Source organism: Marinococcus halophilus (assembly GCF_002265875.1).
GTDB classification, from domain to species: Bacteria; Bacillota; Bacilli; order Bacillales; family Marinococcaceae; genus Marinococcus; species Marinococcus halophilus.
This window is the reverse complement of sequence record NZ_NPFA01000014.1, coordinates 1-56,529: the sequence shown is the minus strand read 5'-3', so window position 1 is coordinate 56,529 and position 56,529 is coordinate 1. Positions and strand designations below refer to the sequence as shown.

Below are 56,529 nucleotides of genomic sequence, written 5' to 3'. Positions count from 1 at the left end.
TCCGGCGGCGAATCCAGCTACCAGGGAGTCACCTGCCCCGACAGAGTTCACGGCTTTTTGCTTTGGCACGGAGGCGTGAAGGGTCTGTGATTTATTAATATATACAGCTCCTTCTCCTGCCATCGATATAACCACATGCTCAATATCAAAATCCTCCAGAAGCTTTCGGCCATACACTGCAGCATCTTCCACACTGTTCACTTCCACTTCGTACAACTCTGCGAGTTCCAGATGGTTCGGCTTCACGAAATAAGGGCGGCCTTTCAATGCCTCACCGAGCGCTTCGCCGCTTGTGTCCAAACACACCCTGACTCCTTTGTTTCTCACCCGTTCCATTATGTCCAGATAGATGCTGTGAGGGAGAGAAGAAGGAACACTTCCTGCAAGTATTAATTCATCTTCCTGCGTCAGAACATCCAGCTTCTGGTACAGTGCTTCCACGTCTTCGCGCGAGACGCCCGGGGAGGTTCCATTAATTTCAGATTCCTCGCCGCCACGGATTTTGACGTTAATTCTTGTATCCTCTTCTACCTGCACAAAATCCGTTTGAATGTTTTCTTTTTCCAGGCTTTCTTTAATATACTGGCCGGTAAACCCGCCTACAAAACCGAGCGCAGTTGACTGCTCTCCGAGTCTTTGCAGCACTCTCGAAACGTTAATGCCTTTACCGCCTGGATATTTCAAATCATTTTTCGACCGATGGATATTTCCCGGAATAAACTCTTCTAGTTCGACTACATAATCGATTGCCGGGTTCAGCGTTACTGTATATATCATGTACTCACGACCTTCACATCTGTATATTTCTTCAAGTTTGTCCGCTCATCGTCCCGCAGCCTGTCCGACGTAATAATTTCCGCTAAAGCAAGTTCACCAATGTTGGCAAATGTAATGGAATTAATCTTCGAATGATCCGCCAGCACATAGCTCCTTTCCGCAAGATCAAGCGCTGTCCGCTTAACCACTGCTTCATCCGGATCCGGGGTGGTATACCCGTGAACAGGATGAACACCGTTAATACCGAGAAAGCAGGCGTCAAAACAAAATTCCTTCAGTGCTTCTATAGCTTTAATTCCTACGAGGGCCCCAGTCCCCTGCTTGCCTTTACCTCCGATGACGTACGTTTCAATGCCCTTCTCGAGCAAAAGCGGTACATGCGGAATGCCGTTGGTTACCACGACAAGATTCCGGTCAGCCAAATAAGGGATCATCTCCAGGGTCGTCGTCCCGGCGTCCAGAAAAAGACATTCACCGGGTTCAAGCAGGGAAGCTGCTGCTTCTGCAATCTTTTTCTTTTCCCATTGGTTTACACTGCTCTTCTCTGCGATAGTTGGTTCGTTTCGGCGGCGCCTGGAGAGAGAAGCTCCGCCGTGAATTCGTTTAATCTGTTCATCCGATTCCAGTTTGGATAAGTCCCTTCGAACTGTTGCTTCTGAAGCACCAGTCAGTTCCACCAGCTCATGAATAGAAGCAGTGTCTTTCGTTTTTAGAATTTCGATGATGGTGTCTCTGCGCTCAGTGTGAAGCATTACCTTCCCTCTCCTTTCCGGGTTTGGCATAAAAAGCAACAGGCATCTGCAGAAGTTTTGATCGTTTTCTATTTTTGCTTGTTTAATTAACTTCATTGTACACGCTTACTTAATCATAATCAATCAATTTTACTCAAAAACAATCATTTACTTTTGTTCATTGATTGAAATTGACATTTTCATGTTTGGCATTGTTATGTATTTCAGAAATAAAAAAACACGCCTCAGCTTTTAGAGGCGTGTGTAAAAATATGAACGTTCTGGTCAGATTTCGCTCTGCTTTTCCCTGGCTACAGCTTCGATTACTTCTCCCGCAGGATTAAACTTTAAAGCACGGTACAGCTCATCGTGGTAGAAAGTAAACCATGCTTGGCGCTGGCAGCCCCAGTTCATATAATGCTCTTTCATGTACACTGAGTCCATTGGATAATCATCATAGGCGGTCACCCAGAGCACATTCTGGTGGGCGTGTGTAGGCATATTGTCAGCCATGTGGATTAGTGTATTGCTTTCATCCTCAATCAAAATAATGCTCATACCGGCGCTGTGTCCGCCTGTATGCACCATTCGTATGTTTTCAGTAATATGAAGCTCTGACTCGAACGCTTCAACCTGGTGGGCGATTGGCTTCCAGTTCTTTTCCCAGTACGTGTTTTCGGAACGGATATTCGGATTTTTCATTTCCTCCCATTCCGTTTCCGATACGTAAATAACAGCATTGCGAAAGATTGGCACACTCTGGCCCTGCTCTTCACGGGCCAGCCCCGAAGCATGGTCAAAATGCATATGCGTCATTAACACAGCATCAATATCTGAAGCGTAAAGATTCATTTCCCGCAGACTCTGCTCCACATTTGACTCTTTCGTTACGCCATAATTTCTCTGTTGCTTTTTGCTGAGCCGGCCGTTTCCAATCCCTGCATCAACCAGTAAATTTTTACCCTCTCCCTGAATAAGCAGAGGGTCTGTCGGCATTGGAACTTGATTGCTGTCATTGACCGGGTATTTTTTTGACCAGAGCGGTTTCGGTACCACGCCGAACACCGCACCCCCGTCCATGTTTGTCATGCCACCTTCGAGCCATGTAATGGTATAATTGCCGATGGTTAATTGGTTCATGAAAACAGCCCCTCCATTTCATACAAATGATCCCTTTTATCAAACACTATGGCCTTACCGCTTTAGTAAAATAAATAGGCACTCCCTTTGCGTAAAACTTCTCTTCATATTCTGTCATCACATTTTCTTCTGCCTCTTCACTTTCATGCAGATGGAGACGCACCTTTTTTAATGAAAAACCAAACGTGGAAAGGGATGAAAGAGAATATTCAAACAATCCCTGATTATCAGTCTTCATCTGCACGGTTCCTCCCGGTACCAAAACCTGCTTATACAATTCCAGAAAATCCGGGTGCGTCAGCCGGCGTTTTTCATGACGTTTTTTTGGCCACGGATCAGTAAAATTAATATAAAGTGTTTCTACTGAGGCAGGCTCAAAATAGTCCATTAAATAGCGTACATCACCATGAATAAAGGCGAGATTCTCCGGCTGCTTGAACAAGGCGCGCTGCACCCCGGTCGCAAGAACACTTTCATACATTTCCATACCAATAAAATTGACACCCGGGTATTTGATGCTGTTGTCGCTTAAGTATTTCCCTTTGCCTGTGCCTACTTCCAAATGAAGAGGCTGGTCGTTCCCAAACCTTTTTCCCCAATTTTTATTTACCTGTTCCGCTGTTGTGACCACCAGCTCCGGGTGTTCTTGCAAAAATTCGTGGGCCCACGGCTTATGTCGGAGTCTCATCCTTCTTTTCCCTCTTTCTTCATATAATAACTACCTATTTGACAGACAAAATCCGCTGAAAACGCAGTGACGTTCCAGCGGATTTTTATATTTGCAATGAGTCCCGGTCGAGCACTGCTTCAAGCTGTTTCTTATAAAACTCTGCTTCTTTTATCCGGTTCGTGAGTAATGCCTGCTGGGCATGATCAAGCAGGTGGCTGATAATCTGCCAGCGCATCCGCCTTTGTAAATGGGAGGTTAAGGGCAGCCCGTATTCCTGCAGCCACACTTCCCACTCTTCTTTTGGAATGTACTCATACAGAATCAGGGCTAAATCAAGTGCAGGATCGCTGACTGTTGCATTGTCCCAGTCCACTAAATATAAATCTCCATTGGCATCAAACATCCAATTGTTGTGGTTCATATCACCGTGACAGACAACGAGGCGGGGAGGCTGTACTTCGCCAGACGTCCCTGCAAGTTCATCGAGAGCTCCGGCCATCGAAGTCGTAATATAAGGAAGCCGTTCCTGCTGCTCTCTTAATACAGTGGTTGTTGCTTCCGGAGTGCGGGCGTGGTTCCCTATTCTCATAAACATGTCCAGCAGTTCACTCGAGGAGTGTATTTTAGATAATAACTGGGCCACCCGTTTGTTATCCATATCGCCGCCCGTTAGTTCACGGCCGTCAACCCAGCGCTGTGCGGTAATTACATCACCGTTAGCCTGGCGCTTTGTCCAAAGCAGTTTAGGCACTATTCCTTCTGCTGAAAGCACAGCGAGAAATGGAGAAGAATTTCTTTTCAGAAATAACACTTGTTCCCCGGCACGCGCGAGGTAAGCTTCTCCTGAAGAGCCACCGGCTGGTTCAATCGTCCATCCGTCTCCCATCAGCAGTTCCAATACTTTCACCTTCGATCTATCATAGTGGTCTGAATATTTCATAGCCGATCCTTTTTTAACAATATTTTATTTCAATGCCTGTCTTGTTTTATTTAATTGTATGTATAAAATACCCTCTATGAAATGATCTCCTCTACTTCTCGTGCGGGTAAAAGTGTTCCTATTTGCGTTTTTATTTTTACAGCGAATCGTTCTTAATAATAGCAAACATTGAATTTAGAAGTCAATCGACCATAATACTTGTGACCGACCTCTCATCTGCTATTTTTCCGCGTATCTTCCATTTAAGCCTACTTGGTAACTTACCCTTTTTTTCCCTCATTCAGAGTGGTATAGTAATTTCGTTCATTATTACAGGGCAACTGCTTATATGAAGGAGGACGTTATTATGCCAGACCGCTCGCTTGGCAATGGCCGGCTATTAATTACATGCCCGGACCAGCCGGGAATTGTAGCCGCTATATCTGATTTTCTGCACCAGCATGGTGCTAATATTATTCATTCCGCCCAGCATACAAACGATCCGGAAGGCGGACGTTTTTTTATGAGAATTGTTTTTTCCATTTCGCCATATCCGGAGAAATTTAACCAAGTAAAAGAAGAATTTCTTCCTATTGCTGATCATTTCGATATGGAATGGTCATTAGAGCGTGAAGACCGCAAAAAAAGTGTGGCGATTTTCATTTCAAAAGAAGACCACTGCTTAACTGAATTATTGTGGAGATGGCGTTCCGGGGAACTGCCTATTCATATCAGCTGCGTCATCAGTAACCACACGACGCTTAAAAATGTAGTAGAAAGCTATGAAATTCCTTTTTACCACATACCGATAGATAAAAATGCCAAGCCGGAAGCAGAAAATAAAATACTTCGTACGCTTGAGCAGTATCCGATCGATTTTCTTGTGTTGGCCCGCTATATGCAAATACTGTCGCCGGATTTTGTTGCTCACTACCCGGCAAAAATCATTAATATTCATCATTCGTTTCTCCCGGCCTTTATCGGAGCGAACCCTTACAGACAGGCTTTTGAACGCGGCGTGAAACTTATTGGTGCTACCGCCCATTACGTGACCAACGACCTCGACGAAGGCCCAATCATTGAACAAGACGTCCTTCGGGTCAATCACCAATACAATGCCAATGATTTAAAAATCACCGGACGCAACGCTGAAAAAATTGCGCTGGCAAGAGCCGTTACCTGGCATGCAGAAGACCGTGTCATTGTCGACGACAATAAAACGATTGTTTTTCTGTAAAGCTGCTTATTCGCCGTATTCATTCGAAGAGTAGATTTCACTACGGAGGACAGAAACGGTTGCCGCTTGCCCCATAAGCGCTTCTGCGGAAAACAACTGCCGGTTTTTCACCGGGGATGGATTGTTGATACGTCTTTCCATCCACCGTTTGTATTCGCGTTTATCTGCTGTATGTGCGTATAAAACTTCACGGTTATCAATAATGGAAGCGGGGGAAACCACTGTCGCCTGGACAGGAAAGGTGGTCCCCGCTTGTTTTAATACAGCTTCCACTACGTTTGTTGTTCTTTTCAGCGCAAGGACTGGGCTGACAAATGTATGCTGCTTCTGATTCACGTACTCCTTCCAGAACCTGCTGTCTGCCGGTTCAAATACACTGTACATTGTTCCTTCTAAAATATGTACCACGTCGATCCCTACTGGGCCAATGATAGTAATGGCCCCCTCCATCGTCGTCTGTTTTGTATGAAAAACCGGATAGTACATAACAAAATACGTATCGGGAAGCTCCCTGAGAAGGGTGCGCAGCCGGTAGTCGTATTTTAATTTCGGATCCATCATTGAAATTTCAGAGATTGTGGAAGAGGCCCACTCCAGCTGGATTAAAAACCAGTTATCATAAAAGATATCCTTGAGCTCCTCGAGCGTTTTTCCCTTAAAAAATAAGTAGGCATCGTTTTCGTTAATTTCCACTTCCTCCTCTTCTTGCTTCCACCACTTTAACCGGTTCACTGCTTTTCCCATCCGGGTGTTGTTCTCGAGCGGCTCTTCTCCGGACACTTTTGGGCTCGATTTATTTGCAATCATCCAGTCTGTTTTCATACGCTGCCAGTACGATTTTTTGGCAGCTAAAAATTCCGCGTTTTGGTGAAGAAAATGGTATTCATAACGCGAAGCATAGTCTTTCATCTTTATTAGTTGAGCCATTCAACTCTCCCTTCTCCTTCATTGCAGCCTTTCTCTTAGAAGGTGCGTCTCTACATAGAAGCTGCAGGCCTCCACTTTTATTATTATATCGTCATTGTCCGGCTGATGTTCACATTACAGGAATAAATTACCTGCCAATGGGGCTAAAAAAGCAACAATAACGGCACTGACTGTCATAGCTACCGAACTGACCGCCCCTTCCGTTTCACTGTTTTCGAGCGATTTAGCTGTTCCTATCGCGTGAGCCGCACTACCCATGCCTATTCCCTTCGCTACCGGATCAGTTACCCCCACCGCTTTCATCACCTGGGCGTGAACCACTACTCCGCCGATACCCGCCACCATCACAAACATTGCCGCCAAGGGAGCGTCTCCGCCGAGCGTTGTCGTAATGTCCATGGCTACCGGTGTTGTTACTGACTTAGGCAGCACCGCTGCCGCCCATTCTTTAGATGCACCCGCTGCTCTCGTAAAAACAAGTCCCGAAATGATACCTATCACCGCTCCCGTCCCAATACCGCTGAGAATCGGAACAGAATATCGTTTTAACAGATGCCTTTGTTCATACAGCGGGCAGGCCAGTGCCACCACCGCAGGCCCCAGCAGCGATTCTATCCATTGGCCTCCGGTCATATAGGCATTGTAGGGGATTCCGGAAATTAACAGAAATAATATAATAACAATGGTACCAGTGACGATCGGAAGCATTAATGGCGCCGGAAAACGCCGGTACATTCTTTTGGAGGCGGCGTACACCATCATCGTCCCGGCAATAGCAGCAACTCCTGTCCACCATTCATTCACGATGCTCCCTCCTTTTTTTCAATAAATACTGGGACACCCATGAGCCAGTTCCCATTACAAGAAGTGTACTGATAAACACAGCAGTCACAAGCACGGCTCCAAGCACTGAAAACAGCTCTCCGTGGATCACCAGTCCTGCGGTCACCGGAAGAAACAACAGCGGCATGTTTCCGAGCAGCAGCCCGGATCCCTCCTGAATCCATTTTGGCGTGGCTGAAGTAAAAATAAAAACTGCAAGCAAAAGCAGCATGCCGAGGATACTTCCCGGAATTGGAAGCTGAAGCACTCCCTGAATCCAGACACCAGTCCAGTAAAATGCATACAAAATCAGTATGTGAATGACAATTCTAAATACGTTCATACATTCCCCTCATTTATTCGGTCAATTCCGTCCAATGTACTGTTTCGTATTTTACACTTCGTCCTGGGTGAATGCGATAAAGATGCAATTGAGAGGCGTGAAAAAATAAGGCTTCCGGAAGAGGCACGGCCGGCCACGTAAACATCTGCTCCTTGATTCTCTTTTTGGCAAGAGTCATATGAGGGCAGTACGGACGTTGCTCTGTCTTTATTCCCATGCCTTTCAATTGTTCTTTCCATTCAGTGTACAAAGTGAACAGCCCTTCTTCTGCGCCTACTTTTGTATAAAGCACATTTTCACGGCCTTCCGGACCGAAAAAGTCTACCCCATCCAGCCTGATCTGAGGCTGGGATAATAATGTTATTCTATTCATCTTTTCCTGGACAGCATCAACCTTGTCTGGTAAAAGCCGGCCGAAAAAATGAAGTGTAATATGAAAATCCTGCGGATGTACCCATTGTTTAAATGGAAGATCATTTTTAACCTTTGATGCCCAGTCCCCCCAGGAAAGCCTGGCCTCTTCCGGTACTGAAATTCCAAGAAAATAATGATTATCCAAGGTTTACTTCCTCCCTTTCTTGCTTTAAAGCCGTTGAAAACGAACAAGCAATGCAAATGTGTTAAAATATACAAATGAATGATAGAAAAAGGATGTGTAACAGCCATGCGTGTAGCAAACAATATGTCAGAACTAGTCGGCGATACGCCTTTAGTCAAATTAAACCGCCTCCCTGATACTCGAGGAGCGGACGTATATTTGAAGCTTGAATTTCAAAACCCCAGCGGCAGTGTTAAAGACAGAGCAGCAAAAAATATGCTGAAGCAGGCCGAAGAAGAGGGGAAAATCAATGAAAATACTACTATTATCGAGCCTACTTCCGGCAATACCGGCATCGGTCTTGCCATGAATGCCGCTGCCCGCGGCTACCGTGCCATATTAGTTATGCCGGACACCATGTCTCAAGAAAGAATCAACCTGTTGAAGGCATACGGCGCGGAAGTAGAACTCACCCCAGGCGACAAAAAAATGCCCGGAGCCATTTCCCGGGCTCATGAACTTGTAGAAACGATTGCTGACAGCTTCATGCCCATGCAGTTTGAAAACGAAGCCAACTCGGATGCCCACCGGGAAAGCACGGCACTTGAAATTGAAGAAGCAATGAAGGAAATTGGTAAGCCCCTGGGCGGGTTCGTCGCTGCTTCCGGTACCGGCGGCACTGTGACAGGAACTGGGGAAAAGTTAAAAGAACTGTACCCAGACGTTCAGATACATGTCGTAGAACCATTTGGCTCCCCGGTGCTTTCGGGCGGAAAACCAGGCCCCCATAAACTCGTCGGCACCAGCCCCGGGTTTATACCGCCTATTTTGAATCAGAAGATATACGACCATATTTATAAAATTACCGACGAAGATGCTTATAAAACCACAAGAGACCTTGCCGGCCAGGAAGGCATCCTGGTTGGCCCCTCTTCAGGGGCTGCCTGCTACGCTGCCATGGAAACAGCAAAACAGTTGCCTCCGGATCAGGTCGTGGTTGCAATTGCCTGTGATACTGGCGAACGGTATTTATCTACTGACCTTTTCCGTTTCGATCAATAAAATCTTTTTCAAAGACTCCTTTACAAAAAAGGGGTCTTTTTTTACATAATTTTTACATTAAGTATTTTGTGAAATAAAATGGATAGTTCCATCGCCGATTTTGTTTTTTTTAACTGATCACGCACAATAAAACATTATTTTAGCAAATCATTCGATTTTTGTGTTACTTCGTAAATAAATTGAATGGATTTTTGTCAAAAATTTTGCGATAAATAAATAAATGGTATAAACTATTAAGTACAGGGACGCTTACAAAATATTTTGAATACTTTTATCCTACATGCTGCTGAACTTCCTACGGAAAGTTCCACAGAGCAGTTGACACAACAACAGTCGAAACCATCAATTATACTTCCTATTTACGTGCGCAGTCCCGGGCATGTCTTCAAGTGCCATAAATTCATTGGCTAAGGAGTGGTTTTTTGAGAACGTCCACCGACCGAATGATAACCCGTATTAAGTCTATCTATCTCTATATTAAAAAGAGAGGAACGGTGACCACCGGGGAATTGGTTGACGAATTCGGAATTACACAGCGCACCATTCAGCGTGATTTGAATGTGCTTGAATACAATGAATTGGTCTGCAGCCCTTCTAGAGGGGCCTGGACGACGACTGCCCGAAAAGTAAAAGCTTCCTGAATGACTATACCTATCCCCTGGCGCCAGGATTAACATCCTGGCGTTTTTTCATACGTCAAAAATTCCCCGCATCCTTCTAGCCGCTTCGGCAAAAAGCCGTTCCTTCTTCACCAATATTTCTTTTTTTGACACGTCAGGCTCCACAATAATATCTCTATGGTCTATGCCCCGCAACGCCTTTCCTGCTTCTTCCCAGCTACATTCATGAACAGCTTTCCATCCGCAGGCAGCGGCTCCGAACATAGCTAGGCGTTCCTGTTCAGCGCTCACCTGCACCCTGCATTGAAATACGTCCGCCACTATTTGCCGCAAAGCTCTGCTTTTCGTACCCCCACCCACGAGAAAGAGGCTGGAAGAAGCCAGGCCAGCCTGAGCAAAGACCTGCTTTAAAGAAAAAGCCAGGCCTTCAAGCACCGCGCGGGCCATATGGCTCTCGTCCACCTGGCTGTCAATGCCAATGAACGCCCCTCGGGCTTTTTCATCAACGATTGGATTTCTTTCTCCGTTTAGATAAGGAATAAATACAAGCGACTCGGGCATAGCCTTTGGCTCAGCTGCCAGTTTTTCAAACTCTTCGAAGTTGCCATGGCCACACCACGTATGAACCGCCCATTGATGCACATTTCCCATGTTGAGAAGCGGCATAATTTTAATAAACTGGCCTTTCTGCGGGGCAGCCAGATGAAAAACACTGCCTTCCTTTGACATTGCCAGTGTATCTGCCGGCACCGCTGCCCATCCCGTGGTTCCTGCGTAAGCATAGCCGCTGTCCCCACCCGCTTGAAAACCAGCTGCAAGCGTCACTGCGCCTCCGTCTCCAAGGCCACAGCAAACGGGTGTTCCAGCTGGTATTCCCGTTTGCACGGCGGCCTCTTTCAATACATAACCGGCTATGTCTTCGGGCTCCAGAAGAAGAGGAAGCTGACGATAGGAAATGCCGGTGCCGTTCCATAACTGTTCGTCCCACGTTCTTGTATGTACATTCATCATTCCAGTAACAGTACCATTTACTGGATCACAGACTGATACGCCCGTTAAGCAGTAAATTAAATAATCTTTAGAACCAAATAACACCCGCTCCCACTTTTCCGGGGCTTCATCCGCCAGCCATTTCATCAGAGGGGTCGTGGATTTCCAATCATTTCCTGTGACGGCCGTAACAGCATCCGAAGCTAAATGCCTGTTTTGCAGCCTTCTGCTCCCTCCCTGGTCGGAATAAAGTATTGCCGTATCCGCACGCCCGTCTTTAACAGGGATGAAATCCTCCATCTGACCAGTGCATACAACCGCGTCGACATCCAGCCCCGTTCCCTGATTATGCAGAGTTCTGCATGCTTTTTTAAAGCTCTTCCACCATTCTGCCGGCTTTTGTTCGTGCCTTTTCCCCTCGGTATAAGTAAGGACAGGCTCTGATGTACTGCTCTCCACCTGTCCACCACCGCCCATTATCATTACTTTTAAAGACGAGGTGCCCAGGTCTGCAATTAGCAGTCTACATCTCATCGCCGCTTGCTCCCTGTGATTTTTCCCCGACGCTGTCCCGAAGCAGCTGAATTTCCTCTTCATTTAATTCCCGGTATTCCCCCGGCAGTAAATCTTCATCGAGTGACAGCCTGCCGAACGACTCTCTTTTTAAATAAACGACTTCATTCCCCACTGCTTCAAACATCCGTTTTACCTGATGAAATTTCCCTTCTGTTATTTCCACGTACACTTCCCGGTGTGTATCAGGCACTTGTCGCAGAACAGCAGGTTTACAAATATAGCCGTCATCAAGCTTTACACCTTTTTTAAACTGCTCAATATCCCTTTCTTCTATCGGATGCTCGAGTACCGCCCGGTAGACTTTTACGACGCCATGCTTCGGCGACGTGAGAAAATGATTAAGCTTGCCGTCGTTCGTCAACAGCAGCAGCCCCTCCGTATCAATGTCAAGCCGGCCGACCGGGAAAGGTTCTCTTACCGCATCCTCCTGTTCTAAAATATCCAGCACCGTATCATGCACGCTGTCTTCGGTAGCACTGATAACCCCCGCTGGTTTATGCATGAGAAAATAAACAAATTCCGTATAGTGAATGTCCTCTCCAAACACGCTGACCTGCTGCTCTTCGGGATCCACCTGAACCGCCCCGTTGTTTACCGGCTCCCTGTCGACAAATACGCCTCCCTTTTTCAGCATCTTTTTTACTTCCTTGCGAGTTCCATATCCTAATTCCGCCAACAGTTTATCCATTCTCATGCTGATCACCTCTCTCCATCTGTTCCAGAATTCCCGAAGCAAACTCCCCATGTGAGCCGTTTATATGTGCTTCAATTACTCCTGCCGGAATCTGGCGGAGCACGGCTTCCTGTACGGTTTTTGATATATTCTGCTCCTGCATCTTTTTTTCGATACTCACTATCATTTTCAATGTTTCTTCCACTGCTGTTTTATTTGCAGTTTCTACCTCCTGCTCAGTGCCTTCAATAACTGTAAATGCCCCTCCGAGCCAGTTCTGGAGATATTCGCGGTCGCTTTTTTTTGCGCTGTTAACTACAAAAACGTTTTCTCCCCTACTAGCTGCAGCCCTTTCAGCATGACCGGCAAATTTAGCCGCAGCCTTCCGCACATGGGCAGGCACTTCCAGCTCCTCCGAGCAGAGCGACGTAGCCGGTATGTATATAACGCTTCCTTCCGCTAAATAAGGTCCGTGCCAATAAATAAACTCTTTGATTCCTTCCGGCGGAAGCGCTAAAAAAATATAGGGAAAACGAGGAAGCTCCAGCTCATCCACCCGGGAAATCTCCTTTTTTGTTTCCCTCATCCAGAGTTTTTCCTTTCCCCGGTACATCACAGAGACAAAGGGAGGTTCACTTTTTGTTACTGCAAGCTTCGCTAGCCTCCCGGATCCTACTACTAACATTTCATTTTCCTCCAATACATTTCGGTATGTGCAGCTGCCGGTCTGAAAAAGAGACGTTGCTGTTAACAACGTCTCTTTACACTATGCGGAAGTTGGTTTATTGATATCCTGGCCCTGGACCCGGGCAAGCCGGTTATTGTTACGGGAAATATTTGCCAGCAGTCCAAGCATCGCCAGGGTTATTAATAAAGAGGAGCCTCCGTAGCTTAAAAGCGGAAACGGCAGGCCGGTAATTGGCATCATGCCCGCGACCGCTCCGGCATTAATGACAGCCTGGCTGAGCAGCTGAAAAACAATTCCAAAAGCGAGCAAAGTGCCAAACTGCCCCTTAGCGTGAAGCCCGATTTTTATGCCGCGCCAGGCAATAACGCCAAGCAGGCCTACGACGAGCAGAACCCCGAAAATCCCAAGCTCTTCAGCAATAATCGGTAGAATGAAGTCGGTATGGGCTTCAGGAAGATAGTTCATTTTCTGCACGCTCTCCCCGAGGCCGACCCCAAATAATCCACCATGGGCAATGGCAATATAGCCCTGGATCAGCTGGTAGCTGCCTCCGCCAACAGCGTCTGCATTTGCGAATGGGTCCATAAAAGAGACGAGCCGGGCCAGGCGGTAAGGCTCTGTCAGCGCAATATATGCAAACAGCACCGCCGCGACTCCCCCGAGCATAAACATATGCCGAAACTTTGCTCCTGATAAGAAGACAATTACGATCGTTGTCATCATCAGAGCAGCCGCTGTACCAACGTCAGGCTGCATAACGATGAATCCAAGCAGCACAGCAACAACTATAAGCGGCGGCAGTACTCCCTTCATAAATGAGTCAATATACTTTTGCTTCTGAGAGTACACCTGGGCCAGATAAATAATCAAACTTAATTTCACGAATTCTGCGGGCTGAATGTTTACCGGCCCGAAGCCGATCCAGCTTTTTGCCCCGTTTACTTCATTACCTATTACAAGCACAAGCAACAGTAAAAAAATAGACAACCCTATCAATAATGGTGTGGTTTTCTTCCATTTTTCATAAGGCACATGCATCATGAAAGCAAACACACCTACTCCAAGTATAAAAAACATTATCTGTCGTTTAAGAAAAAAGGCCGCATCATCATAAGCCCTCATCCCGAGCGGAAAGCTTGCGCTGTACACCATAATAATGCCAAACAATGTTAATAGCGCGACCGCACCGATCAAGAGCCAGTCATAATCTTTATATCTCCACGTTTTCATGTTTCACCTCTAATGCCGCCCCTTTTAAAAGGCGGCTTGATGCGTTTGTCTCTGTTTCTATAAAGTGAATTAATTATATCACCATCCCTCGCGGAACAAAAGATCAGAAAGCAGGAGTTTTCTTTACGCTGAAAAGCGCTTCCCAAGAACCCTTTCGGCCAGGCCGCTCTTCATGGCAAGTGCCATAAAAAGCACACCGCCAACACCGACACTAATAATTTCCACCATGAATAAATCCATCCAGCTCGTGCCTGCAAATAAAACTTCCATGCCGTTTCTTGTAATTAAAACCCCGAGGCCCATAATTAATGACAAAAGAACCACTACACCGCCCCGGCGCGAGACGCCTCCAAAATGAAAACCAGTAAATTTCGCGATCGCCCATGCGTTGAACAGTACTCCGAACGCAAAGCCAATAATCGTACTGTAAATGCCCCCGATCGGGCCAAGAAGTAATAGCAGCACATAAGCACTGATAATTTTCACCAGCAGCCCTATTAATAGAGAGGCAATAGCATATTTCTGGCGGTTGATTCCCTGCAGAACAGCTGCGCTTACTGAAAAAAGGGAAAAAACGATGGCCGCATACGCGTAATGCTGCAGCACGTAGCTGCCTATTTCCAGTGACTCTGTCCCAAAAAGCACTCCGAATGTTGGTTTTGCAAGCAACGACAGTCCGACTGCGGCAGGCACTGATAAAAACAAAATCACCTGGTAGGTCTGCGTAATCTGGCGCTGCAGCAAATCCTGGTCATTGCCTGTAAATGATTTTGTGATCGTCGGGATAAGGGTAATCGACATGGCCGTAGCAATTGCTACAGGGATGAGAATCAGCTTATGGGAAGAGCCCGCGAACGCACCGTACGCTGTCTGGATCTGCCCGGACGTCCATTCCCCGGTCTGCTCCAGTGCCCGGGTGAAGGTAAACATGTCCACCATTTGAAACAGGGGAATAGCCAGTCCGACAAAAGAAAGCGGCAGAGCATACCGGATCAGTTCACTGTACATGCTTGTTAATGGCAGGTCGCTCGACACCGTGCTTTGGGACTGTTCCCGCTGCAAAAAGCGCTGCCTTTTTTTCCAATAAAAAATTAGTACAGCCATGCTGGCCAACCCGCCGACAAACGCTCCAAAGGTGGCAAATCCAATAGCAGTGCCGAGGTTTCCGTCGACTACGTACAGAATAAACAAAGCCATCACCAAAATGAACACAATACGCACAACCTGCTCAATAACCTGTGAAACAGCGGTAGGCCCCATCGACTGATGCCCCTGAAAAAACCCTCTCATAATCGCCATCGTTGGAATAATCATTAAAGCAAAGCTTACCATGCGGATCGTAAACACAACATCATCTGATGTAAAAGCTTCACTTGAATCAAACGAAATTAAATTCACAATAAGCGGAGCGCCAAAAAATAAAATAAGAAACGCTGCAATGCCGGTAATGGTCATAAAAAAAAGACCCGACTTAAACAACCTTCGGCCTGTTTCAAAATCTCCCATGGCGTTGTATTTGGATACAAATTTCGACATAGCCATCGGTATACCGAGCGTAGCTACGCTGAGCATTAATGTGTATGGCTGGTAGCCGTATTGGTAAAGTGCGATCCCCTGCTGGCCGACCATGGCCGCAAACGGAAATATGTAAATCATACCTAAAAATTTCGAAACAAATGTCGCTATGCTTAACAGAAGCGTTCCCCGCAAAAATTTTGAATCAGACATTCTTATGTTCAGCTCCATCGTGTAATCGTCTTGTGCTCTCTATGCGAATTTTACCATACTATTTTCCATTCTGGCGTCCCTTTGCCTGAAAATTAATATCAGAAATAAAGGAAAACGCCCGTTCTTTGTAAAACGGGCGTACTTTTTATTATACGTCGCTTAAGCCTTTAATATAAAAGGTGCGGGGCCGGGGACCATCAAATTCACAAAAATAAATTCCCTGCCATGTGCCGAGCACAAGTTCACCCTGCTCTACAATGATCGTCTGTTCTGTACCCATTGTACTTGCTTTTAAATGAGAAGCAGAGTTGCCTTCAGCGTGACGATATTTTTCATGTTCCCAGGGATATACTTCATCAAGGCGCATAAGCATATCATGCTGCACGTTTGGGTCTGCGTTTTCATTCACAGTAATTCCCGCTGTCGTATGCGGAGAATAAACGATAACCGCTCCGTGGTCGAGTCCTTCTTCTTTCACATACGTACGGACCTTTTCCGTAACGTCTATCATTTCTGCATGCTCATTAGTAGATAGTTCGAGCTTTCGCAGCATTTCAGCCGCCTCCTTTATCCTTGTGTAAAAATGAATTTTCTCTTATGATACAATACAGCTATTATAACCGATTCCGAAGCATTTTAATCTTACCGGATAATTGCTTCGAGGTCGTAAGGAGAGAATAAATAAAATGACGAATGTCATTGTTATCGGCGGTGGTCCAGCAGGATTAATGGCCTCCGTCGCTGCCGCAGAGCACGGCGCCGATGTCACTTTAATTGATAAGGGCTCCAAACTGGGAAGAAAGCTTGCTATTTCCGGCGGCGGCCGCTGCAATGTCACTAACCGCATGGAACGTAAAGAGCTGATCGAACACATTCCCGGCAACGGCAAATTTATGCACAGCCCGTTTTCCATCTTTGATAATGAAAACATTATCCGTTTTTTCGAAAACCTTGGAATCGATCTGAAGGAAGAAGATATGGGACGCATGTTTCCTGTTAACGATAAAGCTATCACTGTCGTGAATACCCTGCTCGACGAAATGGAACGCCTTGGGGTGCATACACGCACCAAAACCAAAGTCTCTTCCATCGATTACGGCGAAGACCATGTCCGGGGGCTTTATTTAGAAGACGGCGCTTATCTTCAGGCAGACCGTATCATTATTGCCTCCGGAGGCAAATCCGTACCAAAGACTGGCTCTACCGGCGATGGCTATCCCTGGGCGGAAGCAGCAGGCCATACAATTACAGAGTTGTACCCTACAGAGGTGCCTATTACTTCTCCGGCTTCTTACATCCAGGACCGCACGCTTCAAGGAATTTCTCTTTCAGGCGTAGCCCTGACAGTTTACCGGCCAGGCGGTAAAGCTATTAAAACCCACACCGGCGACATGATTTTTACCCATTTCGGCGTTTCCGGGCCGATCGGCCTGCGTTGCAGCCAGTACGTCGTGAAAGCGCTGAAAAAGTATAAAACCGAACAGGTGGAGCTTGGCCTTTCCCTCTATCCTGAGGAAAACCATGAATCCATGTTCCAGCGGCTTGTGTCCCTGAAAAAAAACCACGAAGCAAAAACGATAAAAAATGCTCTTAAAGGCCTTGCAATGGAGCGACTGCTGCTTTTTCTCCTGCAGGAATCAGGCATTTCCAGTACGATGACCATTGGTGAAGCCACAAACAAAAAACTGCGCTCACTTGCGCTTTTATTTACCGATTTCCGTTTTCCGGCAGATGGCACGCTCTCGATCGAAGAAGCATTTGTTACCGGCGGCGGGATCTCCATCAAAGAAGTATTTCCAAAACGGCTTGAGTCCAGGCTGAAAAGCGGACTGTTCTTCTGCGGCGAAATTTTAGACATTCATGGTTATACCGGCGGCTTTAACATCACGTGCGCATTTTCCACCGGATATACTGCAGGAAAAGCTGCCTCCGAATATCCTGCCGCCCAGACTGAAACACCTGCCTCCTACTCAAAAAGCTGACCGCATAGCGGCCAGCTTTTTTTAATTAGCTACAATATTTACGAGCTTCCCTGGAATGGCAATAACCTTTCGCACGGTCTTGCCTTCAAGCTCCTGCACAATTTTTTCCTGCTCCATTGCCGTCGATTCGAGGTCCTTCTCGTCGGCATCTCTTGGCACCACTGCTTTTGCCCGAAGCTTTCCATTTACCTGAATAATGATTTCAATTTCATCTTCGATCAGCATCTGCTCATCGTGTACCGGCCAGCTGCTCCTTGAAATCGAATGCTCTTCCCCGAGACGGCTCCAAAGCTCTTCTGCCAGATGCGGCGCAATAGCGCTCAACAGCTGCAGAAATCCTTTTAACTCCTGTTTCGGAAGCGTCTCCTGCTTGTTCGCTTCGTTAACAAAGACCATCAGCTGGCTGATACCAGTATTAAAACGAAGTTCAGTAAATTCTTCGGTTACTTTTTTCACCGTTTGATGATACGTTCGCGCGAACGGCTCTGGTGCTTTCTCATCATGGATGCTCTCCCGGATGGCTCCTTCGTCTGTTACAAACAAACGCCATACCCGGTCCAAGAAGCGTCTTGCACCATCGAGGCCGCTGTTTGACCAGGCAATCGAAGCGTCGAGCGGTCCCATAAACATCTCATACAGACGCAGCGTATCTGCCCCGTGAGTGCGGATAATTTCATCCGGATTCACTACGTTTCCTTTGGATTTACTCATTTTTTCATTATTTTCGCCCAGGATCATTCCCTGATTGTATAGCCGCTGGAATGGCTCATTTGTAGGAACTACTCCAATGTCATATAAAAACTTATGCCAAAACCGTGCATACAGCAGGTGAAGCACCGCATGCTCCGCACCGCCTATATACAGGTCAACCGGCAGCCATTTTTCAAGCGCTTCTTTGGAGGCCAATTCTTCTTCATTTTCCGGGTCGGCAAAACGAAGGAAGTACCAGCAGCTTCCGGCCCACTGCGGCATCGTATTTGTCTCCCGGCGCCCTTTCATGCCCGTGTCGGGATCAGTGACTTCAAGCCATTCCGTGTTGGTAGCAAGGGGCGATTCGCCCGTGCCTGAAGGACGGAACTCGTCCATTTCCGGAAGTTCGAGCGGCAGTTCTTCTTTAGGAAGCGTGGTCATCGTGCCGTCCTCCCAGTGAATAACCGGAATCGGTTCTCCCCAGTACCGCTGGCGGCTGAAGAGCCAGTCGCGGAGACGGTAGGTTGTTTTCTTTTGGCCAAGCCCTTTTTCTTCAAGCCATTCAAGCATCTTACCGATCGCTTCATCTTTATATAGGCCATTCAAAAACTCTGAGTTTACATGCGGGCCATCCTCCGTATAAGCTTCCCGGGACGTGTCTCCGCCTTCCACCACTTCCACAATCGGAAGATCAAATGTTTTCGCAAATTCGTAGTCCCGCTCATCATGCGCCGGAACGGCCATAATTGCACCACTGCCGTAAGTGGCGAGAACGTAATCAGCGATCCAGATCGGCATTTTTTCCCCGTTCACTGGATTAATGGCGTACGAACCTGTAAATACGCCGGATTTTTCCTTCTGCAGCTCTGTGCGTTCAAGATCACTTTTCATAGCTGCATCGTGCTGGTATTTTTCCACTGCTTCCTTTTGCTCCGGCGTAGTAATTTCTCCAACATAGTCATGCTCCGGTGCGAATACACAGTAGGTTGCTCCAAACAAAGTGTCCGGACGGGTCGTAAACACGTCAAACGAAAGATCCTTCCCCTCGACGTGGAAGGTTAGCTCCGCTCCTTCTGAGCGGCCGATCCAGTTTCGCTGCATTTCTTTAATACTGTCGGGCCAGTCCAGTCCTTCGAGATCTTCAAGCAGACGATCGGCGTAGGCTGTGATTTTGAGCATCCACTGCTTCATCGGCCGGCGTTCCACCGGATGGCCGCCGCGTTCACTTTTTCCGTCAATCACTTCTTCATTGGCAAGCACAGTCCCAAGCGCCGGGCACCAGTTGACCGGCACTTCGTCAATATAAGCAAGACCGTGTTCGTACAGCTTCGTGAAAATCCACTGCGTCCATTTATAATAATGCGGATCCGTCGTATTAATTTCTCTCGACCAGTCGTAGGAAAAGCCCAGTTCCTTAATTTGGCGCTTGAAATTGGTAATGTTCGCCTGAGTAAATTCCCGCGGATTTTTTCCGGTATCAAGCGCAAATTGCTCCGCCGGAAGGCCAAAAGCATCCCAGCCCATCGGATGCAGGACATCATAGCCCTGCATGCGTTTCATTCTTGAGGTGATGTCTGTGGCGGTGTAGCCCTCGGGATGGCCCACGTGCAGGCCCGCTCCGGAAGGATAAGGAAACATATCGAGTGCATAATATTTCGGGGCGCCGGTATCTGCGTTGGATACGGCAAAGATTTCATTTTCCTCCCAGTATGACTGCCATTTGGGTTCTATCTGTTGGTGGGGATATGCCATGATTGTCGTTCCTCCTTTAAATAGTTGGAGCATCTGTGATGATTTTATCTGTAAAAAAGCCTCTCTCCCAGCTGGAAAGCAGGGACGAGAGGCTTAAATTCCACGAAACAAACGGCGGGATGCGCACACGCCACTCAAGTGCGTTTCCGACTCTGACGCTTCGCTCACCCGTTTCGTCAAGCGTCTGCTGGGTGCATAACGATAAACAAAGTACGCCGATATTCAATACTTGATATTTTATGAATTTATCCCCCTGCTGTCAAGCCTTTCTCCGTGGTTCTTTTCCTTTGCACTTTGGGAATAGAGGCAAAACATGCTAAAATAAGAAGGAATATTTTATGCACGATGGAAGGAGAGGCTCTTCATGAGCTCGGAATTATCAAACGAAGAACCGCTTGTCTGGGGAGAGAAGCGGTATCATACATGGAATCACCACTTAAAGGAATCATTTGGCCATAAAATCTTTAAAGTCCCGCTCGACGGCGGGTTTGACTGCCCGAACCGCGACGGCAGCGTCGCTCACGGCGGCTGCACGTTCTGCTCCGCGGCAGGCTCCGGGGATTTTGCCGGTAACCGGGCCGACGATGTGATCACCCAGTTTCATGAAATTAAAGACCGCATGCACAAGAAATGGAAAAACGGAAAATACATTGGTTATTTTCAGGCATTCAGCAATACTTACGCCCCCGTGGAAGAACTTCGGGAAATGTATGAAGCAGTGCTCGCCCAGGATAACGTCGTCGGTCTTTCTATTGCGACGCGCCCGGATTGCCTGCCGGATGATGTCGTTGAATATCTGGCTGAGCTGAATGAACGCACCTACCTGTGGGTGGAGCTCGGGCTGCAGACGGTACACGAAACAACTGCCGAAACGATCAACCGCGCACATGATTTTGAATGCTACAAAGAGGGCGTAGACAAGCTCCGTAAGCATAACATTCGCGTGTGCTCCCACATTATCAACGGGCTTCCCCAGGAGGACCACCAAATGATGATGGAAACCGCCCAGGCTGTTGCTGACCTTGATGTCCAGGGGATTAAAATTCACCTGCTGCATCTACTGAAAAAAACACCGATGGTTAAGCAGTATGAAAAAGGAATGGTGGAGTTTCTCGGCCGTGATGAGTACGTCAGTCTCGTCGTGGACCAGCTCGAAATTCTGCCGCCTGACATGCTCATTCACCGCATTACCGGTGACGGGCCAACTGAGCTTCTCATCGGGCCGATGTGGAGCGTGAACAAGTTCGAAGTACTCAATGAAATTCATAAAGAACAGGTCCGCAGAAACAGCTGGCAGGGAAAATATTATCAGCCTGCTCCGGCAGCTTTATGACTCTGCCAAAAGCTGTGGCTTTCGCCCATTGGATGATTGCACAGAATGTTCGCCCCGGCGACACCGTGATTGATGCCACATGCGGAAATGGCGGGGACACTGCCTTTCTGGCAGAGGCGGTGTCTCCCTCCGGGCATGTGCATGCCTTTGACATTCAGGGCGAAGCCATCCAGGCTACATATGCGCGATTAAAAAAGGAAAGCCTGGATTCATATGTCACTCTCCATCACTGCAGTCATGAGCGTGCGGCTTCGGTGCTCACCAAAATGGAAAGTACAGGCGTCCGGGCAGCCGTCTTTAACCTCGGGTATCTGCCCGGAAGCGATAAGCAGATAGTGACGTCCGCTTCTTCTACGACAGCAGCGGTGCTTTCTTATCTTCACACGTTTTCACCGGGCGTTCCGGTTATCGTCGTCGTTTATCATGGCCACCCTGGAGGAAAGTCAGAGCGTACAGCCATTGAGCACCTTGCTGCTGAACTTTTGGAACAGGAAGTTCGGGTGCTGCGGTACAGCCTGGAATTTCAAGAGAAGGCGCCCCCTTACGTGTTAACTTTTGAAAAAATAGGAGAAGACACTCCTCACTTATCTGAATTAGTTCAAGCTTATTCACATATATCTACGAAGGGATGATGAATCATGTCAGAAGTGGTGAAATCTATTTTAGAGCACAATCAGCAGTTTGTTCAAAACAAAGAATATGAAGCTTTTGAAACAGATAAATTTCCAAATAAACGTATCGTTGTTTTAACCTGCATGGATACAAGACTTATTGAACTGCTTCCTAAAGCCATGGGTATCCGGAATGGAGACGCAAAGCTGATCCGTAACGCCGGGGCAATGATTACGGATCCGTATGACAGTATTACACGAAGTATTCTGGTTGCTTTATACGAATTAAAGGCCGAAGAAGTGCTGATTATCGGCCATTACGGATGCGGCATGACCGGTCTTCAGGCCGGCCAGGTGCTTGAAAAAGCATATGACCGGGGAGTTTCATCCGATGCAGAGGCAGTGATGCATGCTGAGGGCGTCTCCGTACACGAATGGCTGCGCGGTTTTTCGGATGTAGAGGACAACGTGCATCAATCCGTTCAGGTCATGAGAAATCACCCGCTCCTTCCGCCGGGAACACCAGTGCACGGCCTGGTTATTTCCCCGGAGACCGGAGAACTTACTTCACTGGATACGGCTGATATGTAAAAAGAACCGCCTTTTCTTTCGGGAAGAGGCGGTTTTTCGTTTATATTTTTTTCCGGTACATCCATGAATTCCAATAGTAAATAAGCGAGGTCATGCCGCCGAAGCGGAGCAGATGCTTTGCCTGCTGCTTCATTTTTTCATTTGCCTGTACTTTTTCGTCAGACAAATAGATGGAGAGAAGCCCCTTGTTTAATTGTTTATGAAAACCAGATTCCGGCAGCTTAGCTACTTTTTTATCTGCTTCAGACTTAAAAAATTCCAGCCGCGACATCATATGGCCGGCAGACGCATATTTTTCGGTGAAGTTTAACGAGCCCTGCTCTACGTCTTCTTCTTGGTCAATAAAGTAATCCAGCAGAATATGCAGCCCTTGTACATAAGGAAAATGAGCTTCTTTAATCGACTTCGCCTGAAGCTCTGCAAGTGGTGACCGGGCAGCGTATCCGGCCAGTGCATAAATGCCGAGCGTCGACCCCGAAGCAGCGCAAAATTCATACCAGGTCATCGGTGGAACACGGTCTTTAAAGTGCTCATAAAACTCAATCAACTTCCCCTCACGTTCATTAACATCAATGTGCTTATATATCTGCATCTCCCTGTAATACATGGACAGTTCTTCCATAAACGGCTGGGCGCCGGAAAAGCCTGGAAAGCTCTGCAGGGCGGACTGGCACGTTTCAACTAAATCCGCTAAAAACCCTCCGTCTCCATCTCCTTTTTTTCTTTTGAGATAATCTTCCTGGATCGCCGACGGATCCAGGGCATGCTTCATCGCTTCGTGAATGTCACGATAAAAGACCTCCCCTTCCTCCTGGCTCATGTCACAGATGCTGTCTAAATAATCGCTGATGTTTTGATAAGCCACGATAAAACGAAGCAGCTCGCTCTGGGCATGTTCAGGAGCAATTAGGGCATAAAGAGACCCCCCCTCGTAGTGGAACGTTTTTTCATCGATGGCTTCGAGCGCGGCCTCCCGGTAAAGCGTCTCAGGGATCTGTTCTGCTTTTTCCTTCCATTCGCTTAAGTATTGCCGGGCAGCCGGCAGGGCGTCTTTCACCCCGTAGTACATAATAGTCGGTATCGACGTCGGTGCTGACATTTCAAAAGGCCTCCTTGATTGGCTGGTTCATTTCAGGAATGCTGATTCATAAAGTGAATAATATATCTTACCACCCGTTCCTGTTCGGGCTCATTCAATATTTCATGGTAAAGATTGTTCCATATTTTAATCGTTCGTTCCGATGTATGCAGCCGGTTAAACCAACGCACAGTTGCTTCTTTATCAACGATATAATCCTCTCCGGCCTGCATAACCAGAAGTGGCGTATCCGGAAAGCTTTCCGGCTGTGCCAGGCTGATCCGCATTGCCCGGATCATCTCCTGGTACCAACGGACCGTAACCGTATCATTCACTAATTCATCCTTCTGGTACTCGGCTCTCGTCTCCGGATTTCTTGTTAAATACTGGGCTTGGATGCCGGTTTTTAAATTTTTGCCCGGCATGAGCCGGTGCGCAAGCCTTCCGGACAATTCCCGGACCCTGTTTGGATATGCGTATAACCCAAGCGCGGGGGAAGACAGTATAATACCTTTTACTGGCATATACCGCTCGGATACCGCCCGAATGACAATTAATCCCCCCATGCTGTGGCCAAGCATAAAAATAGGCAGCTTAAAAGAAGCTGCTTCTCTATACCATTCATATACGGTATCAGTATATTCACGGAAGCTATCTATATGGCCTCTTCGCCCGTTAGTTTCTCCGTGTCCCGGCAAGTCCCCGGTAATCACATGCAGATGCTGGCGTTTCAATACATGGATCAGCCATTCATATCTCCGGTAATGCTCTCCTGATCCATGAACCAGCACCACTACCCCACGCGGGCGGTCTACTAACCTTTTTTCCAAAATCATCGCCCCCTTTCTCCCTCGGTCCAGTACACTGGGAACTATATCTTTCTTTATTTTACTATTATTTTTGCTACACTTGCATTAGAAATGCAGAATAAATTTCGGAAAGAGTGGTTTTTTATGATTTATCCGTATAATAATCAGTACCCTTCCATTGCTTCCACCGTTTTTTTAGCAGACTTCACGATCATTACAGGCGACGTTACGATTGGCGAAGAGTCTAATATCTGGTTTCACACTGTCATTCGCGGGGACGTAGCTCCCACACTGATTGGCAGCAGAGTCAACATTCAGGATCAGTGCCTGCTTCATCAAAGCCCAAAGCATCCTTTAATTATTGAGGACGACGTTACCGTTGGGCACCAGGTGATGCTTCATTCTGCCATTGTACGAAAAAAAGCCTTGGTCGGTATGGGCTCTACGATACTTGATGGAGCGGAAATTGGAGAAGGCGCTTTTATTGGTGCCGGCAGCCTTGTGCCTCCTGGTAAAAAAATTCCATCCGGCACGCTCGCTTTTGGGCGCCCGGCCAAGGTTGTCCGGGAGCTTACAGCCGAGGACAAAGAGGATATGGAGCGCATACGGACCGAGTACGTTGAGAAAGCAAAACAGTATAAAGAGATAAGCCGCCGGCATCAGTGATGTCAGCGGCTTATTCTTTAATACTGGTGCGGGAGATCTCTTGTTATGATTTCACCTGTAACGGGCGTTATCTGCTGAACCGGTACTGTTAATGCCATTAATAATGCTAACACAGCGCACCATACACCTGTCTTTTTCATTTCTTCACCTCTTTATTATATGCTCGTTTTAGTATATTCGAACTACAAAAAGAGTGTTTTTCGCTTCCGGGACCAAAATCGATTATTTTCCTAAGACTTTCCTCTTTTTTCTCCCGATTTCTTCCCGTAAAATAACTATAGGAATATTTGAGAGACAGGGAGAGGGCTATATTGATGGATTTTTCAAGAGTGGGCCGTAAGATACAGGAATTAAGAAAATACCGGGGCTATACACAAAAAGAACTTGCCAAGGATATTTGTACCCAGGCGCAGATCAGTAAAATTGAAAAAGGCACGATTGTTCCGTATGCGAGCACAATGTTTTATATTGCCGAACGGCTGGGAGCCAACATGTATTACTTTTTTGAAGAAGCGTTAACCGAGCGGAGCGACTACGTTCGTTCTGTATTTAGTATGCTTGAAACCTACCGCTTCGAGCATGATTATGCTTCGATGCGGGAGCTGCTTTCCAAAGAGCAGAATAATCCCATTTTTAAAATCGGCTATTACGAGCAGTATATGCTCTGGCATGAAGCCATCTGCGCTTACGAAATCGACAACGATCCTACCCGGGCCCTCGAGCTGGCTTCTGCTGCCCTCGATGCTTACCATAAAGGAATCTATACGGAACGCAAGGGCGAAATCACTAATGCTATGGCTATTATTTATAACCTCGAACACGAATATAAAAAAGCCGCTGACATATGCCGAAAAGCTCTACAGGACCATCAGGACCTGATGAACCCGGAGAACAAGTCTATTGAATTAAAGCTGATATATACGTTAACAAAAGCACTAACCTACCAGGGAGCCTACCAGCAGTCCATTGATTGGTGTACCAGGGGCATCGACCGCTGCATTGACCTGCAGAACAGCTACGTGTTTGGAGAGCTGCTGTACCAAAGGGGCCAAAACCTTCTGGTGCTCGGATTCGATGACTCAGCTCTTCAGGATTGGGGCCAGGCCTGTTCCATGTTTGATACTATGAAGCAGATTGGCCTTGCAGATCACATCCGCCAGGAAATCAACGACTATAAAAAAGACGGTATCATCCATCTGCATACGCTCCAATAACAATGAAAGCCGGGAAAGGTAAGAATCTTCCCGGCTTTCATGTTATTCATTTTTTCAGGTGATACATAAATGTTTCAAGCTGGCGGATGTCTGTAATATTTTGATTACACCTGCTGCTGTCCTGGCATATATAATTGCCGCGGCTCGTGTACGTTTCTTTCCCGGCCTTTACTACAGCCATAAAAAGACCTGTTTCTTCGTGTTTGTTACAGATTGTACAGATCCCTTTACCAGGAGAGCTTCGAAAAGTTCCAAACACCCCGGTCAGCCTTCTTTGATCTGTCGTAATAATATATTTTCGTTCAGAGCGGACATCATTCCACCCCAGATACGATATATTTCTTAGATTCTTCTCTTCCAAAGGCGGCATCGTCAATTTCTTTACTTTCGGGAAAAGTTTTTTAATCCGTTCAGCCGTAACAGCAGGAAACGAAATCACATACGCTTTCAGTTCAGTCAGTATCTGCTCTGCCTGACTGCTGTCCTCTACATATAGAATCTTTTTTAACAGCTCTTCCTGTTCTTCATTCATAGAATAGAAGGTATTGATAATTTGATCAAAAGCACTGTATTTTAATGCATGGATCACATCAGCGTCTTTCACTGTGGCATGCGCATGAGCAAATTTCCATACATGCTCTTTGATAAAATTAAACTGATCGTTGCGCAAAAATGGTTCCATTTGGCTCATTCATCCATTCCTCATTTCAGTTAATAAGCTTCCTCTCTTTTTCCGAACTGCCAGACTCTGACTGTGAATAGCGATATTAGTATACAATAAATCAATTTTAGTAAAAAACGTTAGAAAACGGACAAACGAGATCCGGCTCTACTAATTTTCTGTCAGAGAACGAATCACAAACTGTACATTTTTTGTTCGTGCCGCTCTCTTTGGCAACACGTAGGAAAAAAACCTGCTGGCATCGATGCCTTCAATAGATAAAAGCTCAAGCGTATTATGTTTTTGTTCTTCCGAGATCGCTGCTTCTGATAATAAGGACAACCCCAGCCCATTTTTCACAGCTTCCTTTACTCCCTGCGTGCTGCTGATCACAAGGAGTGAACGTACACGGATGCCATTTACGTTCATTACATAATCAAACGATTCCCTTGTGCCTGACCCTTTCTCACGCACGACCCACTTCTGGTCCTGCAGCGCTTCAAGGGTTACAGGATAAAAAGGGGTGGAAGTATTTTTCACTACTCCCAGGCGGTCAGCCTGGAACGGTGTCAACGTAATGTCAGCAGCTCCGCTATGTCCTTCCACCAGTCCGATATCGACCTTAAGTGCGCGGACAAGCTGAATAATTTCTTCTGTATTGGCAATCGTTACTTCAAAATGAATCTCTTCGTATTCCTCCTGCATTCTGGCCATCAGTTCAGGAAGAACGTATTCCCCGATCGTAAAGCTGGCACCAATATGAATAGTGCCGCTCACTTCTTCGTGCATCGTGTATACTGCTTCTTTCATACGGTTGTACGTGCTCATCAATTGACGGGCATGGTCTAAAAAAACCTCCCCTTCTCTTGTGAGCATTAACGACTTTGTCGTCCGCTGAAACAGGGGGGCCAGGAATTCTTTTTCAAGGTTTTTTATATGCACGCTTACAGTTGGCTGAGAAAGGGAGAGGACCTCAGAGGCTTTTGTGAAGTTTTTTTCCTCTACCACTGTCAAAAACGTTTTTAATTCGTCAATATGCATTCGGACCTCCTGTTTATTAAAAATATTAATTAATTACATTATATATATTTGTTTTTATAATAAAAAGGCCCGAAGTACAATAGCAGTACTGATTAGGAGTTGAAGGCGGATGAAAAAATTTATTTCTTCCATTCCCATGTTATTGTACGGAGTTATTTTTACGTTTATTGCTGCGGTGCTCAGCAGCGCACTAGCTGAAACTGCCCCATTCTCAGCAATGGGTGCTTTGGTTATCGCAATACTTGTAGGCATACTTTGGCGGACTACCGCCGGCATACCTGAAAGGGCATTACCGGGCATTACTTTTTCGAGCAGATTCCTGCTGCGGCTCGGTATTATTTTTCTCGGCGCGCGTCTTCATTTGGGGGACATTTATGATGCAGGGTTCAACGCTTTTTTCATCGCTGCTTCAGGCTTACTTATTACCCTTCTTTTCATTTATTTTGCCGCCGCGGCCCTCAGAATCGATAAAACGCTAAGTCTGTTAACTGCCTGTGGAACAGCAATCTGCGGAGCCTCTGCTATCGCGGCCATTGCACCAATTGTTAAAGCAGAGCAAAAAACAACGACAGCAAGCATCGCTATTATTGCCTTGATCGGTACTGTTTTTTCTGTTTCCTATACTCTTTTGTTTCCGTTCCTTGGGATGAACGCATATGAATACGGCATCTTATCTGGAGGCACTCTTCACGAAATCGCTCATGCAGTAGCAGCATCCGAAGCCGGGGGCGCCGTTTCGGAAAACAACGCACTTGTGATCAAACTAACGAGGGTGGCTCTTCTTATCCCGGCAGCTCTTGTGATTGCATTGCTTCATGGCCGTAAAGAAAAGGAAAGCCTCCGTAAGCTCCCAGTCCCCTGGTTTATTTTTGGCTTTTTAGCAATGAGTCTGGCTAACACCTTTCATTTGCTCAGCGCGTCCACGGCTGCCTTTATGGTATCTGCTTCTTATATTCTTCTCGGTATGGCCATGGCTGGACTGGGTATGCAAATGCCTGCTGCTTTTTTTAAGACAGTTAATTTAAAGATATTTATCGTTGCCGTTTCCGGCTCGCTGCTGTTGTCCTTTTTCGGCTACTTTCTCATTGAAGTGTTACTTTAATCCGGACGGCACTGCAGAAGCTGTTTGAGACAGATGCCTTCAGGGTAAACATTATTGTTCACACTAACTAGCACGGAGGCCGACAATGAAATTTTCAGGCACAATTTTAGTAGTATTGGCCGCGATGCTTTGGGGCATTTCAGGCGGGCTGGCCGATATTCTTTTACATAAGGGCTGGAGCCCGTTGGTCATTTCCTTTTACCGGGGGGCAGTAGGCTTTGTCTGCATTTTTGCATGGTTTCTGCTCCGTCTGCGCAAGACCGGTTCTCCCACTGTCCGCTTATTCGTATGGGCGGGGCTCGCCGGGGCAGGCGTTGCCGGCAATTTCACCTTTTATTTCCTGAGTATTGAGGCCTCTAGTGTAGCGATTGCGGCTACACTAATGTATACCGCCCCCATTTTTGTCTTTCTAATTTCTTTTTTTCTCCGACAGGAAGCTTCTACTTTTTTCAAATGGGGCTGTATCGCAGTAGTGCTGGTCGGGATTTTTCTTTTGACCGGTGCTTATGATACTGGAGGTTCTACCGTTACGCTTGCAGGAGCCGCTGCCGGCCTCGGGGCCGGTCTTTCCTACGCGTTATTTATTTTCGGGTTCAAATATGCCTCTGCAGCCGGCAGGCCTGAAACTATATTAACCATCGCTTTCTTCATTTTCTGCGTGCTTCTTTTACTATTTATTGACCGGCAGGAAGCGGCTTCTGTGCTGGCTTCCAGTGATGTCGGATGGTTTTTGCTGCTCGGACTCGTGGGGGCCGGTATATCCTTCGTCCTTTATATTATCGGTATAAAGCGAACCACTCCGGTCACTGCTTCAATGGTTGCTATGGCAGAGCCTGTGACCGCTTCGTTGTTTGGGGTAGTCCTTCTTGGGGACAGTTTGACTATCATTCAGGCGGCCGGTATTGCTATCATTCTTCTTTCCATTACAGCATTTAGTGTTCGCCAATCTGCCTAAAAAAGCAGCTCCCAAAGCGGGGCTGCTTTTTATGTGAAAAAATAGTGTAGTCATGGCTTTCTTTTGATATTTGTTACCTTCATCATCCAGCGTTTCTTTTCTTATAAAAGAAGCCCACAGATAAACTGGGGGGGGGCTCTGAACGTCGTATGCATTATAAAAAACTGATGGAAGTGATGGATTTCATAATATGCTGTACATTTGTTAACATGGTCGGCATTTGCTCAATATTCATAAACGGCACAATTACATAAATCATAGAAAGCCCCATCACCATCATCAACACAATTGGGTTACGCAAATTGCAGACCTCTTTTCTCCAAATTATTAATTAAATACCATCGTATCAACCCAATTGTAATTTTTGTGTTTTATTATACACTTGTAACGTAAACGTAATTTCTTTAATCTTTTATACATCAAATGGTTATTTTTGTTATTTTTTAACCCGAATTCGTCCGTTGCTGGCTCCAGGGGATTTTAAAACCGACAAGCTCAATCTGCAGCTGATCAATACGTTTTGTCTGCCCTTCGACATAACCGTGATCATGGAGAATGCTGATGATTTCCTGTATTTCCTCCCATTGCTCATGACTTGCTGTATAAGGAACTTCTAAAATGACAATATCATTATGCTCTTCAACTGTAGAACAAAATCGATGGTTTTTAACCCAGTCCATACCCTTCCCCATAGTTTTTTCCTCCCAAATGATATTGGACCTATGCATATATACCCTATTATACATTATATACACTTGAAATAATTAAAAATCCGGATTTTTCTTTTGCTTTTTTGTTCTTAGCCTAAGTATCCGCTTACAATAATTTCCCTGTTTTCCTGCATGATTACGGTTTACTTCCAGGCAAATCCGCGTTACATTATAGAATGATTATTAACGTTACATAGTGCGATTCAGTATATATAGTCAATTTCTCACAAGATAGTCCTGTATGACATAAAGCTCTAAAGACTCTCTTAAGAATTTGACTCGTTTCCTTTTTGGAAACGGGTTTTTTGTGTTGTGTTCTGCCATTATTTACGTGTAGGAGGTGCTGGTATGAAAAAGTCGCGCATTCTGTTTATCGGTTTTATGCTGTTTTCTTTATTTTTTGGAGCGGGCAATTTGATTTTCCCACCATTTCTCGGTTATTCTGCGGGAAGCAATTTCACTCCCGCCATCCTTGGTTTTCTATTTACAGGAGTACTCCTTCCGATTCTTGCCATTCTGGCTGTTGTCCAGGCACGCCACGGGCTTATCAGCATCGGAAGCAGAGTCCATCCAGTGTTCGGACTGTTGTTTGCAGTGTTGATTTATTTATCTATCGGCGCGTTGTACGGTATTCCAAGAGCCGCAAACGTCGCCTACGAAATTGGCTTTGTTCCCGCAGCAGGGGTTGGCACCTGGTGGACGCTTTTGCTTTTTTCTGTGATTTTTTTCGTGCTCACCCTGTTGCTGAGCTTAAATCCTGAAAAGATTGTGGACCGTCTCGGTCAATGGCTCACACCTATTTTATTTGGAACTTTAGCCATTTTGTTTGTTCGGGCTTTTTTTATTTTCGATGCAGAGCCCACTACGGTTGATGCTCCTTATACCAGTTCACCTTTTATCGGAGGCTTTCTTGAGGGATATTTGACAATGGATGCTCTTGGAGCGCTTGCCTTTGGGATGGTTATTGTTAACAGCCTGAGTGCCCAGGGGGCTTCCTCTAAGCGCGAGCTGATGACCGGCGCCACTGCAGCTACTATAGTAGCTGGCCTTGGGCTTTCTGTTGTTTATATTTCGCTTGGCTGGATTGGTTCCCGGATGTTTCAGCAGGAAGGCATTTCTGACGGGGCCGGCGTTCTTGAACCCGCCGCAGCCATGCTGTTTGGTCCTTCCGGCAGCTTGTTTTTTGGCGTAATTGTTTTCCTTGCCTGCCTGACCACCTGTGTTGGGCTGATAACGGCATGCTCCGAGTTTTTTCACAGCGTTATGCCTCGAATAGCCTACAAATCCTTTGTCGTGCTTTTCATCATCATCGGCATGATGGTGACTAATTTAGGATTGTCCTTGATTTTGAGCATTGCGGTGCCTTTACTTGTATTCATCTATCCACTCGCTATTGTGCTTATTGTGCTTTCGCTTCTTCGTCCACTTATCGGGGAGGGCTCTCTGATGTATCAGCTGTCTATGATTTTCACAGGAATATTTGCCCTCTACGAGGGACTTTCTAACGTCGGCATCTCTGCCCCAGCTGTTACAGGCATTCTTCAGACCGCTCCATTTTTTGAGCAGGGGCTTGGCTGGGCGTTACCAGCACTTATCGGAGCTGCTGTCGGATACCTGCTCGACAGACTTATGTCCTCCAGTTCTTCTCAGAAAGCTTCTTTTAACGAAAAGTGAATTCCATAAAAAAAGCTGCCCCTTTTCAGGAGCAGTTTTTTTATTCAATACTGTCGCCGTCGCGAAGCTCTTCCCGGTAGGCAAATAAGAATAATAGAGAAACAAGGAGAGCACCGCCGATTAAATTACCTATGCTTGCAGGGATTAAATTAAATAGCAGGTATTCATACCAGGCATACTGGGTATCTGCAAATACGCCCATGCTGAAGTATCCCATATTCGCAGCGCTGTGCTGAAAATTGCCGGCCACAAATAAAATGACCGGAAGAGCGGTTGCGACTACTTTTCCTGTAACATCTCTCGCAGCTGTAGTCAGAAACGAGGCCATGCCGATTAACCAGTTCGCCAGAATGCCGGATAACACGACCTGGAACCATCCGATGCCGCCGGCCTCTTTAAATTTCATTTTATCCGACAAATATACTTGCAGCTCCCCGTAAAACTCGGGCGTCAAGGAGCCGGACAGCTGAATGATGACCCCGACAAACAGAGCGCCAACAATATTGCCGATATAGGTAGCAAGCCAGAACCTTACAATCGGCATAAAATAGACGCTGGGCTTTCGAAACAAGTAGCTTGGCAGCAGAATATTGATCTCTGTAAATAATACAGCGCCAGATAGAAATACCATGACATAAGCCGCTGTAAAACCAAGCCCTGACAATAGATAGTATAGCCCTTTCGCTTCTACGCCTGTTGCAAGGAGAATCGAAAAAACAGCTCCGAAGGTCATAAATGATCCCGCCAGTATAGCCAGCAGAAATTGTGCTTTGAATTCCTTACTTAAGTGGTTACGCCCATTTTCCCCAAACGACTGTACCACCTCGGGAGGTTCTTTATACTGCCGGTCGGCTGCCCCGAGCTTTTGTTCTTTCGGCATAACACATCTCTCCTTCTCCTAATCTCTGCTACAGGATCAGTACCAAAGGAAAAAAACCCCGAAGCAATCGGGGTTTCCGGTTCACCTTTTTTCCTTTTATACTCAGCCTTTTACCAGAGCTTCTTTTCCGTAATACGAAGCCTTAAACAAGTCCTTCATCTGTTCGAAGGATGTTTCCCGTGGATTGGTGCCGGTACACGGATCGCTTAGTGCATTTTGAGCCATGGTATCCAGATGCTCTTCGAAATCCTTTTCAGGAACACCGTATTCTTCAAGCGTAACAGCTAGTCCTAAATCTTTGTTGAGTTCAAAAATATACTCTACAAGCGAATCTGTCAATTCTTTGTCTGTCTGCCCTTTTAAATGCAGGCGACGCGCAATTTCTGCATAGCGGTCTTCTACCACTGCACGGTTGAACTCAATGACATACGGGAGATAAATTGCATTAGCATAGCCGTGGGGAATATCAAACGTAGGACCGCTTTTATGGGCAAGACTATGCACATTGCCAAGTACCGCATTCGCAAACGCCATCCCGGCCATCGCCTGAATGCTGTGCATCTGCTTTCCGGCTTCATGGTCGCCGTTATACGATGCTTTCAAATTATCTTTAATCACTTCGGCTCCGCCGAGAGCAAGAATGTTAGTATATAACGTACGCGGCTTAGCTACATATGATTCGATAGTATGGGTGAAAGCATCCATACCGGTGTAAGCGGCAATATGCTTCGGCAGATCTTCCACCATGACCGGGTCAATAATAGCAATGTCCGGTGTCAGACCAAAGTCTGCAAGTGGATACTTGACGTTTGTTGTTTCGTCCGCCACTACTGAAAGGTTGGACACTTCAGAACCGCTGCCGCTTGTCGTAGGAATGCCGGCAAATTTCGCCTTTTGGCGGAGACGAGGCAATTCAAAAGGCTTCGTTGCATCCTCAAAGGAAAGCTCAGGATGCTCATAAAAAAGCCACATCGCTTTAGCAGCGTCCATTGCGGAACCACCACCGATGCCTACAATCCAGTCAGGTGCAAAGGAACGCATTTCTTCTGCTCCTTCTTTGACCATTTTTGCAGTTGGTTCAGTATTATACCCTTCCAGAACTTCAGTTTCAATTCCTGCTGCAGCAAGATGCTCCTGGATGCGGGTTAAATTACCGTTCTTTTTCACTGAGCCGCCGCCAATAACGAGCGTGGCTTTTTTTCCTTCAAATGTACGCAGCACTTCAAGCGCATTATCTTCAAAATAGATGTCTCTTGGAATCGTAAATCTGCTCATTAGTTAAGCCTCCCTGTTGTTTTAAGCTAAACGAAGATGTCTGGTATGATTAATGAACATCTATTTTAACTACAATTTAAGCTTTTCCTTTTAGCCGGGCATATTAAACATCGAAGAGATCTCTCCCCGAGTACAAGCATAAAAAAAAGACCCGGGCGGGCCTTTTTTTATGATTCATCTTTTGCAAGTGCGCTGTTTAAGTCTTTTTTAACGCTTTCCATAACCTCGGACTTAATTTCATTCAACAGATCACTTTCAGAATCACCGGCCAGCTCATTACGCAGCTGTTGGACGAGTTCCTGCTTAACGTCTTCATATAAATCACCTTTTAATTCGTCGATCAGTGAATGCTTTACATCTTCGAGGAGCTGGCTGGTTGCTTCTTCGGAAATAAACGAATACCCTTCTTCTGCTGTGTCTTCTTCGGCTGCTGGTTCTTTCTGTTCCACTTCACCACTGTTTTCTTCTGTTTCCTCTTCATGGTCTTCTGACGAACTCTTCTGCTCCTGCGAAGAGTCTGCGTCTTCTTTGTCTTCTGCTTGCTCGTCTTCTGCAGCAGGCTCTTCCTGTTCTTCTTCATCTGAGGTTTCTTCTTCACTATTGTCTGCTTCTGAAGAATCTTCATCCGTATCTTCCTCACCGCCTGCTGTTTCCTGCTCTTGTTTTTCAGAGTCCCCGTCTATATTTTCCTGGGGCGCTTCTCCGTCACCACCGCTCTCAACCTCGGCCATTATTTCATCGATCATTCCTTTTTTATCTGTTGAAGAGAGCTTAAGGCCGCTCTCTTCAGCAAGAGCCTGAATATCTTCTATACTCTGCATATATAAATCAATTTCTTCATCTTCGCCATCTTCATTTGTAATAACAACGTTTGCCTGTTCTTCCGCTTCTTCTAATGAGGAATCCTCTTCGTCATCTTCGCTGCTCGGCTCTTCCTGTTCCTCTTGTTCAGGAAGCTCTTCGTCATTTTCTTCTTTCTGGTCCTGGGCTCTTTCGCTTTCTTCGTCCTCTGAGCCTTGATCTTCTTCGTTATCTTCACTTTCTACTTCGTTCATGATTTCATTAATCATGTCTTGTTTTTTAGTAGAAGATAATTCGAGACCGCTCTCTTCGGCGAGAGCCTTAATATCTTTTACGCTCATCATATAAAGATCTACTTCTTCATCTTCTCCGTCCTCATTCGTGATGACAACATTTGCCTGCTCCTCTGATGATTGTTCCTTTTTAGCCAATGCAATCCCTCTTTTCACTTCTCCCGCTCGAGAATATATTATTGTTTTTATTAGACAAAATGGATAATAATCTGCCGGATTTCTTTTTGGAATTCTCCTGGAATACGCTTTTCATACCTTGTAGAAATTACGCAATGATCCTGCCGCTGAATTTCTGTGATGGGATATTGAAATATTAATCGGCCCTCTTCATCTTTTGCATAAAAAATCATGCGTGCCCGTTTCTTCACCCCGTTAGCATACCGTCCTTTACCCTGCCATTGTGGAAATTGAAACCCAAAGGTGTATTTTCCATCCTCTTTTTCTCCTGAAGCCTGACCGTCTAATGGGATACGGATATTTACTATTCGTCCAGGAAGAACTAACACGATTAACCTCTCCTTATAGATGAGTGTTTTTTCACCGCGCCGGATTGTCCTTTCCATTTATCTGTTTTCTTTCGTTAGTTGTATCATTACCTTTACAACCCTATTTTAACCTTCTACAAAGGAACTAATTTTAAAGGTGAGATTACAGTCGTTATTATAAGATGCTGCATGCACAACAAAGCCCCCTTGGAATTTCAGGGGGCCTTGCCTGGAGTGTTTATAAAATACAGATTGCTCATAGGTTTCTCTTTAAAGCATCTATATATCCTCTAACTGCCCGCTGACTGACTTCTGCCTGCGGGGCAATGCCTTCAAATCCATGAAAGCATCCCGGATACAGATGAAATTCTGCATGCACACCAGCCTGGCTTAGCCTCGAGATATATTCGATCGTTTCATCCCGAAATGGGTCTGCTCCCCCTACCATAGTATAAGCAGCCGGAAGCCCGGTAAAATCTTCTGCTGAAGCGGGAGAAGCATAGACGGAAACATCTTCGGTTTGACCAGCCAGATAAGCCTCCCAGGCTGCCTGATTCGAGTAATAGTTCCATACTCTTGTATCCGTAATTTCCTGACTTGAAGTAGTAATATTTCGATAATCTAACATCGGGCACAGGGGCATTTGGAAAGCTATTTTCGGCCCGCCCCTGTCTCTTGCCATCAAGCATACAGCTGCTGTCAGGCCACCGCCGGCGCTGTGCCCGGCTACTCCGATTCTTTCCGGGTCCAGGCCAAGCTCCCCGGCATGATCCGACACCCATTTAAGTCCTGTATAGCAGTCCTCTACCCCGGCTGGAAATGGATGTTCCGGCGCTAGCCGGTAGGCTATAGATATAACCACACACCCTGCCTCAAGTACAAACCTTTCGCACAAGTCATCATTCATCTCCGGCGTGCCGCTCAAATAGCCGCCTCCATGAATCCAGTACAAGCCCGGAGAGATTGTTTTCACCGGCATCACCGGCTCGTATATACGAATGCGTATGTTCTGCCCCTCTTCCTGGCCCGGGATGTGTTTATCTGTGACTCTTACTTTACTGCGGCTGATAGGAGTTTCTCCTTTAAACGCCTGCTTGGTTAAAGCACGACTATTTCTGATTTCTTCCCGGGTAGAAAATTTCATTTCCGACAGCTCATCCAATACCGCATGCAATTCACTCTGAATTTTTTCCTTCATTTTTCGAATCTCCTGCTTTCTGCTGGTAACGTAAGCTGTATTATAATAAACATTAATTGTATGCGCTTTCAAAAAATGGCAAGATTATTGATTCATTCGATTATTACTATTATAACGGGTCCTGTATCTATCTACAATTAATAAATGAAAAACAGAATAGAGGGCTTTCATCCGAATAATTTTAAATGAAACCAGGGACTATTAATTAGAGGGCAAATTCAGCTGCCACGAAACATTAAATTTATCCTGGATCCAGGCGAAGCGTTTGCTGAACCCGTAATCCTTTAAGGCCATCAGCTTTTTACCACCATCAGAAAGGTGATTGTACAAGTACTCAATCTCCTGGTCAGAGTCACAGTTGACAAACAACGAAAAAGAAGGCGTAAAGGTAAAATCATGCTTTACGTTGCTGTCCATGCATATGAACTCCTGTCCCTGCAGGGATAGCACTGCCTGCATAACGTCTCCCTCATCACCGGATTCATGCGGACCGTACCGGCTCAGACTCACAATTTTTGCCTCGTCAAGCAGGCTTGCATAATAATTAAGTGCTTCTTCTGCGTTTCCCTGAAACATAAGAAAAGGTTTAATGGACGCCATGGATATTCGCTCCTTTTATTTTGATTTCTTCTTATTTATATTCCCCTGATAGGAGTCTTTAAAGCAGGACTGCAGACTTAGAAATGCTTTACTTTTTCATCAACTGCCGACTGCACCGGACTCTCCAGTAAAAAAATTATATATATGGCCCTATCCTCCTTTTACGCTTCCTGCTTTACAATAAAATAAAAATAATCAGAACGGATGATGACCGTGAATACAAAGATGAATCTGCCGTGGCTGATAGCGGCAGCGACGGTGGAATTCCCGGCACTGCTGCTGTCGGCCGGGTGCTTCTTTGCGCTTGCAGGAATGCTCCATGTTCCTGTATATGTTTCTTTTGTCAGTGTGTTTGTCATTCATTATTTTTACTATGAACAAGTATTTTATAAAAGATGGCGGAAGGTGCTTCTCGTTGTAATAAATACTTCGTGCGTGACCGCGCTGCTTTTCCTCCTCGGGTCAATTTAAATATATTTTTTCAGCAGTGTCCGTGCCGGCGCTGCTTTTTTTAATAGCTTTTTTTGAAACGTAAATGGGTAAATAATATTCATCTTTTAGTTTATTCGGCTCTTTTTTGAGGAAGGAGAGGATTATTGATATTTTTCATATGGATTTAATGTGATTACCTGCTTGTTGTTTCCTGCATTTCTTCATTATTCACAGCCATCATGAAAAGACAAAATAAAAAGGGGGATATCAATGAGTGAACAGAATAACGATCAGCAGTCGAAATTAAAGCTGATTGATTACCGCATTTTTGTACCGGCACTTTTAATCATTGTCGCAATCTGTATACCGCTTGCTTTGTATGAGACACGCAGCATGGAAGTTTTAAATGGGATTTTTGATTCCATTGTGGAAGTATTTACATGGGGATATCTCTGGTATGGCTTAATACTCCTTGCTGCCGGGCTTTATTTTTCTTTTTCCAAATACGGAAAAGTTGTATTGGGGGACCCGTTGGAAAAACCGCGTTTTTCATTATTTGAATATGCGTCGATCCTGATTGCTATGGGGCTCGGCTCCACTATTATGCGTACCGGAATGGTGCAGTGGACCTCCGTAGCAAGCGATCCTCCAACCGGGGTGGAAGCCGGTTCCACCCAGGCCCTTATGTGGGGAAACTCTTACAGCATGTTCCTTTGGAGCTTTCAGACATTTGCTATTTTCGTTATGGCGGCCCCGGCAATGGCCTACATTCTTCATGTGCGTAAGCGACCGTTAATGCGTATTTCTGAAGCGTGCCGCGTGCTTTTTGGTGATCGGTTTACTGACGGGCTTGGCGGTAAGTTCTTAGATGTTATTTTCCTGATCAGTATTCTTGCAGGCGCTGCCGTGACACTCGGGCTCGGCTCCCCGATTATTACTAACAATCTGGCAGAGCTGCTTGGCATAGAAATAAGCTTTGGCCTTACGCTGGCCGTAACGCTCGTTTGGGTATTCATGTTTTCCCTAAGCGCCTATCTCGGGATTGAAAGGGGCATCAAACGCCTTAGTACGTTTAACATGTACCTGGCGGGGATTTTCGCTCTATTTATTATGATAGCCGGCCCCGGGATATTTATTTTGAATTATTTCACCGGCAGTCTCGGCTTTCTTATGACCAACTATATTAACATTTCCTTTTACACTGAAGCTCTTTCTTCCGGCGAGGGCAGCTATATAAAGAGCAATACCGTATTCTGGTTCGCTTATAACGCTACATGGGCGATGCTGCACAGCGTATTCGCCGCGAAAATCTCCCGGGGGCGTACTGTAAAAGAAATGATTATGACGTACCTGGCGGCACCAACAATTATCTCCTGGGTAGCTACAGGAGTTCTCGGCGGACTCGGCGTAGACAGGTTTTTAAACGGGAACCTTGACGTACTGAGCATCGTGGAAAACCAGGGGAATATGGCAGCTATACCGGCAATTTTAACTACGCTGCCGCTCTCTGGTCTTGCATTGATCATCTTTATGGTTGTCGCGTTGATCTTCTTAACTACGACACTTGATTCTACGACGTATACTATTTCAGCATATGCAAGCACCGAAAATATGAGTAAAAACGAACCTTCTAAATTCCTGCGTATTGTGGTCGCTGTCATCATTACCACGCTCGCTTTGATCTTAATGAGAATTGGAGGCCTTCCTCCGCTCGAAGTTCTTTCAGGCCTGATGGGGCTGCCAATAATCGTCATCCAGTTCCTGACGATTGCGGCGGCGAAGAAAATGATGGATCAGGACAAAGCATGGATTCACAATGTAAGAGAATAAAAAAGATTAACCGGGTACTCCTAAAGGGTGCCCGGCTTTTTACATAACGATTACATGCCTTGACTGGGCGAACTTCCTTTCCCGTGTTAAAGTTAAAATATTCTAACATAGGGAGGAATGGATATGGAAGCCAAGCAAACCGTGTATGTTAACACCTTTACAGATGGCATGCTCGATCCGGAAATTGAAATGGAGTATAAGGTTAAAGATGGCGGACAGATTGTTGCCAATACGGCTCCCGGATGCTGGGGGCCGATGATCACCCCTGCCCTGCGTGGCGGACATGAAGTAACAAAGCCGGTCTATGTCGAGGGAGCAGAAGTTGGAGATGCTGTTGCTATCCGTATCAAGTCTATTGAAATCACCTCCCAGGCCACAGCCTCCGGCAATGATAAAACGGTAGACGGCCGGTTTATCGGTGATCCATTTGTAGCTGTGCAGTGCCCGGGCTGCGGGCAAATGCATCCAAAAACAGTAATTAAAGGTATTGGCCAGGAAGCGGTCCGATGTGCCAACTGCGGTGAGGATATCACTCCGTTTGTATTTACAAACGCCTATACCATGGCTTTTAATGACAGCAAATCGATCGGTCTCACGCTTCCACAGAAAGCAGCCGAAAAAATTGCCAAAGACGGGAAAAATTATATGAATACTCCTGAAAATTCGATTCAAAATCCAGTAGTGACCTTTGCTCCCCATGACATTATCGGTGCAGCAGCAAGAACCAGGCCTTTTCTGGGCCAGCTTGGCACCATTCCATCACGCGCTCTGCCTGATTCCCATAATGCTGGAGACTTCGGGCAGGCATTAATCGAGGCTCCTCATGCATACGCTATTACTAAAGAACAATTGGAAGAACGTACAGATGGCCACCTTGATATCAGCCGTGTCCGTGCAGGAGCTTTATTAATCTGTCCGGTAAAAGTTCCCGGAGGAGGCATATACCTTGGTGATATGCATGCTATGCAGGGAGATGGGGAAATTGCCGGGCATACTGCCGATGTTTCCGGCATCGTGCACCTTCAGGCCAATGTGTTAAAAGAAGTGAAACTAGACGGCCCCGTGCTGCTTCCTCTGGTTGAAGATCTTCCCTACACGGCAAAGCCTTTTAGCGATCAGGAAAAAAAGGACGCCCTCGAACTTGCCCGGCAGTGGGGGATCACGGAGCTCGAAGAAGCTTATCCAGTGTCTTTCATTGGCAGCGGCGCAAGCCTGAATGAAGCAACCGAAAATGGGATGGCACGGGCAGCTGAAGCATTGGACGTCACTGTTCCGGAAATTATGAACAGGGCGACCATTACAGGCTCTATTGAGATTGGAAGACATCCCGGCGTAGTTACTGTTACCTTTTTAGCTCCGGGACCGCTTCTTGAAAAAGCCGGGCTTCTTCATACGGTAAAAAACAACTACCAGTAAAAGCATCACTTTATTGCTAAACAGCAACCGCCATTAAGAACCCCGGCTGTCGTCCAGCCGGGGTTCTTGCGTTACAGGTCCACTTTTCAGGCGAGTTGGAGTTGTAAAAGAACATTAAATGTGTTCATTTCTAACAACAAGAACGTCGCATTCCGCTCTGCGGACGATGCTTTCCCCGACGCTTCCAAGCAGGAGCCGTTCTGCACTGCTCACTCCCGAGGCACCGGAAACAATTAGGTCGGCTTCGAATTTTTCTGCAGCGTCCTTGGGAATAACCATTTTAGGCGATCCGTACTCCAAAGTGAATGACACGTTGGGAACATTGCTTTTTAATGCCAGTTCACGATAAATTTCAAGCAAATTTCTTCCGTTTTTCTTAAATATTTCAGTGACGTTGCCTCTCGACTGCTCTACTGACGAAATAAGCGGTGTGTGAATAACATGGGCAACTATCGCCTTCGCCTCTTCTTCCTCTGCCATTGCAAGCCCCGCACGGAAAGCATTAGCTGACATTTCCGAGTCATCTATTGCAATTAAAATGTTATTGTATTTTTCAATATCCCGTTTATTTCTGACCACCCAGGTATCACATTCCGCATTCCGTACGATCCCTGCGGAAACGCTTCCCACAATAAACCTTTCAAATGTGCCTATCCCTGAAGCCCCGCAAAGAATTAAATCCGCTTTAAACCTTTTTGCGATATCCTTGGGAATAGTAGTTTTTGGAGAACCGTTTTCCAGAAACACGGTTACGTCCGTGACTCCTGCTTCTTCGGCCTCCTGTCTGCAGGCGGAGATGATCTCTTCCCCTTTTTCTTTGGAGGCCTGCAGTAAATCCGTAGTGTGAAGCCGAGCCTGGCTGTAATGGTTATAATCGATAATATAGCAGATACCTAATGAACAATCGTAAGCCTTTGCGAGCGAAATACCTTTTTTCAATGCAAAGCCAGCCTCCACCGAGCCGTCCGTTGCTACTAAAATACGATTATACCTTTTTTCCATTTTGCCTGCCCCCTATCCATCGTCGTCCTACCGGGAATTAATAAAGCAGATTCTTTCGCCTTCATAACCCCGGTTAATGTAGTTCTTCTTTTATTATAGCATTATCTTCCATGTTCCCATTGTACTTTTTTGCCAAATTATACAGTGGTGTTCTTCGTCTATTTGTTTCATAATAAACATATAGAGAGAATCATTGCGCTTTTGTTTTAGGTCATTTCGTACTCGGAACTCTATTTTGTTCAAGAAAGCGAGGCGTTACTATGATCAGACATTACCAGAATATTCTCATTGCTGTAGACAGTTCGGACGAGTCTATGCAGGCGTTCCGCCGCGGCCTGTCACTGGCGAAAAAACATCAGAGCCGGCTGACGGTCGCCCATGTTGTAGAGTATAGAACGCTAAACCGCCTGGTTCAGTATATACCAACTATTATGGAAACGGCGGGAGAACAGGGCAAGGTATTATTAAACTTATACAAAGCAGAAGCGGAAGGCTCCGGCGTGGATGTCCAGACGGTAATGGAAACTGGTGCTCCAAAAACCATTATTACCAAAGAACTCACTCCGGAGTACGGGACAGATCTGATTATTACCGGAGCCTCCGGAGCAGGCACGGTAGGCAGGTTCATTATGGGAAGTGTATCCACAGGCATTGTGCGAAACGCCAGATGCGACGTTCTTGTCGTCCGAAACAAGGACGCAGGCAGCGATTATAAAAGGATCATTATTGCTATTGATGGTTCTAAAGAAGCGGCCCATGCTTTTGACAAAGGAATAGCTCTGGCAATTGAAGAAAATGCAGCTGTTCTGATCACGCACGTTATTGACTCAGTCGTGCTCACTTCCATGGAGCAGCATGATACCGGCCTTTTTATCGAAATGGAAAGTTATTCTGAAAAGATGCTTGAAGAATACCGGGAAAAAGCGCTGAATGCCGGCTTGGAACATGTAGAAGCAGAGCTTCACCACGGAGCCCCAAAGGTGGTTATTGCAGAAGACCTGGCTAAAAAATACAAAGCCGACCTTATTGTCGTTGGCGCCTCCGGCCTAAATACGACAGAGCGGTTTTTCCTCGGAAGCGTTTCGGAGGGGATCGTACACCGCGCCGACTGTGACGTTTTGCTTGCCCGTCTCTTGGAAGAGGAAGAATAAAATAAGCGAGGCTTGCCCCCGAGGCAGGGGGAGGCCTCGCTTTTATTTAATTTACTATTTTTCCGGATGAAAAACGACTTTTACATAGTTTCCTTTTCCGTTAATTAAATCATTGAAGGTTTCCGGTCCTTGCGAAAGACCCGGGGTGTGGGAGATCATCGGCTCTACATTAATTTGGCCGGTGCTCATATAGTGAAGGGCAGATGCCCATTCTTTTCCAGGGAACGGAGACGATACAGCGTTCCAGGAGCCTAGTATTCTTAGCTCATTACGCACGATGCGTTCAAAATAAAAACGTTCAATCATTACGTCCGCGTATGGAATCCCCATAAACACGACTTCACCGCCCTTTTTGGGAAGGGCAAGCACCTGGGCGGATGTTGCAGGCGCTCCTGCAGATTCTACTGCAAGATCCACCCCGTATCCGCCCGTATGCTCCTCTACCTGTTCATGGGCCGGGCGCTGACTCGAATTAATCAACACGTCCGCGCCGACTTCCCTCGCGGTTTGCAGCTTAACATCATCGATATCAATCGCATACACTTTCTTCGCCCCGAATATCTTCGCCCACTGGACAGCCAGAAGGCCAATGCTTCCGCATCCCATTATGGCCACTTCCGCCCCAGGCTGAATGCTTGTACGGTAAAATCCATGAGCCACCACAGAGGCGGGTTCTACGAGGGCAGCTGTGTCATAATTCACGTTCTCAGGCAGAGGCAGAACATTTTCAGCCGGCAGCTTGACGTATTCTGCATAGGACCCCGGGTGGCGGGCGCCGATGACGGTTAGGTTTTCACATCGTGACAGCTCCCCTTTCTGACAGCTCAGACACTTCCCGCACCGAAACGTTGGGCATCCGGCCACGCGATCCCCGATGCGTATCTGCGATACCCCGGGGCCGGTCTCTGTGACCTCCCCTGCAAATTCATGACCGAAAACCATTCCTTCCATGTACGGGCCCAGCTTTTTGTAGCGGGAAATGTCGGAGCCGCAAAGACCTGCAGCTTTTATCTTAATAATAACATCATCAGCATTTTCAATTACCGGCTTTGAAGCCTCTTCGAATCGGAGGTCCTGCTGTCCGTATAGTTTAAGACTTTTCATGTTTTTCTCCCTTCAAAGTAACAATATTACGATTCTGAATTGGCTGGTTCATTTTTTGCCTTTTTCTTTCCAAACAATATTTTAATCAACGCTGCTCCGACAATGAGTGGATTAAAAATCATTTGATGGTCAAAATAGAACTCTCCGATTACACGCATTGGGCCCAGCATAAAATCAAGCATTAATTCTGTCATGGTGCTCCTCCTTGCTTTTTAATATATTATTTGCCGCGGACAGGGAGCTTTTCTTATTTAGAGCTCCCTGTGTTTTTCATTCGCCTGTCCACTGTTTACTTCCAGCAGATATTAATCCACAGGTGTAAGCAGTACTTTAATAGCTTCACCGTCTTTAATTTTTTGGTAGGCCTTGTCCCACTCCGTGATGTCATATTCGTGAGTGACCATTGCCCGTGCATTCACAAGCCCGCTGTTCATCAGCTCAAGCGAAGGCTCCCAGTCTGCAGGCTTTTGGCTCCGGCTGCCAACTACACGAATTTCTTTTTGAATCACTTTATCAAAGTCAAATTGAATATCCGGCGTTGTAAAAATCCCTACCTGGGCGTACTGCCCTTTTTTCCGCAGCAGCCCAATGGCCTGCTTGGCCGCCGGTACAGCTCCCGAGCATTCAAAAACGAGGTCGGCCCCGTATCCGCCGGTTACACTGTTAACGAATTCATGAAGATCTTCTTCCTGCGAGTTAACAACGTAATCGATTCCGAGCTCTTTAGCCTTTTCAAGGCGCACTTTATCATTTGTCAGTCCGGTTATAATGACTCTGGCTCCCCTGCTTTGCGCCACCTGGGCAGTAAACAGCCCGATAGGTCCTGGTCCGATAACTACTGCAATATCGCCGTCTGAGATTTCTGTCTTAGCTACCGCATGATGCGTGCAGGCAAGCGGTTCTGTCATTGCCGCCGACTCGTAGTCGACATTTTCCGGAAGGTGGTGAAGGCTTGCTTTACGGGCAATTAAATATTTCGCAAACGCCCCGTCGTACTGATTGCCAAGCCCTTTGCGCCAGCTGCATAAGTTGTAGTCGCCGGCTTTACAGTACCGGCACTCCCCGCAAATATAAAACGTCGTTTCAGAGGTAACCCGGTCCCCGGGCTTAAAATCGCTGACGCCTTCTCCGACTTCCACCACTTCACCGGCAAATTCATGGCCAAGCGTCACCGGCGCATTAACTTTGTAATGACCCTCGTAAGCGTGAATATCTGTGCCGCAGACACCTGCGTACTTTACTTTGATCTTTACCTGGTCTTTCCCAGGCGTCGGCTCCTGCTTTTCCTGTACTTCGATGCTTCCATGTTCTAAATCGGTTTTCACCAATGCTTTCATGCTTTCATCCTCCCGGTGTGTTAATTTTCATGTATGTTCTGCTTGAGAGAGGTTTAATTAAACAGCTCGAAGAATCTCCAGATGAGCCAGTTAATCAGATTTCCGCCCTGGTCAATACTTGAAATCCGTGCAGAATCTTCCGGCATGTCGAAATCAGCGTTTTGAGCCATAGTCGTAAATACATTTGCAATATCTGTCGCCATGTATAGCGAAAGTGCGATCATCACGGTACCTACCAGCACAGAGTGAACAATGTTCCCTCTTGCTGCTCCGACGATAAATGCTACAACAAATGGGATCGTCGCCAGGTCCCCGAATGGAAGCAGGGCGTTACCAGGCAGAAATACTGCCAGCACAACTGTAATTGGAACAAGAATTAATGCAGTTGCAATAACGGATGGGTGGCCTAAAAGGACCGCTGCATCCAGCCCGATGTGAATTTCCTTGTTGCTGAAATGCTTGTTCAACCAGTTTCTTGCTGATTCTGATACAGGCATTAATCCCTCCATCAAAATCTTAACCATACGTGGCATCAGTACCATAACTGCGGCCATTGCCATCCCGATTTCAATTACTTCACCTACGCTGTAGCCAGCTAGAGCACCAATAACAACACCGAGGAACAAGCCGATAAAGATAGATTCGCCGAACACACCAAACCGTCTTTGAATACTGTCAGGGTCTGCGTTGAGTCGGTTGATACCGGGAATTTTCTGCAGGCCTTTTACGAGAAAAATACCTGGTGCGTACGATACGGTGCTTCCTGTTGCAATCGATACCCCCGGAAGCTCGTAAAAGTCCTCCACCATCGGTGCTGTCCAGTCAGCAATTTTCAAGGTCACGATTTGAAAGATAACTGCAGCAATAAGTCCTTGAATAATACTGTCAGATACGGTGTATACTACCGCTGCCATAAAGGTGTAGTGCCAGAAATTCCAAATATCCACGTTCATCGTTTTCGTTGTTTTTGTCAAAAGCATGATAACGTTTACAAGCAATCCCAATGGAATAATAAAGGCTGCCACTGCCGTAGAAGCCCAGGCAATAGATGATGTCGCTGGCCAGCCGACGTCAATTACGTCTAAATTAACTCCCAGCCGGTCAACCATTCCCTGCGCTGCCGGGCCTAAGTTATTGACCAGCAGATCGACAACAAGAAAAATCCCTACAAATGCTACCCCAATCGTTAAACCGGACCGAAATGCTTTTCCCGGCTTCTGCCCGAATAATAAACCGAGCAAAAAGATAACGACTGGTAAAATTACTGTCGCCCCGAGATCTAAAAATCCTTGTACAAGATCTACGAATCCTTGCATGCCGCTTCCCCCTCATACCTGTAATTAATGAGCCCGGCCCCCTCGTAAAACAAGGACACCGGGACTGCTGTTATTTTTTCAGTTCATCCAGAATTTCCTGCTTGGTATCTTCCATACCGATCCCTGTCAGGAAAGAACGTGCGTTGATTACCGGAAACGGGTATTCCTTTTTGATGGTAGCTGTCGTTACCAGCAAGTCAGCAGTATCAACATAGCTTTCTACTTCCGCTATTTTAATCTGCTTAAGATCTACTGATAATTTATGCTCCTTAGCCATATCTTCAATAGCACCGTTAACAACTGTAGAAGTTGCTACGCCTGCTCCACATGCTACTAATACTTGTTTTTTTGCCATTATCTTTCACCTCCTTTAAATGATAACGCCTCTAATTTCTCTTCCATCATCTTTTTGATCTGCTTTTTATCAGAGGTACTACTAAGCTCTTTTAAAACATTCTGGTCCTGAAACACCTGCATAAGCTGCTGCAAAAGCTTCAGCTGGGAGTGTGCCTCATCCATCGCAAGCATAAACACAATTTTCACCGGCACTGTTTCTTTGTCGTCACCCATAACAATAAAATCAACGGGGTCCCTCAGTATTCCTACACTGATTGCTTTTCGCTGCACATGCTCTACATCGGTATGAGGAATCGCAACCGCAATATCTCCTGTCGGCAGGCCGGTAGCGTACTCATTTTCTCTTTGGACTACCGCTTCTACGAAGCTTTGTTTTACCAGCTCATTGCTTACTAAATTTTGTGCCATCATCCGCAATACTTCTTCTTTAGAGCTTCCGTCTATATCTAAAAGAATGACGGGAGTATCGAAATATAAGCCGCTCATCAGGCCCCTCCTTGGTGGAATTAAAATTGTCGCAGTTAATCTTTGGAATACGACTGAATAATTTTGTATATGTCTTTAACAGAATCTGAAGCTGTTATTTGATTTCTTGCTGTTTGTGAGCCTGCAAGCTTCATTAACTGCATCAGCGCGTGAATGTGCTTCTGTTTATCTACTGCAGCAATGACGATCACCAGATTGATCCGGTATTCTCCAGAGAAAAGAACTCCTTCCTTCAATCTCAACAAACTCATTCCTACTTCGTTCACCCCGTCTTCCGGTGAAGCATGGGGTATGGCTATATTAGGCCCTATCACAATATAAGGGTCTTCTTCTGTATAACACAGCATTCTGTTTACATAATCTTCCGTAATACTTTTACGTTCAAGTAGCGGCCCGGCCCCCGCCCAGACGGCCTCTTTCCAGTCGGCCACGCTGTCCTTCAGGGTGATGGAGGCTGGAGTGATTAATTCATCCAAATTGTATTCAGCCTTGCCCATGCTGTAATTGACTGAATTTTCATTATCCTGATTAATATAATTTTGAATATCTTCTATAAGTGCACTCTCATTATAGATATGGGCATGGCGCCCGATAATTTGAATAATTTCATTAATGTCCAGATGGTTTGGCAGATATCCGTACAGTTCAAGCATTACCTGCTTGCGAAGACGCTGCCGCTCTTCTCTGCCTAAAAATGTTTTTACCACGAACAGCTTTTTGTCCGTCTCAAGAAATGTCGGAGCAAAGACAATGTCGTACTCGAGATGGTAATGAAGAAACTCTCGTACAGATAAAGAATCGAGAAAGACAAATTCCGGAAAAAGCTCACTCAGCTCGTTCAGCATTAGTCTTGAAACAGATACGCCCTGAGGACATACCACAATGGCTTTTACCTTCTTTTCAATGCTCTCGCCCTGCCTTTTCATCCACCCACCGATCAGCATTGTAATAAAGCTGCTCTCGCTGTCCGGAATCGGGCTGCCGATTAATTTTTCAAGCGGCGCTGTAGACTGCTTTACCAGGTGATGGAGCGCTTTAAATTCCTTGCTGAGCGGCACCTGTGTGGATGAAGTTTCCGACAGCTGGTATTTAATGCGGTAATAAGCTGGCTTAATGTGTTGAAGCAGCTTATCAAGCAGCTGGTCCCGTTCATGCAAGTATACACAGGCGCTTTTTTCAAACTGGCGCAGCATGTCATCTGTGGCAGCTCCTAAATTCGGGATCACGTCATCTTCCATTGGAAAAGAGGTGCTGTAGACGCTTACGGTCAGCAAGTGCAATGTCACAAATAACCGCTCTTCCATCGGAATATGTTCATTTTTTTTGAAAATCTCCTCTGTAGCCTGATACTCTTTCGTATCAGAAAGCTCTTCATACTGAATGGAAAATGTATTAATAGCAAAACCTTTTTTAATTCTCTTTAAAATTAAAGCTAATATATACGGCATCGTTTCCAGCTTTTCATCGGTGAATTTCAGGCTGAGCTTGCTTTCGACATTTTCAATCCGTTTGCGGTAATCGTCGAGCTCCTCTTCTCCAATACCGGCTATTTTTTTGATTCGTGAAGCGCCTTCCTGCATGAATAGCAGCTGGTAGGTGACGTTCATTAACAGCTTGCGGATTTGAAATTCTTTCCCTTCCACCAGGTAACCCTCTTTGCGGGAATATTTGATGGATAGGTGATAATCATCGAGATACTGCTGCACTTCTTTCAGCTCGTTCAAAACGGTGTTTTTACTCAACTGAAGCTCACTTGTAAAATGATTTAAGGAAAGCGGCTCTTCGCTGCCAATGAGCATCATAATGAGGTAATAAATACGTTGTTTTCCGGTGAGTACTGGTTTTTCAGCTGCAATAATTTCTTCATCCATACCAAAATTCGTGTAAACAGACTGATCAATAATGAAATGCCCCTGGCGCGTTCGTTCAATAACCGGGAGATCTTTGCTTAAAAGCCAGTCGTTTACTTTATTCATGCTGTAGCCCAGCTGTCTTCGTGTTAGTTGGTACTTTTCTTCAAGCGCCATGCTAGTGACCGATGGATTACGGATTAGTTCACTTAATATTTCATTATCCCGTTCACTTAGCGGCATCTCCTTCCCCCCTTTGATTAATTTTTATTCTATCAGCCGCTGCAACACAAATGTATACGTTTTCATCTCAGTTCTTTGAACATTTGATGTACAATATTGTGATTTACATTCTACAAACCAACTTCGTACATTGATGCATAAGGCTCTAAGGACGCACCGCAGCACCCACACGAATTAAAAATTATAGCACCTTTTGCTTTGCTTTTTTCTACACTACGCATCTATTTTCCAACAAAAAAACAGCTGCCGGCAGCAGCTGTTACTTGTTATTCATAAGTCACACTTTTTCGTTAAAATCATCTGCTTCTTTTTCGTTTTCCTGTTTCTTTTGATTGGTTTCTTTTTCCTCTTTTTTAACTTTAGCCCGTTTTCTTATAAAATCCATTTCCACAGGAATATAGCCGCCCTCATTGACCATCCGGTCTATTTCACGCTCGTATTCTTCATCAATCAATCGCCGTTTCATAGGTATCCCCCTTTTCGCAATTGAGTTTTAGCCTATTACTGAAGCAAGGTCCCCAGCATCAATTTTCTGATTCAGCAATTGAAAGCCGAAGGGTCTACTCATTCGCATTCCCCCTGATGTTTTTATGCGCCTGACAAGTATCATTCCTATACATTTCTATTCCCTGTTTTTATGCATTTTGAACAAAAAGTCCGCTGAAAAATTATTTTTCAGCGGACTTTTTATTCAAGATGAAATACTTCCTCGAGAGGAGTAGTAACCGGGCTGTTATCTTCATTTGTTTCCATTAAAGGAGCCATAGCTTCCCACCACCTTTGGTTAACGGAAGTGGAAGCCATTTGCTGCCACAGTTCTTCGTCCTCTACTTCAAGATAGGCAAACAGCCTGCTCGTTTCTTTCTCCAGAAAGATCGAATAGTTGGCTGCTCCGTGCTGTTTTAAGGCCTCTTTCATTTTCGGCCAGAGCTGATCATGCTTCTCGATATATTCTTCAACTTTATCGGGGTATACGTACATTATTAACGCCAGACGTTTCATATTCATTTTCCTTTCAGTTACCTTTTGGTTTTTTTATTGGAAGCAGATAAACGCAATAAAAGAAGGAAGAATGAACTTTCTTCCTTCTATATTACTCTTTTATTTCACCAGGTCTTTTTGTATTTTTGCTTCCTCGGTCGTGCCGTAACGTTCGATTTGTATTTCTTCGAGCGATTTATTTCGTGTTTCTGGTGCGAGAGTTAAACCAACGATCATGTGTAATACAAGAAACCCGATCATAATCGCCCCTGCTGTCTGAAAACCAAATACGGTAATCAGCGTCGGAATCGCAAGCGAAATCAAACCGACAAATACCCGGGCTGTACAGAAAAGCAGCCCCTGCGCTGCTGCGCGGTATTTTGTATGGAACAGCTCCGCTGACCACAGACCGTAAAAAGCCTGCGCTCCAAAGCCTGCCGAGAGCCCCCAGAGAACAACGAATACAAGCAGTTCCGCGGTGCCCATTCCGCCAAATGAAAGCACTATCCAGGCTACAATACCCATAACAGCGCTTACCCCGAAGATAAGCTTCCGGTTTACCCTGTCACCCAGTTTAATAAATACAAAATAGGTGGACAAAACGGTCAGTCCCCAGAGGAAAGCCTGAAGCAGGTTAGCCTGTGCTCCCGAAAGGCCGCCTACTGTTTCGTAAATATAGGGCATAAAATAACCCATGACGCCAGCCACCATGTTCCAGAACGTATAAACTCCGACGAGCAGGGTGATTGCATGAAGATTGGCACGGTTGGTGAACAACTCTTTCATATTTTCTTTACTGAAAATTCCGCCCTTGTTCGCTGCCCGGTCTTCCTTCTTCTGTTTTTCCCAGATTGCGGACTCCTCAATTTTTCGCTGGAAGAGCCAGGTAACAAAAGCGATCAAAAAGAGCTGGAAGAAAATAATCCGGCTTCCGAGCAGTCCTAGAGGAGCCAGTAGAACGGATAAAATAAAGACGACTGCCGGCCCCATCGACCAGGCAAACTGTCCCCAGCCGACACGTGCGGCTCTCTCTTTCTCCGGTGCTTCCTCGGCAATATAGGTCCACGAAGGCGGTATACCCGCCCCGACAGAAATACCAGTAATCACATAACCTACTAGAAGCATGGGAAAAGAAAAAGAAAAAACAATAAGCAATATACCGAGCATGTATACGAGCAGGTTATATTTATAAATAAATTTTCTCCCGTACCGATCGACTAAAAAGCCGCTGATCAGTGCACCAATGGCAGCCCCGAATCCGTTGGCACTGAGCGCCCCAAGTAGTCCAACTGTAGCATCCGTAAGACCTAGGTACTGAACCCAAAGTGTAAGCCCGGCTGCACCGGCTACAATAGAACCAGCTTCGAGGTAGTTCGACATAGATACAGAAAGAGTGGCAGCGAGACTTCCTCTTTCCACTTTTTTCATTCCATTTCCTCCTTAAAGGTTTATAGATTCTTTCTCTGCCGGCCTCCTTTTAATTGTTAACCAAAACAACTTTCATTTTATTGTTTTTTTGTCTGTTATTGTTGTTTTAATTTGTATTTATTATTGTAAGGGTTTACACAAATGAAAGTCAACAACAATTTACCCTCTCTATGTTTTGATTTTTCTTTCATTTTCTTTCTGAAATGATTTATAAGCCGGAACAATAACTTACATTTTCTTTTTCGCCAAAAAAGCATACACGAAGATGAAATCTTTTTGCATATTTAAATCCTCCCGCGCTCTTTTATGTTATTTTTAATGTTGGATAGTTGTTTGAGATGTTTAATTCACGAGAAACAGGAAATAAAATGTAGCTAATACGCCAGTGGAGGGTACTTATGATAGCGGTTATTATATTCTTTTTATTCGTTTCCTTCTTTTTATCAGGAAGCGAGACTGCTTTAACAGCAGCAAATCGTGCACGAATGCAGGCCCGTGCCGAAGAAAATGACAAACGGGCGAAAAATTTATTAAAACTGACGAGGAAACCGGATGAACTGATCACAGCCATCCTGATCGGAAACAATATATCCAACATTATGCTTCCTACACTCGTTACAGTACTTGCCTTAAATTACAATTTTTCTGTCGGCATAGCTACTGCTATTTTGACGCTTGTGCTCATCATCTTTGCTGAAGTCCTGCCTAAATCTATTGCTGCTACTTTTGCGGACAAAGTAGCTTACATAGTCGCACCGGTAATTACAGTTCTTGTATTCATTTTTAAGCCGCTCACGTTTTTATTAAATTCTTTCACCCGCGGCGTTATTAAGCTGATTACTAAGGGCGAAGGACCGTCCCAGACGTATTCACGCGAAGAAATCAAAACAATGGTTGACGTTGCTTCCTCCGAAGGCACCTTTGAAAAGCAGGAGCAGGACCGTATTAAACGGGTGATTGATTTTTACCGCAAGGACATCCGTGACGTTTTAAAGGTGCCTAGAATGGAGATTACCGGCATCCCTATCGAAAGCGATTTTCAGGAAGTGCGGGACATCACCATCAGCCATAACCACACACGGTATCCGGTATATCAGGATAATATGGATCATATTGTCGGGGTCTTTCATGCGAAGCTTCTGCTTATATGGGCTGAGCAGAGTGACAAAACGCTTAACGATTTTATTGATAACAATCCTTTGTATGTAGTGGAAACCAACTCTGTAGATAACGTGTTCAAACGAATGCTCAATGAACAGAAGCACCTCGCCGTAGTACTTGATGAATACGGCGGGACGATGGGGATGGTCACCCAGGAGGACATTATTGAAGCAATGATCGGCCAGGAAATTGAGGATGAGCATGACACCCGCTCCGAACAGCTCATCGAGGAGCTGACCGACGAAGTTATTATCTGTGATGGGAAGCTTGCCATCAGCCGCTTCAATGAAATTTTCAACACCCGGGTGGAAGAAGAAGAGGATATTATCGCGGGCCTGCTGTACCGGGAATTCGATCATATACCTGAAGAGGGCGAGACTCTTCAGTATGAAAATCTTCATTTTGAAGTGCTGACAATGGATAATAATCAGATCAAACGCGTACGCGTTGTAAAAGAAGAGGAAGAAGAGGAAGATTGATACGCTTTAATCCGGAGGAAGTTCTCCGGGTTTTGAGTGGCAATATTCTGCCGCAGATATGCTTTGCTTTTTTGATGACGGCTTTAGGAGTGCTTTTTTATTCGTCCTGGTAGCCACCACCTTTTTCTTAAAGCTATTCACAAAATCCGTCTGGTGCCATTTGCTTTATACCGCATTATATTGGCCGTGATCGTTTATTTTTAGTATTACTGTAAAGAAACTGGCCTTTAAATAAAGCAGCTTTTTTCATACTCAAATTGGGCAGGCCTGCGTAACAGTTTCATAGGGCCTTCACCTTTTACTTTGATTGCTCTTATAGTTTTCGTTATGATGGAGGCATTCAATCCATAGGGGGACAGTCAATGCGCAAAACTGTTTATATTCATGTGGGGTATCATAAAACCGCCACAACTTTTCTGCAGAAAAGCATTTACCCGAAATTAACGAACGAAATGACGTACCTTTCCCGTGGAGAAATTCAGCACTATCTTTACCAGATACGTCATAAGAAATTATCGGAAAAACAAATTCTCCAACTGCGTTCCGGAATAGAGGAAATAGCAGAGACTGAAAAGCCGCTGCTCATTTCTTATGAGGGGCTTTCCGGCAATCCCATGTCCATGAGAAAAAAGATTAAAGACAACCTTACGATTTTAAAGGACCTCCGGCGTATTTTCCCCGAAGAAAGCTACGATGTCCATATTATTGTCGGCGTCCGGTGGCAGATTGAGCTTCTTACCTCTCTCTACGTACAGTACATTCACCAGGGCGGCTATAAACAAGCTCCCGTCGTGTTTGAAGAGTGGGAACGCCTCGGGGTGCTTGATGGATACTATTATTTTCATTACTTAGAACAAATCAAGCACTTATTTGGCAGCAACAATTACTACCTTATGCAATACGAACGTTTCAGAGAAAGTGAAATGAGGGAGCTCACCGCACTTCTTCAGTATATGGGAATTACAGAGGTACCCGAATACAGTGCTGCGAAAGTCAACCGAAGCTACGGCACAATGCAGCTCAAAGCTGCCCAGAAAATGAACTACTTTTTTAAAACTCCCTTTAATCCAAACGCTCCTATACCCACAAAAAGAAGGCTTCCTCTTTCACGCGTGCTCCTGCAGAACCGGGCGAGCTTTATGCTTCACTACCAAAGGTATTATCTTCCTGAATCGCTGCAACAAGTGCTTCATGCAAAGTACCAGGACGACAACCGCTTATTTTCCCAGTATTATGGTATTGATTACACAAAAACTGACATGTAGGAAACATTCTTTCCTTGGGTATTTCCGACTTTTCCCAAAATAGAATGAGCCTTTGTCTTTCAGGGATAAAGACGCTCAAAAATATTGCAGGAGGCTAAAATATATGAGTGGGAAAACAGGGAACAAAACTGATAACTCGAACCGTGTATTTTTGAAAATCACTAAAAGGCCCTTTCTCTCTTCTTCGATTGTTTACGGTGTGATGCTGGCTGCCATCGCGGTTATTGGAATAGCTGGAAAAGACCGGGGAGAAAAATAGCTGAAAAAGGAGACCCGGTTTTTTCGGGTCTCCTTCTTTAATGGCCTGCCTGCCAAGGCCTAGGGGCCCGCTGCTGAGGCTGTTGCATGGCGGGAAGATCTTTTCGCTGCCGTGTTTTCGGCTGCATGCCCTGCTCGATCCGGGCCTTTATCTTCGCATCCATCTTGGACAGGTGTACTGGCTGGAAGACCCTTCCGGCGGCTTCCCCGCACGAGGGACACGGCGCTTCGCTGACCCGCGCTCCCTTTGATGCCATCCAGCGCTCAAACGTACCACACGTCCGGCATTTAAACGTAAACTGGGCCATATTAATCCAACTCCGGTAGAATGTTCTGGTAAAAGATGTCTTTAGGCAGGGCC

At 45.8% G+C, this 56,529-nt stretch carries 60 protein-coding genes (1 of these 60 only partly in view); 19 read left to right on the top strand and 41 right to left on the bottom strand.

The features are described 5' to 3' along the window. From pfkB to CHL76_RS13280, 5 genes are all read right to left on the bottom strand, one after another. Nucleotides 1-777: the 5' portion of a 1-phosphofructokinase gene (pfkB, locus tag CHL76_RS13300; protein WP_094908818.1), read on the bottom strand. It extends 162 nt beyond the left edge of the window; the window shows 777 of its 939 coding nt (coding positions 1-777); it begins with the start codon at nucleotides 775-777; its stop codon lies off the left edge, out of view. After that, entirely contained in the window at nucleotides 774-1,529 is a 756-nt protein-coding gene (locus CHL76_RS13295; RefSeq protein ID WP_079475721.1) for a DeoR/GlpR family DNA-binding transcription regulator, read from the bottom strand. The genes pfkB and CHL76_RS13295 overlap by 4 nt, the downstream gene beginning before the upstream one ends. Before the next feature lie 264 nt (nucleotides 1,530-1,793). Beyond that, a complete protein-coding gene (locus tag CHL76_RS13290; protein WP_094908817.1) occupies nucleotides 1,794-2,648 on the bottom strand; it encodes a YtnP family quorum-quenching lactonase in 855 nt (284 codons plus the stop codon). 46 nt (nucleotides 2,649-2,694) lie between these two features. Beyond that, nucleotides 2,695-3,336, bottom strand: a complete 642-nt coding sequence (gene trmB / locus CHL76_RS13285) for a tRNA (guanosine(46)-N7)-methyltransferase TrmB (RefSeq protein WP_094908816.1) — start codon at nucleotides 3,334-3,336, stop codon at nucleotides 2,695-2,697. A gap of 85 nt (nucleotides 3,337-3,421) precedes the next feature. Next, entirely contained in the window at nucleotides 3,422-4,258 is an 837-nt protein-coding gene (locus CHL76_RS13280) for a phosphotransferase family protein (protein WP_094908815.1), read from the bottom strand. A 346-nt stretch (nucleotides 4,259-4,604) separates the two neighbouring features. Between CHL76_RS13280 and purU the strand changes: the two genes are divergently transcribed. Then, nucleotides 4,605-5,474 carry a formyltetrahydrofolate deformylase gene (gene purU, locus CHL76_RS13275; protein ID WP_094908814.1) on the top strand — a complete coding sequence of 290 codons (870 nt, stop codon included), beginning with the start codon at nucleotides 4,605-4,607 and terminating at the stop codon, nucleotides 5,472-5,474. 6 nt (nucleotides 5,475-5,480) lie between these two features. Here the strand turns inward: purU and CHL76_RS13270 are convergent, their stop codons facing one another. From CHL76_RS13270 to thpR, 4 genes are all read right to left on the bottom strand, one after another. Beyond that, the gene (locus tag CHL76_RS13270; RefSeq protein WP_143747463.1) at nucleotides 5,481-6,401 is read right to left on the bottom strand and encodes a hypothetical protein; all 921 of its coding nucleotides are present in this window, start codon (nucleotides 6,399-6,401) and stop codon (nucleotides 5,481-5,483) included. Nucleotides 6,402-6,515: 114 nt separating this feature from the next. Next, on the bottom strand, nucleotides 6,516-7,205 hold the full coding sequence (locus CHL76_RS13265) for an LrgB family protein (protein ID WP_233133435.1): 690 nt from the start codon (nucleotides 7,203-7,205) through the stop codon (nucleotides 6,516-6,518). After that, nucleotides 7,198-7,566, bottom strand: coding sequence for a CidA/LrgA family protein (locus CHL76_RS13260; protein WP_079475716.1), 369 nt, complete (start codon nucleotides 7,564-7,566; stop codon nucleotides 7,198-7,200). The genes CHL76_RS13265 and CHL76_RS13260 overlap by 8 nt, the downstream gene beginning before the upstream one ends. 13 nt (nucleotides 7,567-7,579) lie before the next feature. Continuing rightward, complete coding sequence (gene thpR, locus CHL76_RS13255) at nucleotides 7,580-8,125, bottom strand: RNA 2',3'-cyclic phosphodiesterase (protein ID WP_094908812.1); 546 nt, start codon at nucleotides 8,123-8,125, stop codon at nucleotides 7,580-7,582. Nucleotides 8,126-8,230: 105 nt separating this feature from the next. On the opposite strand from thpR, the gene cysK reads away from it, so the two are divergent. Both cysK and CHL76_RS13245 read left to right on the top strand, forming a co-directional pair. Continuing rightward, nucleotides 8,231-9,166, top strand: a complete 936-nt coding sequence (gene cysK / locus CHL76_RS13250) for a cysteine synthase A (RefSeq protein WP_079475714.1) — start codon at nucleotides 8,231-8,233, stop codon at nucleotides 9,164-9,166. 422 nt (nucleotides 9,167-9,588) lie between these two features. Next, nucleotides 9,589-9,807 (top strand): DeoR family transcriptional regulator, encoded by a 219-nt coding sequence (locus CHL76_RS13245; RefSeq protein ID WP_079475713.1) that lies wholly within the window; start codon nucleotides 9,589-9,591, stop codon nucleotides 9,805-9,807. Between the two features lie 48 nt (nucleotides 9,808-9,855). On the opposite strand, the gene CHL76_RS13240 is transcribed toward CHL76_RS13245, so the two are convergent. The 6 genes from CHL76_RS13240 to CHL76_RS13215 all read right to left on the bottom strand — a co-directional run bounded on the left by CHL76_RS13240 (nucleotide 9,856) and on the right by CHL76_RS13215 (nucleotide 16,224). Continuing rightward, nucleotides 9,856-11,310, bottom strand: a complete 1,455-nt coding sequence (locus tag CHL76_RS13240; RefSeq protein WP_158219186.1) for a xylulokinase — start codon at nucleotides 11,308-11,310, stop codon at nucleotides 9,856-9,858. Then, nucleotides 11,300-12,046 carry a pseudouridine synthase gene (locus CHL76_RS13235; RefSeq protein WP_079475711.1) on the bottom strand — a complete coding sequence of 249 codons (747 nt, stop codon included), beginning with the start codon at nucleotides 12,044-12,046 and terminating at the stop codon, nucleotides 11,300-11,302. The genes CHL76_RS13240 and CHL76_RS13235 overlap by 11 nt, the downstream gene beginning before the upstream one ends. After that, nucleotides 12,033-12,710, bottom strand: a complete 678-nt coding sequence (locus CHL76_RS13230; protein WP_094908809.1) for a hypothetical protein — start codon at nucleotides 12,708-12,710, stop codon at nucleotides 12,033-12,035. The genes CHL76_RS13235 and CHL76_RS13230 overlap by 14 nt, the downstream gene beginning before the upstream one ends. 81 nt (nucleotides 12,711-12,791) lie before the next feature. After that, nucleotides 12,792-13,943 (bottom strand): putative lipid II flippase FtsW, encoded by a 1,152-nt coding sequence (ftsW, locus tag CHL76_RS13225; RefSeq protein ID WP_079475709.1) that lies wholly within the window; start codon nucleotides 13,941-13,943, stop codon nucleotides 12,792-12,794. A 123-nt stretch (nucleotides 13,944-14,066) separates the two neighbouring features. Continuing rightward, complete coding sequence (locus CHL76_RS13220; RefSeq protein ID WP_079475708.1) at nucleotides 14,067-15,671, bottom strand: putative polysaccharide biosynthesis protein; 1,605 nt, start codon at nucleotides 15,669-15,671, stop codon at nucleotides 14,067-14,069. Between the two features lie 148 nt (nucleotides 15,672-15,819). Then, nucleotides 15,820-16,224: a secondary thiamine-phosphate synthase enzyme YjbQ gene (locus CHL76_RS13215; RefSeq protein WP_079475707.1), complete on the bottom strand. Its 405-nt coding sequence runs from the start codon at nucleotides 16,222-16,224 to the stop codon at nucleotides 15,820-15,822. Between the two features lie 133 nt (nucleotides 16,225-16,357). Here CHL76_RS13215 and CHL76_RS13210 point away from each other — a divergent pair, with 133 nt between their 5' ends. After that, the gene (locus CHL76_RS13210; RefSeq protein ID WP_094908808.1) at nucleotides 16,358-17,653 is read left to right on the top strand and encodes a BaiN/RdsA family NAD(P)/FAD-dependent oxidoreductase; all 1,296 of its coding nucleotides are present in this window, start codon (nucleotides 16,358-16,360) and stop codon (nucleotides 17,651-17,653) included. A gap of 21 nt (nucleotides 17,654-17,674) precedes the next feature. Here CHL76_RS13210 and leuS read toward each other — a convergent pair whose 3' ends face one another. Then, nucleotides 17,675-20,095, bottom strand: coding sequence for a leucine--tRNA ligase (gene leuS, locus CHL76_RS13205; RefSeq protein ID WP_079475705.1), 2,421 nt, complete (start codon nucleotides 20,093-20,095; stop codon nucleotides 17,675-17,677). A 16-nt stretch (nucleotides 20,096-20,111) separates the two neighbouring features. Further along, nucleotides 20,112-20,321, bottom strand: a complete 210-nt coding sequence (locus CHL76_RS17125; protein ID WP_094908807.1) for a hypothetical protein — start codon at nucleotides 20,319-20,321, stop codon at nucleotides 20,112-20,114. A gap of 138 nt (nucleotides 20,322-20,459) precedes the next feature. On the opposite strand from CHL76_RS17125, the gene mnmL reads away from it, so the two are divergent. From mnmL to CHL76_RS13185, 3 genes are read left to right on the top strand one after another with little or no spacing between them, the layout of a single operon-like run. Further along, on the top strand, nucleotides 20,460-21,428 hold the full coding sequence (gene mnmL / locus CHL76_RS13195) for a tRNA modification radical SAM protein MnmL/YtqA (RefSeq protein WP_094908806.1): 969 nt from the start codon (nucleotides 20,460-20,462) through the stop codon (nucleotides 21,426-21,428). After that, nucleotides 21,425-22,060: a tRNA 5-(aminomethyl)-2-thiouridylate-methyltransferase MnmM gene (gene mnmM, locus CHL76_RS13190; protein WP_079475702.1), complete on the top strand. Its 636-nt coding sequence runs from the start codon at nucleotides 21,425-21,427 to the stop codon at nucleotides 22,058-22,060. Before mnmL ends, mnmM begins: the two co-directional genes overlap by 4 nt. 6 nt (nucleotides 22,061-22,066) lie before the next feature. Beyond that, entirely contained in the window at nucleotides 22,067-22,630 is a 564-nt protein-coding gene (locus CHL76_RS13185) for a beta-class carbonic anhydrase (protein ID WP_079475701.1), read from the top strand. A 40-nt stretch (nucleotides 22,631-22,670) separates the two neighbouring features. Here the strand turns inward: CHL76_RS13185 and CHL76_RS13180 are convergent, their stop codons facing one another. Together CHL76_RS13180 and CHL76_RS13175 are read right to left on the bottom strand one after the other, a co-directional pair. Next, a complete protein-coding gene (locus CHL76_RS13180; RefSeq protein ID WP_079475700.1) occupies nucleotides 22,671-23,729 on the bottom strand; it encodes a tetraprenyl-beta-curcumene synthase family protein in 1,059 nt (352 codons plus the stop codon). 32 nt (nucleotides 23,730-23,761) lie between these two features. Next, a complete protein-coding gene (locus CHL76_RS13175) occupies nucleotides 23,762-24,538 on the bottom strand; it encodes an alpha/beta hydrolase (RefSeq protein WP_233133433.1) in 777 nt (258 codons plus the stop codon). A gap of 123 nt (nucleotides 24,539-24,661) precedes the next feature. Here CHL76_RS13175 and CHL76_RS13170 point away from each other — a divergent pair, with 123 nt between their 5' ends. Both CHL76_RS13170 and CHL76_RS13165 read left to right on the top strand, forming a co-directional pair. Continuing rightward, nucleotides 24,662-25,183, top strand: coding sequence for a gamma carbonic anhydrase (locus CHL76_RS13170; protein ID WP_094908805.1), 522 nt, complete (start codon nucleotides 24,662-24,664; stop codon nucleotides 25,181-25,183). 314 nt (nucleotides 25,184-25,497) lie between these two features. Continuing rightward, nucleotides 25,498-26,397, top strand: coding sequence for a helix-turn-helix domain-containing protein (locus CHL76_RS13165; RefSeq protein ID WP_079475697.1), 900 nt, complete (start codon nucleotides 25,498-25,500; stop codon nucleotides 26,395-26,397). Nucleotides 26,398-26,443: 46 nt separating this feature from the next. Here CHL76_RS13165 and CHL76_RS13160 read toward each other — a convergent pair whose 3' ends face one another. Together CHL76_RS13160 and CHL76_RS13155 are read right to left on the bottom strand one after the other, a co-directional pair. Beyond that, the gene (locus tag CHL76_RS13160) at nucleotides 26,444-27,088 is read right to left on the bottom strand and encodes a FusB/FusC family EF-G-binding protein (protein WP_233133431.1); all 645 of its coding nucleotides are present in this window, start codon (nucleotides 27,086-27,088) and stop codon (nucleotides 26,444-26,446) included. Between the two features lie 141 nt (nucleotides 27,089-27,229). Further along, entirely contained in the window at nucleotides 27,230-28,099 is an 870-nt protein-coding gene (locus CHL76_RS13155; protein WP_079475696.1) for a LysR family transcriptional regulator, read from the bottom strand. Nucleotides 28,100-28,208: 109 nt separating this feature from the next. Here CHL76_RS13155 and CHL76_RS13150 point away from each other — a divergent pair, with 109 nt between their 5' ends. Both CHL76_RS13150 and CHL76_RS13145 read left to right on the top strand, forming a co-directional pair. Further along, complete coding sequence (locus CHL76_RS13150; RefSeq protein ID WP_079475695.1) at nucleotides 28,209-29,201, top strand: YeiH family protein; 993 nt, start codon at nucleotides 28,209-28,211, stop codon at nucleotides 29,199-29,201. A gap of 85 nt (nucleotides 29,202-29,286) precedes the next feature. Beyond that, complete coding sequence (locus tag CHL76_RS13145) at nucleotides 29,287-30,156, top strand: DMT family transporter (RefSeq protein WP_079475694.1); 870 nt, start codon at nucleotides 29,287-29,289, stop codon at nucleotides 30,154-30,156. Nucleotides 30,157-30,310: 154 nt separating this feature from the next. On the opposite strand, the gene CHL76_RS17120 is transcribed toward CHL76_RS13145, so the two are convergent. Together CHL76_RS17120 and CHL76_RS13140 are read right to left on the bottom strand one after the other, a co-directional pair. Further along, nucleotides 30,311-30,457 (bottom strand): hypothetical protein, encoded by a 147-nt coding sequence (locus CHL76_RS17120; RefSeq protein ID WP_158219185.1) that lies wholly within the window; start codon nucleotides 30,455-30,457, stop codon nucleotides 30,311-30,313. 142 nt (nucleotides 30,458-30,599) lie between these two features. Further along, on the bottom strand, nucleotides 30,600-30,848 hold the full coding sequence (locus CHL76_RS13140) for a hypothetical protein (protein WP_079475693.1): 249 nt from the start codon (nucleotides 30,846-30,848) through the stop codon (nucleotides 30,600-30,602). A gap of 366 nt (nucleotides 30,849-31,214) precedes the next feature. On the opposite strand from CHL76_RS13140, the gene brnQ reads away from it, so the two are divergent. Next, the gene (gene brnQ / locus CHL76_RS13135) at nucleotides 31,215-32,540 is read left to right on the top strand and encodes a branched-chain amino acid transport system II carrier protein (RefSeq protein ID WP_094908804.1); all 1,326 of its coding nucleotides are present in this window, start codon (nucleotides 31,215-31,217) and stop codon (nucleotides 32,538-32,540) included. Between the two features lie 40 nt (nucleotides 32,541-32,580). On the opposite strand, the gene CHL76_RS13130 is transcribed toward brnQ, so the two are convergent. From CHL76_RS13130 to CHL76_RS13105, 6 genes are all read right to left on the bottom strand, one after another. Continuing rightward, complete coding sequence (locus CHL76_RS13130; RefSeq protein ID WP_079475691.1) at nucleotides 32,581-33,420, bottom strand: formate/nitrite transporter family protein; 840 nt, start codon at nucleotides 33,418-33,420, stop codon at nucleotides 32,581-32,583. 102 nt (nucleotides 33,421-33,522) lie between these two features. Further along, nucleotides 33,523-34,695, bottom strand: a complete 1,173-nt coding sequence (locus CHL76_RS13125; RefSeq protein WP_079475690.1) for an iron-containing alcohol dehydrogenase — start codon at nucleotides 34,693-34,695, stop codon at nucleotides 33,523-33,525. Nucleotides 34,696-34,862: 167 nt separating this feature from the next. Then, a complete protein-coding gene (locus tag CHL76_RS13120) occupies nucleotides 34,863-35,927 on the bottom strand; it encodes a hypothetical protein (RefSeq protein WP_079475689.1) in 1,065 nt (354 codons plus the stop codon). Between the two features lie 50 nt (nucleotides 35,928-35,977). Next, nucleotides 35,978-36,352 carry a hypothetical protein gene (locus CHL76_RS13115; protein ID WP_143745420.1) on the bottom strand — a complete coding sequence of 125 codons (375 nt, stop codon included), beginning with the start codon at nucleotides 36,350-36,352 and terminating at the stop codon, nucleotides 35,978-35,980. A gap of 178 nt (nucleotides 36,353-36,530) precedes the next feature. Further along, complete coding sequence (locus tag CHL76_RS13110) at nucleotides 36,531-37,472, bottom strand: alpha/beta hydrolase (RefSeq protein WP_079475687.1); 942 nt, start codon at nucleotides 37,470-37,472, stop codon at nucleotides 36,531-36,533. 201 nt (nucleotides 37,473-37,673) lie between these two features. Then, a complete protein-coding gene (locus CHL76_RS13105; protein WP_079475686.1) occupies nucleotides 37,674-38,072 on the bottom strand; it encodes a VOC family protein in 399 nt (132 codons plus the stop codon). A 213-nt stretch (nucleotides 38,073-38,285) separates the two neighbouring features. Between CHL76_RS13105 and CHL76_RS13100 the strand changes: the two genes are divergently transcribed. From CHL76_RS13100 to CHL76_RS13090, 3 genes are all read left to right on the top strand, one after another. Further along, nucleotides 38,286-38,543, top strand: a complete 258-nt coding sequence (locus CHL76_RS13100; protein ID WP_094908803.1) for a hypothetical protein — start codon at nucleotides 38,286-38,288, stop codon at nucleotides 38,541-38,543. A 231-nt stretch (nucleotides 38,544-38,774) separates the two neighbouring features. After that, complete coding sequence (locus CHL76_RS13095; protein WP_094908802.1) at nucleotides 38,775-40,334, top strand: BCCT family transporter; 1,560 nt, start codon at nucleotides 38,775-38,777, stop codon at nucleotides 40,332-40,334. A gap of 123 nt (nucleotides 40,335-40,457) precedes the next feature. Then, nucleotides 40,458-41,750 (top strand): acetamidase/formamidase family protein, encoded by a 1,293-nt coding sequence (locus CHL76_RS13090; RefSeq protein ID WP_079475682.1) that lies wholly within the window; start codon nucleotides 40,458-40,460, stop codon nucleotides 41,748-41,750. A 114-nt stretch (nucleotides 41,751-41,864) separates the two neighbouring features. Here the strand turns inward: CHL76_RS13090 and CHL76_RS13085 are convergent, their stop codons facing one another. Beyond that, nucleotides 41,865-42,752 (bottom strand): universal stress protein, encoded by an 888-nt coding sequence (locus CHL76_RS13085; protein WP_079475681.1) that lies wholly within the window; start codon nucleotides 42,750-42,752, stop codon nucleotides 41,865-41,867. A gap of 260 nt (nucleotides 42,753-43,012) precedes the next feature. Between CHL76_RS13085 and CHL76_RS13080 the strand changes: the two genes are divergently transcribed. Then, entirely contained in the window at nucleotides 43,013-43,903 is an 891-nt protein-coding gene (locus CHL76_RS13080) for a universal stress protein (protein WP_094908801.1), read from the top strand. A 54-nt stretch (nucleotides 43,904-43,957) separates the two neighbouring features. On the opposite strand, the gene CHL76_RS13075 is transcribed toward CHL76_RS13080, so the two are convergent. From CHL76_RS13075 to CHL76_RS13035, 10 genes are all read right to left on the bottom strand, one after another. Continuing rightward, nucleotides 43,958-45,007, bottom strand: a complete 1,050-nt coding sequence (locus CHL76_RS13075) for a galactitol-1-phosphate 5-dehydrogenase (protein WP_079475680.1) — start codon at nucleotides 45,005-45,007, stop codon at nucleotides 43,958-43,960. A 26-nt stretch (nucleotides 45,008-45,033) separates the two neighbouring features. Further along, entirely contained in the window at nucleotides 45,034-45,201 is a 168-nt protein-coding gene (locus CHL76_RS17230) for a hypothetical protein (protein ID WP_179124082.1), read from the bottom strand. A gap of 111 nt (nucleotides 45,202-45,312) precedes the next feature. Further along, the gene (locus CHL76_RS13070; protein WP_094908800.1) at nucleotides 45,313-46,344 is read right to left on the bottom strand and encodes a zinc-binding dehydrogenase; all 1,032 of its coding nucleotides are present in this window, start codon (nucleotides 46,342-46,344) and stop codon (nucleotides 45,313-45,315) included. 53 nt (nucleotides 46,345-46,397) lie between these two features. Beyond that, complete coding sequence (locus CHL76_RS13065; protein ID WP_079475678.1) at nucleotides 46,398-47,660, bottom strand: galactitol-specific PTS transporter subunit IIC; 1,263 nt, start codon at nucleotides 47,658-47,660, stop codon at nucleotides 46,398-46,400. Nucleotides 47,661-47,730: 70 nt separating this feature from the next. Beyond that, nucleotides 47,731-48,015, bottom strand: coding sequence for a PTS sugar transporter subunit IIB (locus CHL76_RS13060; RefSeq protein WP_022794068.1), 285 nt, complete (start codon nucleotides 48,013-48,015; stop codon nucleotides 47,731-47,733). Then, on the bottom strand, nucleotides 48,015-48,503 hold the full coding sequence (locus tag CHL76_RS13055; RefSeq protein WP_094908799.1) for a PTS sugar transporter subunit IIA: 489 nt from the start codon (nucleotides 48,501-48,503) through the stop codon (nucleotides 48,015-48,017). Before CHL76_RS13055 ends, CHL76_RS13060 begins: the two co-directional genes overlap by 1 nt. Nucleotides 48,504-48,538: 35 nt before the next feature. Further along, nucleotides 48,539-50,596: a BglG family transcription antiterminator gene (locus tag CHL76_RS13050; protein ID WP_094908798.1), complete on the bottom strand. Its 2,058-nt coding sequence runs from the start codon at nucleotides 50,594-50,596 to the stop codon at nucleotides 48,539-48,541. A gap of 277 nt (nucleotides 50,597-50,873) precedes the next feature. Further along, the gene (locus CHL76_RS13045; RefSeq protein ID WP_094908797.1) at nucleotides 50,874-51,062 is read right to left on the bottom strand and encodes a hypothetical protein; all 189 of its coding nucleotides are present in this window, start codon (nucleotides 51,060-51,062) and stop codon (nucleotides 50,874-50,876) included. A 221-nt stretch (nucleotides 51,063-51,283) separates the two neighbouring features. Beyond that, a complete protein-coding gene (rhaM, locus tag CHL76_RS13040; protein ID WP_094908796.1) occupies nucleotides 51,284-51,598 on the bottom strand; it encodes an L-rhamnose mutarotase in 315 nt (104 codons plus the stop codon). Nucleotides 51,599-51,697: 99 nt separating this feature from the next. Further along, entirely contained in the window at nucleotides 51,698-53,005 is a 1,308-nt protein-coding gene (locus CHL76_RS13035; RefSeq protein ID WP_079475673.1) for an MFS transporter, read from the bottom strand. A gap of 398 nt (nucleotides 53,006-53,403) precedes the next feature. On the opposite strand from CHL76_RS13035, the gene CHL76_RS13030 reads away from it, so the two are divergent. From CHL76_RS13030 to CHL76_RS17115, 3 genes are all read left to right on the top strand, one after another. After that, nucleotides 53,404-54,645, top strand: coding sequence for a hemolysin family protein (locus tag CHL76_RS13030; protein WP_079475672.1), 1,242 nt, complete (start codon nucleotides 53,404-53,406; stop codon nucleotides 54,643-54,645). Nucleotides 54,646-55,007: 362 nt separating this feature from the next. Next, complete coding sequence (locus CHL76_RS13025) at nucleotides 55,008-55,910, top strand: hypothetical protein (RefSeq protein ID WP_094908795.1); 903 nt, start codon at nucleotides 55,008-55,010, stop codon at nucleotides 55,908-55,910. Between the two features lie 103 nt (nucleotides 55,911-56,013). Next, nucleotides 56,014-56,169 carry a hypothetical protein gene (locus CHL76_RS17115; protein WP_158219184.1) on the top strand — a complete coding sequence of 52 codons (156 nt, stop codon included), beginning with the start codon at nucleotides 56,014-56,016 and terminating at the stop codon, nucleotides 56,167-56,169. 37 nt (nucleotides 56,170-56,206) lie between these two features. Here CHL76_RS17115 and CHL76_RS13020 read toward each other — a convergent pair. After that, nucleotides 56,207-56,529, bottom strand: a 323-nt coding sequence (locus CHL76_RS13020; protein ID WP_094908794.1) for an FmdB family zinc ribbon protein, incomplete at its 5' end; no start/stop codon positions are given.

Coding starts and splice junctions, on each gene's coding strand:
- CHL76_RS13085 (WP_079475681.1), bottom strand. CDS start 42,752: ATGGAAAAAAGGTATAATCGTATTTTAGTAGCAACGGACGGCTCGGTG.
- CHL76_RS17230 (WP_179124082.1), bottom strand. CDS start 45,201: ATGACAGAATTAATGCTTGATTTTATGCTGGGCCCAATGCGTGTAATC.
- CHL76_RS13290 (WP_094908817.1), bottom strand. CDS start 2,648: ATGAACCAATTAACCATCGGCAATTATACCATTACATGGCTCGAAGGT.
- CHL76_RS13180 (WP_079475700.1), bottom strand. CDS start 23,729: ATGTCAGCACCGACGTCGATACCGACTATTATGTACTACGGGGTGAAA.
- CHL76_RS13220 (WP_079475708.1), bottom strand. CDS start 15,671: ATGTCTGATTCAAAATTTTTGCGGGGAACGCTTCTGTTAAGCATAGCG.
- CHL76_RS13090 (WP_079475682.1), top strand. CDS start 40,458: ATGGAAGCCAAGCAAACCGTGTATGTTAACACCTTTACAGATGGCATG.
- CHL76_RS13170 (WP_094908805.1), top strand. CDS start 24,662: ATGATTTATCCGTATAATAATCAGTACCCTTCCATTGCTTCCACCGTT.
- CHL76_RS13140 (WP_079475693.1), bottom strand. CDS start 30,848: ATGGGGAAGGGTATGGACTGGGTTAAAAACCATCGATTTTGTTCTACA.
- CHL76_RS13145 (WP_079475694.1), top strand. CDS start 29,287: ATGAAATTTTCAGGCACAATTTTAGTAGTATTGGCCGCGATGCTTTGG.
- mnmL (WP_094908806.1), top strand. CDS start 20,460: ATGAGCTCGGAATTATCAAACGAAGAACCGCTTGTCTGGGGAGAGAAG.
- cysK (WP_079475714.1), top strand. CDS start 8,231: ATGCGTGTAGCAAACAATATGTCAGAACTAGTCGGCGATACGCCTTTA.
- CHL76_RS13075 (WP_079475680.1), bottom strand. CDS start 45,007: ATGAAAAGTCTTAAACTATACGGACAGCAGGACCTCCGATTCGAAGAG.
- CHL76_RS13215 (WP_079475707.1), bottom strand. CDS start 16,224: ATGCTGCGAAAGCTCGAACTATCTACTAATGAGCATGCAGAAATGATA.
- CHL76_RS13050 (WP_094908798.1), bottom strand. CDS start 50,596: ATGCCGCTAAGTGAACGGGATAATGAAATATTAAGTGAACTAATCCGT.
- purU (WP_094908814.1), top strand. CDS start 4,605: ATGCCAGACCGCTCGCTTGGCAATGGCCGGCTATTAATTACATGCCCG.
- trmB (WP_094908816.1), bottom strand. CDS start 3,336: ATGAGACTCCGACATAAGCCGTGGGCCCACGAATTTTTGCAAGAACAC.
- CHL76_RS13080 (WP_094908801.1), top strand. CDS start 43,013: ATGATCAGACATTACCAGAATATTCTCATTGCTGTAGACAGTTCGGAC.
- CHL76_RS13030 (WP_079475672.1), top strand. CDS start 53,404: ATGATAGCGGTTATTATATTCTTTTTATTCGTTTCCTTCTTTTTATCA.
- CHL76_RS13165 (WP_079475697.1), top strand. CDS start 25,498: ATGGATTTTTCAAGAGTGGGCCGTAAGATACAGGAATTAAGAAAATAC.
- CHL76_RS13295 (WP_079475721.1), bottom strand. CDS start 1,529: ATGCTTCACACTGAGCGCAGAGACACCATCATCGAAATTCTAAAAACG.
- CHL76_RS13155 (WP_079475696.1), bottom strand. CDS start 28,099: ATGCATATTGACGAATTAAAAACGTTTTTGACAGTGGTAGAGGAAAAA.
- CHL76_RS13095 (WP_094908802.1), top strand. CDS start 38,775: ATGAGTGAACAGAATAACGATCAGCAGTCGAAATTAAAGCTGATTGAT.
- CHL76_RS13060 (WP_022794068.1), bottom strand. CDS start 48,015: ATGGCAAAAAAACAAGTATTAGTAGCATGTGGAGCAGGCGTAGCAACT.
- CHL76_RS13270 (WP_143747463.1), bottom strand. CDS start 6,401: ATGGCTCAACTAATAAAGATGAAAGACTATGCTTCGCGTTATGAATAC.
- ftsW (WP_079475709.1), bottom strand. CDS start 13,943: ATGAAAACGTGGAGATATAAAGATTATGACTGGCTCTTGATCGGTGCG.
- CHL76_RS13160 (WP_233133431.1), bottom strand. CDS start 27,088: ATGAGCCAAATGGAACCATTTTTGCGCAACGATCAGTTTAATTTTATC.
- CHL76_RS13065 (WP_079475678.1), bottom strand. CDS start 47,660: ATGCAAGGATTCGTAGATCTTGTACAAGGATTTTTAGATCTCGGGGCG.
- CHL76_RS13235 (WP_079475711.1), bottom strand. CDS start 12,046: ATGAGAATGGATAAACTGTTGGCGGAATTAGGATATGGAACTCGCAAG.
- leuS (WP_079475705.1), bottom strand. CDS start 20,095: ATGGCATATCCCCACCAACAGATAGAACCCAAATGGCAGTCATACTGG.
- CHL76_RS13045 (WP_094908797.1), bottom strand. CDS start 51,062: ATGAAACGGCGATTGATTGATGAAGAATACGAGCGTGAAATAGACCGG.
- CHL76_RS13070 (WP_094908800.1), bottom strand. CDS start 46,344: ATGAAAGCATTGGTGAAAACCGATTTAGAACATGGAAGCATCGAAGTA.
- CHL76_RS13035 (WP_079475673.1), bottom strand. CDS start 53,005: ATGAAAAAAGTGGAAAGAGGAAGTCTCGCTGCCACTCTTTCTGTATCT.
- CHL76_RS13150 (WP_079475695.1), top strand. CDS start 28,209: ATGAAAAAATTTATTTCTTCCATTCCCATGTTATTGTACGGAGTTATT.
- CHL76_RS13280 (WP_094908815.1), bottom strand. CDS start 4,258: ATGAAATATTCAGACCACTATGATAGATCGAAGGTGAAAGTATTGGAA.
- CHL76_RS13185 (WP_079475701.1), top strand. CDS start 22,067: ATGTCAGAAGTGGTGAAATCTATTTTAGAGCACAATCAGCAGTTTGTT.
- rhaM (WP_094908796.1), bottom strand. CDS start 51,598: ATGAAACGTCTGGCGTTAATAATGTACGTATACCCCGATAAAGTTGAA.
- CHL76_RS13240 (WP_158219186.1), bottom strand. CDS start 11,310: ATGAGATGTAGACTGCTAATTGCAGACCTGGGCACCTCGTCTTTAAAA.
- CHL76_RS13210 (WP_094908808.1), top strand. CDS start 16,358: ATGACGAATGTCATTGTTATCGGCGGTGGTCCAGCAGGATTAATGGCC.
- brnQ (WP_094908804.1), top strand. CDS start 31,215: ATGAAAAAGTCGCGCATTCTGTTTATCGGTTTTATGCTGTTTTCTTTA.
- mnmM (WP_079475702.1), top strand. CDS start 21,425: ATGACTCTGCCAAAAGCTGTGGCTTTCGCCCATTGGATGATTGCACAG.
- CHL76_RS13055 (WP_094908799.1), bottom strand. CDS start 48,503: ATGAGCGGCTTATATTTCGATACTCCCGTCATTCTTTTAGATATAGAC.
- CHL76_RS13110 (WP_079475687.1), bottom strand. CDS start 37,472: ATGAAGGAAAAAATTCAGAGTGAATTGCATGCGGTATTGGATGAGCTG.
- CHL76_RS13230 (WP_094908809.1), bottom strand. CDS start 12,710: ATGTTAGTAGTAGGATCCGGGAGGCTAGCGAAGCTTGCAGTAACAAAA.
- CHL76_RS13260 (WP_079475716.1), bottom strand. CDS start 7,566: ATGAACGTATTTAGAATTGTCATTCACATACTGATTTTGTATGCATTT.
- CHL76_RS13130 (WP_079475691.1), bottom strand. CDS start 33,420: ATGCCGAAAGAACAAAAGCTCGGGGCAGCCGACCGGCAGTATAAAGAA.
- CHL76_RS13115 (WP_143745420.1), bottom strand. CDS start 36,352: ATGGAAAGGACAATCCGGCGCGGTGAAAAAACACTCATCTATAAGGAG.
- CHL76_RS13125 (WP_079475690.1), bottom strand. CDS start 34,695: ATGAGCAGATTTACGATTCCAAGAGACATCTATTTTGAAGATAATGCG.
- CHL76_RS13105 (WP_079475686.1), bottom strand. CDS start 38,072: ATGGCGTCCATTAAACCTTTTCTTATGTTTCAGGGAAACGCAGAAGAA.
- CHL76_RS17115 (WP_158219184.1), top strand. CDS start 56,014: ATGAGTGGGAAAACAGGGAACAAAACTGATAACTCGAACCGTGTATTT.
- CHL76_RS13025 (WP_094908795.1), top strand. CDS start 55,008: ATGCGCAAAACTGTTTATATTCATGTGGGGTATCATAAAACCGCCACA.